Genomic DNA, 57,671 nt, shown 5'->3' on the forward strand with positions numbered 1-57,671 from the left:
GCCCAGGGGCACAGGGCTGTAGGGTCCGATGAAGATGGCGCCGGCGTTGCGGATCCGGCGCGCGACCTGAGGGGCATCGAAGGTGTGGATCTCCAGGTGCTCGGCTGCGTAGGCGTCGGCGACCTCGATGGCCTGCGCGAGGTCGCGCACCAGGACGGTTCCCGACTGCGGTCCCCTCAGGGCGGTCGATGCCCGCTCCCGGTGCCGGGTCTCGCTGAGTCTGCGCTCGAGTGCCGCATCGACTGCGTCGGCCAGCTCCGGGGAGTCGGTGATGAGGACACTGCCGGCATTGGGATCGTGCTCCGCCTGGGAGAGCAGGTCGGCGGCCACGTACTCGGGGTCGGCCCCGGCGTCTGCCAGGACGGCGATCTCGGTAGGACCCGCCTCAGCGTCGATGCCAACCCTTCCCATGACGGCTCGCTTGGCGGCCGCCACGTAGATGTTGCCGGGACCGGTGATGACGTCCACACCCCGGCACAGGACCTCTCCCCCGGCATCCGCGCGGTCGGTGTCGTCCTGGGCGTCGGCACCGTAGGCGAGCATCGCGATGGCCTGGGCGCCGCCGACGGCGTAGACCTCGGTGATCCCCAGCAGCGCGCACGCCGCCAGGATCGTGGGGTGGGGCAGACCGGCGAACTCGGCCTGAGGCGGGCTGGCCAGGGCGATCTGCTCGACGCCGGCGACCTGGGCGGCCACCGCGTTCATCACCACGCTGGAGGGGTAGACCGCCAGCCCTCCGGGAACGTAGAGCCCGACCCTTTCAACGGGGATCCAGCGCTGGGTGACGGTGCCGCCGGGGACCACCTCCGTGGTGCGCTCGGCGGGCACCTGGGCGGTGTGCCCGGCCCGGTTGTGGGCGATGGACAGCTCGAGGGCCTCGCGCACCGCGGGGTCCAGGCCGTCGAGCGCCTGGGTGATGGCAGCAGCGGGCACACGCAGGTGAACGGGTCGCACGCCGTCGAAGCGCTCGGCGGCGTCACGCAGTGCGGCCGCTCCCCGGGATCGGACGTCCTCGATGAGTGGAGCCACTGCGGCCTGGGCGGCGGTGACGTCAAGGGTGGCCCGGGGCAGGGTCTGTGCCAGCTGGCGTGCGGAGAGTCGGGTGCTGCGCAGATCGGTGCGGGTGAGCATGCCCGTAAGCCTACAGGTCATGCACAAGGCGGCCCGGGAGAGCACGTTGTCTCCCGGGCCGCCTCACACTTGCGGTTGAGTCAGAGACTCATCTCGCGCACGGCGCGGGCGGCGCCGACCATGCTGGTCAGGCTCGCCTCGGTCTCGGCGTAGGCACGGGTCTTGAGACCGCAGTCGGGGTTGACCCAGACCTTCTCGGTGCCCAGGGCCGCGACGGCCCGCTGGAGCAGCTCGGTGCACTCGGCCTGGCTGGGCACGCGCGGGGAGTGGATGTCCCACACACCCGGGCCGAGCTGTCGCTCGAAGCCGTGCTCGGCCACCGCGGGCAGGATGTCCATGCGCGAGCGGGAGGCCTCGATGGAGGTCACGTCGGCGTCGAGGTGGTCGACCGCGTCGATGACGACGTCGAACTCCGAGTAGCACAGGTGGGTATGGATCTGGGTGGCGGGAGCCGCCCCTCCGGTGGCCAGACGGAAGGAGCCGACCGACCACTCCAGGTAGGCGGGGCGGTCGGCGCGCCGCAGCGGCAGGGTTTCGCGGATGGCGGGCTCGTCGACCTGGATGACGCCGATGCCGGCGGCCTCAAGGTCCGCCACCTCCGCGCGTAGGGCCAGGCCCAGCTGGTCGGCGACCTGGGCGCGCGGGATGTCGTCGCGCACGAAGGACCAGGCCATGATGGTCACCGGGCCGGTGAGCATGCCCTTGAGGGGCTTGTCGGTCAGGGACTGGGCGTAGGCCGACCAGGCGACCGTCATGGGCTCGGGACGGGCGACATCGCCCCACAGGATGGAGGGGCGGGTGCAGCGCGAGCCGTAGGACTGGACCCAGCCGTGCTCCGTGGTCACGAAGCCGTCGAGCAGCTCGGCGAAGTACTGGACCATGTCGTTGCGCTCGGCCTCGCCGTGGACCAGGACGTCCAGACCGAGGCGTTCCTGAAGGGCGACGACGTTGGCGATCTCGGCGCGCATGGCGGCGTCGTAGGCGGCGTCGTCGATCTCCCCCTTGCGCCAGGCGGCCCGGGCCTTACGGATCTCGGCGGTCTGGGGGAAGGAGCCGATGGTGGTGGTGGGAAGTTCGGGAAGGCCGAGGCGCTCGTCCTGGGCCGCCTTGCGCTCGGTGTAGGGGGCGCGGGTGCGGTCGGCGTCCGTGACGGCCTCGACGGCGGCGCGGACCTCGTCGCGGTGCACGCCCGGGTGGGCGGCGCGCTGCTTGCGCAGGTCGGCGTCCTGGGCCAGCTCTGCGGCAATGGCGTCACGGCCCTGCTCCAGGCCCTTGGCCAGGGTGATGACCTCACCGACCTTCTGGTCGGCGAAGGCGAGCCAGGAGCGGATCTCCGCATCGATGGCGGTCTCGCGCTCGACGTCGTGCGGCACGTGCTGCAAGGAGGTGGAGGTCGCCACGGTGATGGGGGTGCCCTCGGGAAGGCGCTGGCGCAGCTGCTCGAGCACGTCCATTGCCCGGTTCAGGTCGGTGCGCCAGATGTTGCGTCCTGAGACGACACCGGCGACGACGGCCTTGCCCTCCAGGGCGGCCAGGTCGCCGGCCTCGGGCAGGGCGCCCGCCACGAGGTCGAGGCCCACGGCCTCGATCGGGGCCTGACCGAGCACGGGCAGCGCGTCGCCCAGGGAGCCGTAGGTTCCGGCCACGAGGATCTGGGGGCGCTCCACGATGGCGCCCAGCCAGGTGTAGGCGTCGCGCACGGCGTCAAGGACTCGCTGGCGCTCCACGTTCCAGGAGTCGGAGACCAGGGCGGGCTCGTCGAGCTGGACCCAGGTGGCACCGGCCTGGTGCAGGTCCATGAGGAGGTGGCCGTAGGCGTGCAGGACGTCGCTGAGACGGTCCAGGGGGTGGAAGCCCTCAGCCGCCTCGTCGGAGGGCTTGGCCATGAGCAGGTAGCTCACCGGTCCTACGACGACGGGGCGCACCTCGGTCCCAGCGGCCTTGGCCTCGCGGACCTGGTCGGCGATGGCGGTGTCGACGTAGCCGATGGGGGTGGAGGCGTCGATCTCGGGGACCAGGTAGTGGTAGTTGGAGTCCAGCCACTTGGTCATCTCCATGGCCGGGCGGGCTCCTTCACCGCGGGCCAGGGTGAAGTAGCCCTCGATGTCAAGGGCGCCGTCGGCGTCCAGCAGGTCGCGGAAGCGGGCGGGCGCGGCCCCCAGGGTGGCGGTCACCTGAAGAACCTGGTCGTAGAGGGTGAAGTCCGCCGGTACCGAGGCGGGCTGAGTCAGCCCCAGGTCCCTCAGGCGCGAGCGGGTCGCCCCGCGCAGCTCGGCGGCGGCGTGCCTGAGCTCATCGACACTCAGGTTCCCTTTCCAGAAGGACTCCACGGCGCGTTTGAGCTCACGGTCCCTTCCGATGCGGGGGTATCCCAGGATGGTGGCCCCCGGCAGGGGGGTGGAGGGGACCTGTGACTCGGTCACGGCGATCTCAGCCGGTGAGGCGGGGGCGACCGACTCAGGGGTGGCGCTCATGCATTCTCCTTGGTGATGGTGGTGTGGGGCTGGACGGGGTGGAGGGAAGACAGTGCTGCACCGGGAGAGCCGCGGCGCAGGAAGGAGGGGCCTCGGCCGGGTGTGGCCTGAAGGTATCCGCGGTCGACGGCATCGCGCACCTCCCGGTCGGGCGCGGCTCCGGCCAGGATGCCCCCCAGACGCAGGTGGCTGATGACGTCGAGGGCCGGGCGAGTGCGGTTAAAGGTGTACAGGTGCAGTCCGGGGGCCCCGGCGCGCAGCAGCGCGGTGGCCAGGTCGAGCGTCGCGCCGATGCCGCGTTCCACGAGGGTGGCGCCGCTGGCCGATCCCAGTGTGGAACGCAGGCCGGCGGGCACGCGCACCCCGGTGAGCGCCTCAAGGCGGGTGAGCCGACGCAGGTCGGTCAGCGGGATCACCCCGGGAAGAATCGGGATGCTCACTCCCGCGTAGGAGGCGGCGTTGGTCAGCGCCACGTAGTCGGCCGCGTCGTAGAACACCTGGGTGATCGCCATGTCAGCCCCGGCGGCCTGCTTGGCGGCCAGGACCTCGATGGCCTCGATGTGATCGCTGGTGGCCGGGTAGGCGGCCACGGCGATCGTGACGTGGCGTCTGCCGTCACCGAAGAAGTCGGCCTCGACCTCCCGGATGACCCGGACGAGGTCGTCGGCGTGGCGCAGCTCCCCGGCGACGTCGTCGGCCCGGGTACCGGCCGGCGGGTCACCGCGCAGAGCGAGGAAGCGCCGCACTCCCATCCGAAGGAAGCGGGTGACGATGTCGACGGCCTCCTGCTTGCGGTAACCGATGCAGGTCAGGTGCGCCATGAGGGGGATGGTGCTGGACTCCAGCACGTGGGCGAGCACGCACTCGGAGGGGTTGGTCTGCTCCTGGACCGCGCGCACGCGGGGCACAGCCTCGCACCGGCCCGCCTCCGACTCATGCGCGCTCCCCTCATGCCCGCCACTGCTGATCCCGTCAGCGGGATCGGTGACGAAGGTCGGTCGGTAGGTCACCGAGACGAAGTCGGGCCCGGTGGCCAGGAGCCTGTCAATGCGGCCCCAGGTGGCCGAGGCGGCCTTACCCGGTCGAGGGGGGAACAGCTCCAGGCTGACGGTGGGCAGTCGCCGGGTGGTTCCGGTCTCGGCGCTGCTCAGGCCCCCTGCGCGGCCACCTGCCGCGGCGGTGGGCCCGGTGGGCTCGTTGTCGTGCACATCGTCTCCATCGGTCCTGGCTGAAGCACCCGCGTACCGGGTTGCTGCGGCGTCATGGAACCAGGTCTCTCGGCCGCTCTGGATGGTTGAGCGTATCAAACCACGACGGTTCTACGACCTCGTCGTCGTCCCATATAGCGAGAACTGCTCCGCTCAGCCGTTGGCCTGGTTCTCATCCCAGGCCGCCCAGCAGGCGAGGCGCTGCGGCGGGGCCCAGCTCGCGTCCCTGGTGCCAACCTCTCCCGTGGCCGCTGAGACCACCAGGGAGGCCAGGCTCGGTTCGCCGCGAGCAGCGCAGTCGTGACCGATCATGGAGAGCAACGGCCCCATATGACGCGGCAGCACGCCCCGTCCGATCGAGTCGCTGAGCTCGCCGTAGGTGATGACCTCACGGTGCTGAGCGACCTCTATCAGAACGGAGCGTGCTGCGTTGGTGGCCTCAGCCAGCCTCGGGGTGAGTCGGCGCATCCTGTCCCCCACTGGGAAGTAGGCACCGACGGTGATGGCGAGCGACTCAGTCACGGTGTAATGATCCGGGTTGTCCGGGCTCGTCACAAGCTCGTCCTCGCTGCGCCTCCACCCCGAGGCCGGAACTGGTCAGTCGGCCATGCGACGGCGCACCAGGATGAAACCGCCGCCCAGGGCGATGGCGGCCACTGCCAGGACGATGCCGGTCATGCTGGCACCGGTGAGAGGAAGACGGCCATCGCCAGTAGCCGCAGCAGCCGCAGCGGCCTGGCCCTGACCGCCCTGAGCGTTGCTGCCGCCGGGCTTGGCGATGCTGGAGTTCTTCTGGCCGGCCCCCGCCTTGGAGTCAGAGGGACTGGCGCCCTGTGTGTTCTTGCCGCTGGCGTCAGAGGCCCCGTCGGCAACGGTGGAGCCGTTGTTGTCGGCCTTGCCGCCCTTGTTGGTGTTGCCGCCCTTGCCGCCGTTGTTGGCGTTGCCACCGTTGTTGGCAGCCTTGTCGCCGTTGTTAGCGGCCTTACCGCCGTTGTTGGCGTTGTCAGCGGGGGCGTCCCCGGCACCGGGGACGGCTCCGCCACCCCAGGCGACGTTGACGAGCGCACCGCGGTCCACGGCAACGTTGGCGTTGACGCCGAGGGTCTTGGCGATGTCCTCGGGCAGGGCGTGGCCGTTACCGGAGGCGGGGCTTCCCTCCTTGAGGTGGAAGTCCGAGGTCTTGTCCATCGGGTTGGCCGACTCCTTGACGAAGAACGGGTTGTTCTCCGGGGAGCCGTGCAGGTCCAGACCGTTGGACTCCTTACCCGCGGCCTTGACGCTCGAGCTGGCCGTGAAGTCGGCGAGCTTCTCGGCGTTGACCGACTGGTTCATACGGTCGGCGCCCCAGTTCCACAGGACCGTGGTCGACAGGGTCTGGGGGTTCTCCTGGCGGTAGTAGACGTCGTAGTCGATGCTGGAGACCATCTCATTGGCGTAGACCGCGCCGGAACCGTCCTGGTTGGCCCCACCCAGGACCTGGACCATGGCCGAGTAGCGCCACGGGTCCCCGGGCATGGGGGTGGTCTGCTCGGAGGAGAAGATGTTGTTCATCACCTGGGTGTTGGTGGTGTCCCAGCTCAGTCCGTGCTCGGCGCTCCACTTCTGCACCTGGGTGCACACGCCCTGGGCGTTACGGGCGTTGCAGCCGTCGGAACGGGTGTCCTCCTGGATCCACAGGCTGGTGAGCGCGTGGGAGACGGTGTTGTTCCACACGCGGGTGTCGTTGGACCCGGAGACGTGGATGCCGATACCGGCCCCGGCCACGATGTTGGAGGCGATGAGGTTGTTGGAGGAGACCTCGTTGAAGATCGCCACCGGGACGTTGACGAAGTAGTTGCCGACGATCTCGGAGTCCATCACGCCCTCGTCGAACCAGACACCTGCGGCACGGTTCTGGTCATAGGCAGCGGGGTCGGAGATGTCCGTGCCGGTGGCCGAGTAGTCCACGGTGTTGTTGGCGAAGCGGATGTTCTTGGCGTGGGTGATCTTGGTGTCGGCCAGGGTGCAGTAGGCGCCGCAGTCCTTCGTGATGAAGCCGGAGGTGTTGTTGTTCCTCCACAGGTTGTTCTCCACCTTGGCTCCGCTGGAGTCATTGATGCCGAAGGCGTTGGAGCCGTTGTTCTCGAACAGGTTGTTCGACACGACCGCGTTGGTCGAGTCGATGACCTGCAGCGCACCGGCGGTCGAGGAGTAGCGGAAGGTGGAGTTCTCGATGCGAGGAGCGCCGTGAGCGACCACAACCGTTCCACCACCGGAGATGGTGCCGATCTCAGGGTCGTTGTAGTCCCAGCGCTGCACCGCGGAGTACTTCTCCACCGTCAGTCCCGACAGGGTGATGTTGTCGGTGTTGAAGGACAGGGCGCGGGAGTGCTGGACCACCTCGACCTGGTGCTGGTTGGGGTCGACGCCGATGACGTAGGAGGTGCCGCGGTGCGGCTTGACGTTGTAGCCGGCCTGGTTGTTGTTCGGGTTCTTCAGAGTGACCGGGTCGGGGTCATCGACGAAGAAGGTGGACTCGGTGACCTCGGCGCGGCTGAGCACCTGGGTCAGGGGCTTGCCATCGACGAACACCTGCTCGGGGTGTGCGGCGATCCCCTCCTTGGCGGGGTCGGCGTTGATGGTGCAGACCGTGCAGAAGCGGACCATGTCCTTGCCCGTGGACCACTTCCCGTCGCCGCCGGCGTTCCAGCTCGTGGGGACCTCCGCACCGGTGAGGACCGGCTTGGCGCCCTCGGCCGCCTTGATGGTCACGCCCTTGTCGACAGCGAGCTCGCCCTCACGGTAGGTGCCGTTGGCCAGCTCGATGGTGTCTCCGTCGCCGGCCTTCTTCAGGGCGGTTCCAATGGTCTGAAGGGGCTTGGCAGCGGTTCCGTCTCCCGCGTCCGAGCCACCCTCGGCCGAGACATGAATGATGTTGCCGTCAGCGGCAGCGGCTTCTGGTGCATGAGTCACAGCCAGAACAGGCGCCGACAGCGATAGAGCGAGTATCGCCATCTGGGCGACGATTCGACGCTTCATGGTGTCTCCGTCTCCGTAGTGTGATCAGAACGCCGTTACCCTACCGTGATAAATTTTGTTTGGCATCCGTTATATCCGCATACTTTTGAGAGACGCTTCTCTCACTCACCTCGCTGCCGGCCGCTCTTGCGGGGTGCTACCTGCTCCGACGTGCACATCTCATGCCCCGTCTGCGAGGATCAACCTATGACGCATGCAACACCTCAGCGGGCATCTCGGTACCCGCTCATCTCAGTGTCCGGAAGCATCAGGCTCGGCCAGTTCCTCAAGCTGGCGGGCCTGGTGGAGGACGGCGCACAGGCGCGCATCGCCATCCAGTCCGGAGACGTCACTGTCAACGGCGTCGTGGAGACGCGTCGCGGGCACCACCTAACCGACGGCGACGTCGTCGTCGTCGATCACCCCGCAGGCCAGGTGGGCGCCACCGTCGAGCAGCTGGGGACCGAGCAATGAGCCCGCTCCCCAGCTCCAGGAGCAGTCCTCAGGCCTTGTCCCCCTGACTCCGGTCGGCTCCTGCCGACGCATCATCCGCACCGTCGACGGCGCGGCCATCGCCCCTCAGGTCCTTGGCGGTCTCGTCGGTACCGTCCTCGGCGCCCTCATCATCTCCATCGTCGTTGCCGGCGGTCGACGACAGCCTGGTGTGCAGCTCGATGGTCTCGACCTCATGGGGCTCGTTGGCCGTCGTGACCGCGGTGGTGACCGAGTCGATCAGGACCTGGTTGGCCAGCGAGTACCGCAGCAGCATGGCTGAGGCCACGCCACTGGTGGCCACGCCCCAGAAGACGACCGTGAAACGGCTCGGATCGGTCGTGCCGTTCTCCGAGAGCCCTCCCATGACGATGGAGGTCGAGTCGGCACCGGTGACGAACTGCCGGATGGTGCGGCCGCGCGAGATGCGGGCGATGAACATGCCTGCGAAGGGCGTCCAGGAGATCCGCCAGGCCCAGGGAGCAGGCCGATCCGACCAGGGCGTACATGGCCCACGGGTAGATGGTCCAGTGGAACATGGCCGTGCCCAGGGCGGTGCTGGCGGCCCTGGCCGTCTGAGGGTCGACGGTGTCCGGCGGGGACGACATGTAGAAGTAGAGCGGTTCACCGACTCCGTAAAAAATCAGTCCAATGCCCATTCCCGTGGCGAGCATCGTGGAGACCCAGGATCCGGTGGAGTACTCGGGCTCCTCGGCGTCCCCGCCCAAGGGGGTCGTGCCGAACCGGGAGGCTTCCACGACAGCACCAGCACTGTTCGACCGGCTCGTCAGGGCGGGTGACCCGCTCCCCCGGAAACGGCCTGCTAGTGGCGCAGGCACCCCGGCCCGAGGAGGGCCTTGATGTCGGAGTAGAAGGCGGGCGAGGCCTCCACCCGCAGCGAGGCGTCCAGCTGGGTACGTACCTCGCGCCCCGGGCTGGTCAGTGTCAGACGGACCGTGGATCCACCCGGGTGCTTGGTGAGCACGTCCTTGAACTGCTCCACCAGCGGAGCGGTGCACCGGTTGGTGGGCAGAGTGATGAGGACCGCCTCATGGGTGGCGCTGGAGATGTCCGGGATCGTCATCTCCTGGGCGTACAGGGCGACCTGCCCGTCACGCCGGTTGAGACGTCCGCGCACCGTGACCACCGTGTCGGGGGCCAGCATGGTGGAGACGGTCTGATAGGTCTGGGGGAAGAAGAGCACCTCGATGCTTCCGGCCAGGTCCTCCACCTGGGCGATGGCCCACAGGTTGCCCTGCTTGGTGGTCTTGCGGGTCAGCGAGGTGATGAGCCCGGCGATGGTGACCATGGCGCCGTCGGGCAGCTCATCGTTCTCGTGGAGCTCGGAGATCTCCTTGTCCGCGAGCTTGCCCAGCAGCCCCTCCAGTCCCATGAGGGGGTGGTCGGAGACGTAGAGCCCCAGCATGTCGCGCTCGTAGGCGAGCTTGTCCTTCTTGTCCCACTCCGGCAGGTTGGGGACGTCGGAGGAGAAGACCGGGCCGTTACCGAAGGGCGAGTCGTCGGCGTCGTCGGGGCCGCCCATGAGGGAGGCGAACAGGTCGAACTGGCCGGCGGCCTCGTTGCGCTTGACGCCGATGACCTCGTCGACGAAGTCCTCGTGGCAGGCCTGCAGGGAGCGCCGGGTGTGTCCCAGGGAGTCGAAGGCTCCGGCCTTGATGAGCGAGTCGATGGTGCGCTTGTTGCACACGACCGCGGGAACCTTGTCGAGGAAGTCCTCGAAGGAGGTGAACTCGCCCTTGTCCTCCCTGGCGGCCACGATCGCGTCGACGACGTTGATGCCGACGTTGCGCACCGCGGACAGCCCGAAGCGCACGTCCTCACCGACCGCGGAGAACTGGGCCCGCGAGGCGTTGACGTCCGGGGGCAGGACGGTGATGCCCATGTGGCGGCACTCCCCCAGGTAGACGGCCAGCTTGTCCTTGTTGTCCTTCTGGCTGGTGAGCAGGGCGGCCATGTACTCGGTGGGGTAGTGCGCCTTGAGGTAGGCCGTCCAGTAGGACACGACGCCGTAGGCGGCCGAGTGGGCCTTGTTGAAGGCGTACTTGGCGAAGGGGACGACGACGTCCCACAGGGTCTTGACGCTCTCCTTGGAGAAGCCGGCCTGGACCATTCCGGCCTCGAACTCGACGAACATCTTGGCCAGGATGTCCATCTTCTTCTTACCCATGGCCTTGCGCAGCGCGTCGGCCTTGCCCATGGAGAATCCCGCCAGGTCGGTGGCGATCTTCATGACCTGCTCCTGGTACACGATGAGACCGTGCGTGGTCCCCAGGATCGGGTCGAGGGCCTCCTTGAGCTCGGGGTGGATCGGGATGACCTCCTGCAGGCCGTTCTTGCGCAGCGCGTAGTTGGTGTGGGACTCCGCCCCCATGGGGCCGGGCCGGTAGAGGGCGCCGACGGCGGAGATGTCCTCGAAGTTGTCCGGCTTCATCAGGCGCAGCAGCGTGCGCATCCCCCCGCCGTCGAGCTGGAAGACGCCCAGGGTCTCACCGCGTGAGAGCAGCTCGTAGGTGGCCCGGTCGTCGAGCTCGACGTGGTCGATGTCCAGGGCCGGCTTGCCGTTGGCGACAATGTTCTCCAGGGCGTCGGAGATGACCGTGAGGTTGCGCAGTCCCAGGAAGTCCATCTTGAGCAGGCCCAGGTGCTCGCAGGTGGGGTAGTCGAACTGGGTGATGACGGCGCCGTCCTGGAGGCGCTGCATCATGGGGATGATGTCGGTCAGGGTGGCCGAGGACATGATGACGGCGCAGGCGTGGACGCCCCACTGCCGGGTCATGCCCTCCAGCCCCTTGGCCAGCTCGACGATCTTCTGGGCGTCGGGGTCCTCGGCGTGCAGTCTGCGGAACTCCTCGGCCTCCCCGTAGCGCTCGTCGGCGGGGTTGAAGATGCCCTTGATGGAGATGTCCTTGCCCTGGACGGACGGGGGCATGGCCTTGGTGAGCCGGTCACCGACGGCGTAGGGGTAGCCCATGACGCGGCTGGAGTCCTTCAGGGACTGCTTGGCCTTGATGACGCCGTAGGTGACCACCTGGCTGATGCGGTCGGCGCCGTACTTCTCGCGCACGTACTCGATGACCTCGTCGCGCCGGCGCTCGTCGAAGTCGACGTCGATATCGGGCATGGAGATGCGCTCGGGGTTGAGGAAGCGCTCGAAGATGAGTCCGTGGCGCAGCGGGTTGAGCTCGGTGATGCCCATGGCGTAGGCGACCATGGAGCCGGCTCCTGATCCACGCCCCGGACCGACCCGGATGCCGTGGGCCTTGGCCCAGTTGATGTAGTCGGCCACGACGAGGAAGTAGCCGGGGAATCCCATCTGGGTGATGACGCTGATCTCGTACTCGGCCTGCTTGCGGCAGTCCTCGGGGATGTCGCCGTTGAACCGGCGATCCATGCCGCGCCAGCACTCCTTGATGAACCAGGACTCGTCGGTCTCCCCCTCGGGGACGGGGAAGGCCGGCATGTAGGAGGCGCCTTCATCCACGGTGCGGAAGTGCACGTCGCACTGCTCGGCCACGAGCAGGGTGTTGTCGCAGGCCTGGGGCATCTCGGAGAAGAGGCGGCGCATCTCGGCGCCGGGGCGCAGGTAGTAGGTGTCGCCATCGAACTTGAAGCGGTCCGGATCGGAGAGCACGGAGCCGGAGTTGATGCACAGCATCGCGTCCTGGATGGTGCGGTCCTCGGGGCGCACGTAGTGGGAGTCGTTGGTGGCCAGCAGTGGGGCCCCGATCTCCTGGGCGATGCGCAGCAGGTCCTTGGTGACGCGCTGCTCGATCTCCAGGCCGTGGTCCATGAGCTCGACGTAGAAGAACTCCTTGCCGAAGATGTCCTGCAGCTCCCCGGCGGCGCGCAGGGCCTCGTCCCACTGGCCCAGGCGCAGGCGGGTCTGGACCTCCGAGGAGGGGCAGCCGGTGGAGCCGATGAGGCCGCCCGAGTAGCGCGAGAGCAGCTCGCGGTCGATGCGCGGCGCCTTGCCCCACTGGCCCTCCAGGGAGGCGAAGGAGTCCATGCGCATGAGGTTGTGCAGGCCCTCGTTGTTGCGTGAGAGCAGCGTCATGTGCGTGTAGGAGCCGCGGGCGGAGACGTCGTCGCTCCTCTGGGACTCATCGCCCCAGAACACACGGGTCTTGTCGAAGCGGGAGGTGCCCGGCGTCATGTACGCCTCGACCCCGATGATCGGCTTGATGCCCGCGGCCGTGGCGGCCGCGTAGAACTCATAGGCTCCGAACATGTAGCCGTGGTCGGTGATCGCCAGGGCGGGCTGGCCCAGCCGCTTGGCCTCGGCCACGTAGTCCTTGATCTTCCCGGCGCCGTCCAGCATGGAGTAGTCGGTGTGGACGTGGAGGTGGACGAAGTCGTCCGTGGGGGCTGCATCTTCCTGACTGCTCATCTCCGCCATGGGTCTCATCCTAGGCCCGCCCGGCTCCCTGTCTCCTGGAGGGCCGAGCCCGCCGTCCGCTGAAAGGGCAAGGTTTCCCGGCAATGACGGGACGCTGCCGAGGTGGCGGGTAAGCCGGGTGAGAAATCCACCGTCGGCGGGTGGCCCGCTTCGCGCCGTGTCCGAGAGACGCTACGGGTCAGCCGCGCGCCCGGGCGGCGGCCTCTCGCGGAGCCAGGACGCTGTGCGCGAGGTCGAGCACGGGGGTGGGCACGCCCGTCTCGTCGCCGGCGCGGCACAGCGCACCGAGCTGGGCGTCGAGCTCGCTGGGCAGGCCTGAGGCGATGTCCCGCTGCATCGATGTGGTGGCGCCGGCCGGCTGGGCGTCGGCCATGCGCAGGGCCGCGGCGACCGGGTCGGGGGCGTCGTCGGTGGCCAGGTCGTGCCCCAGTGCCGTGGCGACGGCGACGACCTCGTGCACGGCCTGGGTGAAGGCGTCCCGCAGGTCCGTGCGCAGCACGCCGATGGGCGCGTTCGTGGCGGCGCCGAGGGAACCTTGGACGACGACGAAGGAGGCCTTGCGCCACAGCTCGGCCCAGATGGAGCCTGGGACCCAGGCTCGGATTCCGGCCGCTTCGAGGGCCTGGACGGCGGCGCGGCTGCGGGCGGTGGCGCAGCCGTCCCACTCCCCCAGGGCCAGGGAGCCGGCACTGCCGATGATGCGGACATCTCCCGGCGAGACGATGGCGGAGTAGACGCGTGCGACCCCAGGCAGGACGTGCTTCTTGCCGACGGCGTCGGCGAGCAGTCCGGGCGCACTGATCCCGTTCTGGGTGGAGACGACACCGGTGGCGGGGCCGGTCAGGCGCCTGAGCGCAGGGGCCAGCTGGGGCAGTGCACCGACCTTCGTGGTCACCAGGACCAGGTCAGGCTCACCTCCCAGGGTCTCGGTGAGAGCCTGCGGGTCTTCACTGGCCAGTGGTGCCTCGATGCGGGCGGTCACGGTACCGGGCTCGCCACCGGAGCAGTCGCGCAGCGTCAGACCGCCCGAGCGCAGGGCCGCCAGGGTGCGGCCGTGAACGAGGAAGCCGACCTGCTGGCCGCTCGCGGCCAGACGGGCGCCGAGCCATCCTCCGATTCCCCCGGCGCCGATGACGACGATCCGCATGAGTGTCTCCTCTCGGTCCTGCTGTTGTCCCCGCGAGCTCCCACGCCCGGGTGTCAGTGGCCGGCGATCATCAGGCTCAGGGCAGGCGCAGGACATCGAGGGCGTGAACGAGGTCGTCGGGGTAGTCGGAGGTGAAGACCATGTGCTCACCGGTGATGGGGTGGACGATGCCGAGCTCGCGAGCGTGGAGCCACTGGCGGATCAGACCGGTGCGCGCGCTCATGGCCGGATCGGCGCCGTAGGTGGCGTCTCCGACGCAGGGGTGGCCGACGGCGGCCATGTGGACGCGGATCTGGTGGGTGCGTCCGGTCTCGAGGTGGATCTCGGCCAGGCAGGCCCCGGGCATCGCCTCGATGACGTCGTAGTGGGTGATGGACTCGCGCCCGCCCTCGATGATGGCCATCTTCCACTCCCGGCTGGGGTGGCGGCCGATGGGGGCGTCGATGGTGCCGCTGGAGGGATCGAGGTGGCCCTGCACCAGGGCGTGGTAGACCTTGTCCACCGTGTGCTCCCGGAAGGCGCGTTTGAGCACCGAGTAGGCCCGCTCCCCCTTGGCCACGATCATGACGCCCGAGGTGCCCACGTCCAGGCGCGAGACGATGCCCTGGCGCTCGGCGGCGCCGGAGGTGGCCACTCGCACGTGCATGGCTTTCAGGGCGCCGAGGACGTCAGGGCCGTCCCAGCCCATGGAGGGGTGTGCGGCCACACCTGCGGGCTTGTCGACGACGACGATGTCCTCGTCCTCGTAGAGCAGCTCCATGCCCTCCACAGCAGTGGCGACCGGTTCGGCGGGACGCGGGTCGGGCAGGTCGACTTCGAGGAGCTCGCCCGCGCGCAGACGAGCGGACTTGGCCAGCGCCTCGCCGCTGCGACGCACGCCTCCGGCCTCGCACAGGTCCCCGACCCGGCTGCGGGACAGGCCTGTCATCCGGGCGAGCGCGGCATCGACGCGTTCGCCGTCGAAGCCGTCGGGCACGGGCAGCAGGCGCACGCTCATTGCGGCTCCGCGGAGGCCGCCCGCCCTGAAGCCCCGGAGGACCCCGCCGGCTCAAAGGACGCCTCGGCACGGTCCTTCCGGCGGGCTGAGGAGGTCGATCCGTCGGTGACTTCCGCCTCCGGGTTGCCCGGGGCGCCGGCCCGTGTGCCGTCGATCTCCCAGCCTCCCAGGGACAGGATGATGATGCCCACGGCGGCCAGCACGATCGCGATGTCGGCGACATTGCCCACGAAGTAGCCGCCGTAGTCGATGAAGTCGATGACGTGACCGCGTAGGAATCCGGGCTCCCGCAGGAGGCGGTCGATGAGGTTGCCGACCGCCCCACCAAGGACCAGGCCGAGGGCCACCGCCCAGGAGCGGGACGCCAGGTTCCGGGAGACGCGAATGATGACGGCCACGACGAACGAGGCAATGAGCGCGAAGATCCACGTCTGCCCGGTGGCGAAGGAGAAGGCGGCGCCCGGGTTACGCACCAGGACCAGCCCCAGCGCGCGGCCGAGCAGCGCCGTGTGCCGACCGTCGGACAGCACGAAGAGCGCCCATTGCTTGGAGACCTGGTCCACGACGATGACGATGACCGCCACCAGCCACAGCACGATCACCGGGAGGCGTTCGGATCGCCTCCCGCTCACCGCCTGCGTCGTCATGGCTTCGTCCATGGCGCTGAAGGGATTGTCTGTGGACAGTGGGACAACGTTGTCGGAGTTGACGGCGTCACCGACGTCGCCAGCGGCCTCCTCCACGCAGGAGGCGGGATCGACATGATCAGGCATGGGGCTTTCTCGCATTGCACTCAGAGGAGAACGGGTGATGAATGGGCTGCGTACCCAGCGAAGGGCGGCGACCCGCACGGGTCGCCGCCCTTCGTAGGAGGCCGTGTCATTGACGACTGGAGGAGCTGGACCGTCCTGATCGGACGAGGAGCATCATGATGGAACTCCGTTGGTCAGTCCCGGAGACGTTCACGGGGATGAGCCGGGGGACGATCACGGCCTGGAGGATCACGACCCCTGAAGGATCACAGGCTGGAGATGGAGCTCTCGCCGCCGTCCTCGACGTTGGCCAGCAGGTTCTGCAGGTAACTCTTGAGGCGAGTGCGGTAGTCGGACTCGAAGCGCCGCAGCTCGTCGATCTTGTGCTCGAGGTTGGCACGCTCCTTCTCCAGCTGGGCGAGGGTGCGGTTGCGCTGGTCCTCAGCCTCGCGCACGATCTGCTCACCGGTGGAGCGGGCCTCGGTGACGATGCGCTCGCCCTCGGCCTTACCGTTGGCGACGTGCTCATCGTGAAGGCGCTGGGCCAGCTCGAGCATTCCGGAGGCAGCAGCCGGGCCCTGGCCGCCGGACTCGCCGGCGGAGACGGCCGGCATGGGCATGGCAGGCTCTGCCTGGACCGGAGATACGGGGGAAGCGGGAGCAGAGGACAGGGCAGCTCCCTCGCCGAGCTGGGCCACTCGGCGGTTAGCGGCCTCGAGCTTGGCCTTGAGGTCGGCGTTCTCGGCCTCCAGCTGACGCATCGCCTCGACTACCTCGTCGAGGAACTCGTCGACCTCGTCCTGCTCGTAGCCCTCACGGAACTTGGTCGCCTGGAACTTCTTGTTGAGGACGTCGTCTGCTGTCAGCAGCGTCATGGGTCGTCACCTCGGTGTCGTTACGGATAAGGTCACGAGCACCGGGCATCCGGTCACTCATGCGGACAGAGTACCTGAACTCGAGGTTCAGGCCACATCAAGCGCGCTATCTCACGCTGACGTGAGAACAGCACTCTAGCGGTTCGCTCACGACTTCACACCTGTTCAGATGAGAAGTCCGAGCAACCACTGGATCATCCAGATCCCGAAGACCAGGACCAGGAAGCTCAGGTCGATACCGACCCCTCCCAAGCGTGCCATGGGAACCCTCTGACGGATCACTCGCAGAGGCGGATCCGTCAGAGCGTAGACAAGGTTGGCCAGCACCAGGACGATCCCCCGAGGGCGCCACTGGCGGGCGAAGACCTGAATCCAGTCGAGCACGACCCTGACCAGGAGGATGAGGAAGTACAGGCTCAGAATGCTCGACAGGATCCCGGCTACTGCGGAGACGAGGTTCACCTACGAGTCAGCTCAGCTCTGGTTGAAGAAGCGGCCGCGGGCCTCGGCGACCTCACCGCCGTCGATCTCCACGCTGGCCGGGGTCAGCAGGAACACGCGCGGGGTGACGCGCTCGATGGCGCCGTGCAGCCCGAAGACCAGGCCGGCGGAGAAGTCCACCATGCGGCGCGCGTCGGACTCGCTCATACCGGTGAGGTTGATGATGACGGGGACGCCGTCGCGGAAGGACTCTCCGATGATCCTGGCCTCGTTGTAGGTCGAGGGGTGAACCGTGACGATACGGCGAAGATCCGGGGCGGCGACAACGGGATCGGGCGCAGCCGGGGCGGAGAAGTCCTCGTACCCCTCGTCACTGTAGTCCTGCTCGTGCTCCTGCACGGCGTAACCGGCGTCGGCAGCCTCATAGCTGTCCTCGTAGGTCTCCTCCGGCTCCGAGTAGCCGAGGAAACTGGTCATACTGCGCAGCGCGCCCATTTATCGCTCCTTGGTTCGTCCGGTCCCCTGCGTTCCGGATGTGCTGCGACGGTATCCGCCCCTACGACACCGCACGGGGACCTCACCTCGGCGTGTCCCCAACCTCAGGTTTCAGGAAGGTCACGCCCAGGAGGCACTCAGCGCACTGGGGCTTATCTCGGAACTCCAATGCCGGCCAGGCGTCCTGTCACTCCGTCGCGCCGGTAGGAGAAGAAACGAGGGTCCTCATAAGTGCACCACTGACCAGCACTGATGTGACCAACACCGGCGCGCTCGAGCTGGGCGAGCACACCTGCCGCGACGTCAAGGCCGGGCGTGCCCCACGATGTGCGCGAGGCGCACGCCGGTTCGCGCTGCGCGGACAGCGCGAGCATGTCCTCGGGGACCTCGTAGCAGGAGCCGCAGATCGACGGGCCCACGGCGGCCCACAGATCCGCCGGCTCCACTCCGCCGCGCTGGAGGAACTCGATCGTGGCGGGGACGACACCGTCGAGCATGCCTCGCCGTCCGGCGTGCACGGCGGCGGTGAGAGCACCGTCCCGGGACGCCAGCAGGACGGGGACGCAGTCGGCCACGAGAACGCAGCAGCCCGCGGGCGCCCCGGCTGTCCGGGAGTCCAGGACGAGCGCATCCGCCTCGGGCACCTCGTCAACCTGAGCCGTGGCCACGACGGCGGAGTGGATCTGGTTCATCCAGGCCAGGTGACGCCCCCGCTCGAGCCCGAGCAGCCCCTCGAGCTGACGACGGTGACCATGAACACGTTGCGGGTCGTCTCCGACGTGGAGTGCCAGGTTCCACCCGCCATAGGCGGTCTCGTCCCCGCTTTCGGCGCCCCGATCCTGAGCGCCACCCTCCGGGGCCGGGACGGGACGGGCCCGCAGGCCGCGGGTAGTGAAGTACCCACGAGCCCGCGGGCCCAGATCCACCTCGATCAAGCCCGAGATCTCAACGGCACCGGTGTCGCACATGTTGCCGCATCCCCGGGCAGCGATGCCGCTCAGCGCAGGAAGTCAGGCAGATCGATGCCGTCGTCGTCGGCGTCGACCCCGATCACCTGAGGAACCTCAAGATCGGAGACCGAGTGCTGCGCCGGCACCGAGCCGTAGGAGCCGTAGGACTCATCCACATAAGCCGGCATACTCCCCGAGGAGAGGGCCTCGGCCGCACTGACCTCCGACAGGTTCGCCGCGACCGCCGGAGAGGAGGAGGGCGGAGGAGCCAGCGGGACCGGACGAGTCACCGGGTTCTGGGCGGCATGGGCGCCACCGCGAGGAGCGGGGGCCGGGGGCAGGTCATCCACCGGGGAGGAGGGCACCGGCGGCACAGCGGCGGCCCGCGACAGCCGAGTCATCGGATCGACCAGGCCACCGACGACCGGCTCGGAGTCGAAGCCGGCGGCGATGACCGTCACCCGCACCTCGTCTCCCAGGGCGCCGTCGACCACGTTTCCGACGATGATGTTGGCCTCGGGGTGGACGGCCTCGCGCACCAGGTTGGCGGCCTCGTTCATCTCGAACAGGCCCAGGTCGGAACCGCCCTGGAAGAAGAGCAGCACGCCGTGTGCGCCGTCGATCGAGGTCTCCAGCAGCGGCGAGGCGATGGCCTCCTCGGTGGCCGTGATCGCGCGCCCCTCACCGGTGGCCGAGCCGATACCCATGAGCGCACTGCCGGCGCCCTGCATCACGGACTTGACGTCATTGAAGTCGACGTTGATGAGACCGGGGGTGGTGATGAGCTCGGTGATGCCCTGGACACCCTGAAGAAGGACCTGGTCGGCCTGCTTGAAGGCGTCAACCACGGAGATGTTCTTGTCGGCGATCTGCAGGAGGCGGTCGTTGGGGATGACGATGAGGGTGTCGACTTCCTCGCGCAGCGCCTGGACACCGTCCTCGGCCTGGGCCGAGCGGCGGCGGCCCTCGAAGGAGAAGGGACGGGTGACCACACCGATGGTCAGCGCACCGATGCTCTTGGCCAGGCGGGCGACGACGGGGGCCGCGCCGGTGCCGGTGCCGCCCCCCTCACCCGCGGTGACGAAGACCATGTCCGAGCCGTCGAGGGCCTCACGGATCTCGGACTCGTGATCCTCGGCGGCCTTGCGGCCGATCGCCGGGTCGGCCCCCGCTCCCAGACCTCGGGTCAGGTCCCGCCCGACGTCGAGCTTGACGTCAGCGTCGGACATGAGCAGCGCCTGGGCGTCGGTGTTCACGGCGATGAACTCCACGCCACGCAGATCGGCCTCGATCATGCGGTTGACGGCATTGACGCCGCCGCCGCCGACACCGACGACCTTGATCTCTGCCTGGTAGTGCTGTGAGTCGTCCACAGCCATGCTCTCGACCACTGGCGTCCCCTCCGCGAGTTTCGTCATGAGCCCTCTGACGAGGACTCCCCTCAAACCTCAACCTCAAGTTAAGGTCAATACTTATGTCATTCTCTGAACGACTGGCCTAACGCTATGAGACTTCCAGGACCTCGTATCGCATTGAAGCCCGGCGTGTTCGTGTGCAGTTGCCTGCGGATTCCCTGCTATATCGCTGCAATATACCTGCAATAAACCTGAAGGGCTGAGGTCACGTGCTGCTGCGCGTCCCGCCGTCCCTGGGCTCGTCGAGCAGCGGCCGAGCAGAAGAACGTTCAGGACGTCGGCGACGGCGCCGCGGTGGTCGTGGCCGCTGCGTCGGTGGATCGTGTGGTGGGGCGATGCGGCGAGGAGACGTCGTAGATGGACGCAGTGGTGGTCATGAGAGTCGCCAGGACGCGCGCCTTAAGCTGGTTGTCCTGGTTGTTCCCCCAGACCACGCTGGCCCCGCTGGACAAGGTCAGTGTGACCTGCCCCGCCTCAGTGGCGCTGCCGCTGCTCACCTGGGCCAGGGTCTCAGGAGTGAGGGAACCCACCACCTGGGTGACGGCGGCGACCTGCTTGGCGGAGATCCTCTGTGGCCCCGATGCCTGCACGGCGGGGTCGGGCACGATGTTCACCAGGCCCGACGGAGGCTCGGGGACCCGCTCGAGGACCACGGCCTCGTTGTCGAGGACCTGGTAGCCCTCCGAGTCCTGCACGGTGGCCACCGGCACGCGCATCGTCAAGTGCACCCGCAGCCCGTGGGGCCAGGCCCTGGTCACCTGCGCCCGGCGCACCCGGACCAGCTTGTCGCTGACCTGGGTGGAGAGCCGGCCGGTGTCCAGCCGCAGCAACGAGTCACCCGCGTAGGCGGCCAGAACCTCGCGGACCTGCTTATCCGAGACGCTGCCGTCCGATCCTGCCACGGAGATCCTCTGAGTCTGCAGACCCAGGAGGGGTGAGAAGGTCAGGGCCCAGACCGTCAGGACAATGGCGAGCACCACGACGGAGACCCTCACCACCCGTCGCAGCCGCAACCGGCGCAAGGCGTCCTGACGCTCCTTGAGACGATCGGCCAGCCCGGTGGAGACGACCCGGTCGTCTCCTCTGGAAAGAGCCACCTGCCGACGGCCGAACACGGTCAGCTCGGTGCTCGATGCCGAGTCGGGGCTGGAGGACTCCTGACGGGGACTGGTGCGTTTGGTGTCCTCGCCGCCGCGACGCGAAACCGTCGAGGGGCTGGATGCGCCCCTCGACGTCGACGGACGCCTGGGTCGCGAGGGCACCCCGGCGGCTCCACCCGGGGCCTTGGGAGCCCTGGAGGCGGAAGCGCTCCGTGACAGGTTGGCGGGGGCCGGAGGCCCGGCCTGCTCGGTTCCCTGATCCGTCGGGGGGCTCGGCGCGGACGGTCCCTGCGCCGAGCGGGTGGGACGCGGACGTCGGGGGCCCGAACGGCGCGGAGGGATGCGGGCCGGGGCGTCCTGAGCGCGGTTGGAGCGCTCGGGACGGGGGGCCGAGGGCTTCCTCATGCCCGCTCGTCCAGGTCCGCGGGCGAGGGGGCTGCACCGCCCTCGCGGGCCGCCAAGTCGGCCAGTACCGTGGCAGCGAGCTCGGTGACGTCTCCGGCGCCGACTGTCAGCAGCAGGTCGCCGGGGCGCGCCAGGTCGGCCACCGCGTGCGCGGCCTCAAGACGCTCGGCGACGAACCTGGCTGTGCCGCCGGGGACCCGCTGGGCGACCGTGTCCCCGGTGACACCGGGAAAGTCCGCCTGAGTCTCCCTGGCAGGGTAGACATCGGTGACGACAACGGCGTCGGCCAGGGCCAGCGCCTGTCCGAAGCGGTCGGCGAAGACCCTGGTGCGGGAGAACAGGTGCGGCTGGAACAGGACCAGGACCCGACCGCCGCGCTCCTGGGCCACACCCCGCGCCGTGCGCAGCAGGGCCTCGATCTCCGTGGGGTGGTGGGCGTAGTCGTCGATGACGCGCACGCCGTCGGCCTCTCCCCGGTCCTCGAAGCGCCTGCCCGTCCCCCCGAAGGCCCCTAGTGCCCGGGCCATCAGGGCCGGTTCGACGCCGAGCTCGATGCCCGCGGCCCAGGCACCGGCGGCGTCGAGGGCCACGTGGTCCCCGGGCACGGCCAGCACCAACTCAACCGGGCCGTGATGCGGCTCCTCACCCACGCCGCCGGTGGGCTCGCGGTCGGTCGCCGTGGTGAGGGTCAGCAGCCCCCGAGTGGATGAGGCCCCACGTTCCCGAATGTCCAGGTGGACGTGTCCCTCCCCCACGAGCACCCCGCCGGGGAGGGTCTCGGGGCCTGCGAAGGAGTAGGTGACGACGCGCAGGCCATCGGCTGCAGCGCGCTGCGCCAGGCGCAGTGCGCCGGCATCGGCGGCGCAGGCGACCAGCAGGCCCCCGGGCACCAGCCGGTGAGCGAAGTCGACGAATGCCGCCTCGAAGGCCTCCGCGGTGCCGTAGCTGTCGAGGTGGTCGGGCTCGACGTTGGTGACGATCTCCACGCGCGGGGAGTAGTTGAGGAAGGAGCGGTCGGACTCATCGGCCTCGGCGACCAGGACGGGACCGCTGCCCAGGTGGGCCCCGGTGCTCAGCGCCCGCACGACTCCGCCGATGGCGAAGGAGGGGTCGGCGCCGGCGTCCGTGAGAGCCTCGGCGAGCATGCCTGAGGTCGTGGTCTTGCCGTGCGCACCCGCCACGGCGACGAAGTCCAGGCCCTGAGCGGCCAGCGCCAGCGCCTGAGACCGGTGGATGACCTCCTGGTCCCGCCGCCGGGCCTGGGCGAGCTCGGGGTTGGTCTCCTTGATCGCGGTGGACACCACGACCGTGCTGCGCTGGGGGACATTCGCGGCGTCGTGCCCCAGGTGGGTCGTGATGCCCAGGTCGGCCAGGTGGTCGAAGGCGGGACCGCCGTGGGCGTCGGAGCCCGAGACCCGGGCACCGCGGGCGACGAGCAGCTGGGCGACCACGCTCATCCCCGCTCCCCCGATGCCAATGAGGTGGAAGGTCCTGTCTGCCAGCGTGCGCTGATCGGCGCCGGCCGGCCGGCCGGCAGCGTGGGAGCTGTCCTGGGTTGTCGTGGCGGTCATGCCGCGTTCTCCTCATCAGTGGGAGTGTCATGGATGGAGGCGCACTGCTGAATGAGGGCGGCCAGGCGGGCCGCCGCATCCTGGACGCCGGTGGAGGCCGCGGCCCGGGCCATGGCGGCCTGCCGCTCAGGGTCGGAGATGAGCATGGCGAAGTCAAGGATGTCCGAGGGCTTGAGGTCGGCGTCGAGCACCATGCGCCCGCCCCCGGAGGCCAGGACGTCAGCGGCGTTGAGACGCTGCTCCCCGTTGCCGATCGGCAAGGGGACGTAGAGTGCCGGAAGCCCCAGGGCCGTGATCTCTGCGACGGTACCGGCACCGGAGCGGCACAGGACCCCGTCGGCGCAGGCGTAGGCCTGTTCCATCGTGGTCAGGTAGTCGAGCACGTGGTACCGCTCGGAGAGGTCCTCCGCGGCGCCGGAGGCCACTGCCGTCTCGAGGGCGGCGCGCACCGGGGCGTCCTTGTCCTTACCGGTCAGGTGCAGCACCTGCAGCCCAGTGGGCAGGGAGCCCAGCGACTCGCTCAGGACCTCGTTGAGGTGCTGGGCCCCTAAGGATCCGCCCGTCACCAGCAGCGTGGGCAGGTCGGGGTCGAGTCCCAGAGCCTGCGCGCCCTCGGCGCGGGCCCGGCGGGCCCCCTCGCTCGTGGCCCGCTGCGACACCAGGGTGGCGATGGCCGGGCGCAGCGGCAGCCCCGTGACCTCGGTGCGCCCCTTGGAGGCCTTGAGACGGGTCGAGGCGAAGGTCAGGGCGACGGCCTGTGCCCAGGATGCCCCCAGCCGGTTGGCCAGCCCCGGGCGGGCGTTCTGCTCATGGATGACGACCGGCACCCCGGCCTTCCTGGCGGCCAGGTAGGCCGGGGTCGACACGTAGCCGCCGAAGCCGACGACGACGTCGGCACTGATCGTCTCAATGGCCTCCGTGGCCGCGCTGATCGCCTTTCCCAGCCGGTGCGGCAGGCGCAGCAGGTCACCGCTGGGGCGCCGCGGCAGAGGGACTCTGGGGACGAGGGCCAGCTCGAAGCCGGCCTCGGGCACCAGTCGCTTCTCCAGTCCCTCGGCGGTCCCCAGGACGAGGATCTGCGTGTCAGGGTCACCGCCCAGGGCCGGGTCACGCAGGGCCGCGGCCGTGGCCAGCAACGGGTTGACGTGGCCGGCGGTGCCTCCACCGGCCAGCAGTACCCGCAATGGCCGGGGCCGCTCCGAGCCGCTGGGACGTTCCTGCTGGGGCGAGCTTGCGCTCTCACTTGTCTCGGGCACGGTTCCTCCTTGGGACAATGACTGCCAGGGAACGACGCAGCGCCCCGGGACTGGTGGACAGGGCCTCCTGCGCACCGGGTTCATGGCGTGCGAAGGCCAGAAGCACCCCGATGGCTAGGAGGACCGACACCAGTGCGGTGCCTCCACGGCTGACGAGGGGAAGGGGGACGCCCAGCACCGGCAGCGCACCGGTGACGACCCCCATGTTGATGATCGCCTGCCCCACGATCCACGCACCGATGGCCGAGGTTGTGGCCACGACGTACAGGGAGGTGTGGCGTCTCATGAGCCGCAGGCAGCAGGCTCCGATGCCGGCGAACAGGGCGATGACGACGAGCGTGCCCACCAGCCCGAATTCCTCACCGAGCACGGCGAAGATGTAGTCGGAGTCCGCCTGGGTGAGGTAGCCCCACTTCTGGCGCGAGGATCCCGGCCCCACACCGAGCCAGCCCCCGGTCCCCAGCGCCCACATCCCGTGCTTGGGCTGGTAGCCCACGCCCATGGGGTCGGCGCCCTCGGGATGGATCCAGGCGGTGATCCGGGCGCGCCGGTTGGCGCTGAGCATGGAGGCGGCCGCGAACATGGCGATGCCGCCGACACCCAGGAGGGCGAACCAGCGCTTGCGCATTCCCCCCACCCACAGGGCACCGGCGACGATGATCACCAGGATGATGACGGTTCCCAGATCCTGTCCGCCCAGGACGCTCAGGATCGCGGCGCCGACACCGCCCCAGCCCGCCGCCCACACCCGGTCCCGAGGGCGCCTGTCCGCGTACCAGGTCACCAGGGTGCCCAGGACCAGGGCGAGGGCCACCTTGATGAACTCCGAGGGCTGGGCGGTGCCGACCCCTGGGACCTGGATCCAGTTGCGGTTGCCGTAGACGTTGACGCCCACGGGTGTGAACACCAGGCACTGCATGGCGATCGTCAGTGCCAGGAGCACCCACGCCATCCGCGGGAACCAGGACAGCGGGATGCGGGAGACGCCCACCATGCCCAGCGTCCCCACCGCGGCGAAGATGAGGTACTTGGCGAAGTCGGTGAAGGCGTTGCCGCCGGTGGCGGCGACGGTCACTGACTGCACGGAGAAGACCATGATGAGTCCGAAGGTCTCCAGCACCAGGGTGGACACGAGCAGGCAGTAGTAGGTCAGGGTCACCTGCTCGGAGCCCTGGGTGGAGTCCGGCCCGCCGGAGGGACGCCGACGACGATCCTCGGGGGCGCCATCGGGCTGGGGGGCCCCGCCGTCCCAGGGTCTCGAAAGCCGCTCGCCCCAGCGCACCAGGCGCTTGCGCCAGGCGCCACCCAGGTGGCCTCCGGCTCCCGTGGGCCGGGAGCCGGAGGGCTTCCCGGTCGGCCTGGACGGCCTGGACGAGGTGGCCGCGCCCCTGCGGGGGGCGGTCCGCTCCGGCTTGTGGTCGGCACTGGTCCCCCGTGACGGGCCTCCGGATGCCCGCGAGGATCCTGACGAGGAGGGGCTCGACGAGCGGGCAGCGGTGGCCGAGGTGGACCCGGTCTTCACAGCTGCTCCCGGTCGCCGGAGGCGTCCGTGTCCCGGGCGCCATCGCCTTGGGTGTAGGCCCGGGCGCAGGCGGCGAACAGGTCGCCGCGCTGGGCGTAGGACGTGAACTGGTCCCAGGAGGCGCAGGCTGGGGCCAGTATGACGGTGTCGCCGCTGCGGGCCATGGCGCCGGCGGCCTCCACCGCTGCGGCGCTCACCTGCTCGGCGCTGCCGTCACTGACGCGGGTGAGGGCAAGGCCGGGGGCCTCCCGCTCCAGGGCCGCCAGAATGTCGTTCTGGTCCTTGCCGATGACGACTGCGCCGCGCAGGTGGGGGCGCACCGTGCGGACCAGGCCGAAGAACTGGGCGCCCTTGGTGTCTCCGCCGCAGATCCACACGCCGGTCCCCCGCGGCAGGGAGGTCAGTGCGGCCTCGGCGGAGTGCGGGTTGGTGGCCTTGGAGTCGTCGACCCAGGTGACACCGTCCGCCTCGGCGACGGTGACGATCCGGTGGGCCCCGGGGCTATAGGCGCGCAGCCCAGAGGCGACCGCCTCCGGATCGACTCCGGCTGCGCGGGCCAGCGCGGCGGCCGCCAGGGCGTCGGCCAACAGGTGCGCGGGCAGGTTCTGGGCGCGCCGCCCGGGGGCCAGGTGAGCCAGGTCGGCGGTGGTGGCCAGCTCGACACCACTGGAGCGTCGCTCGGCGTGGAAGGCGCGGTCGACCAGCAGATCCTCGACCATGCCGACCTGCCCCAGCCCCGGCGCGGCCAGGGTGAAGCCGATGGCTCGGCAGCCCTCGACGACGTCGGCCTGGCGGACCATGTCCTCGGTGGCGGCGTCGGCGAGGTTGTAGATGGCGGCGAGCCGGGTGCGGCGGTAGACGCGGGCCTTGTCCTGGGCGTAGGCCTCCAGCCCTCCGTGCCAGTCGAGGTGGTCGGCGGCCAGGTTGAGGCAGGCCGAGGCCAGGGGCGCCAGGGTCCTGGTGGTGTGGAGCTGGAAGCTGGACAGCTCCACGGCCAGGGCGTCGGCGCTGCCGGCCAGCACCGCCTCAATGACGGGGGTGCCGATGTTGCCGACGGCCGGGGCCGTGAGCCCTTGGGCCGTCAGGATCGCCGAGAGCATGCTGACCGTGGTGGTCTTGCCGTCCGTTCCTGTGACAGTCAGCCAGGGGATGTGCGGGCGTGACGAGTCCTGCTGGATCCTCCAGGCCAGCTCGACCTCGCTCCAGGTCTCGATGCCCGCCGCCGCGGCGCCCCGCAGGACCGGGCCGGTGGCCGGGACCCCGGGTGAGACGATGAGGAGCCGCGCCGGGGACTGCGCCAGGGCGGCCGCGGTGGCCTCGGCGTCGGCGACCGCGGCGGAGGCCACGGGGGTCTGCAGCATCTCGATGGAGGACTCACGGCTGTCGAACACATGAATGCGGGCCCCCAGCGTGGCCAGGGCATCGACGACGGCGCGCCCGGTACGCCCCAGTCCGACGACGGCCACATGGGCGCCGTCGAGCTGGTCGCTCAGGGACCTGCCAAGGCCGGTGACGGCGCTGGGCGATTCACCGGGGACTTCAGTCGGACTGGTCACGGTGCGGGTTCACGCTCCTGGTTTCTCACTGCTCCTGACGGAGTTGCCGGCAGGAAAAGGCTGCTTCAAGGGGTCGGGTCACGGCGGCCCGAGCATCCCGGTTCATCCGAAGATGAGCTGGCGCAGGTACTCGGCGTAGAAGAGACCGAGTCCCGCAATGACACACAGGCCGGCGATGATCCAGAAGCGGATCACCACATTGACCTCGGTCCATCCTCCCAGTTCGAAGTGGTGATGCAGGGGAGCCATGCGGAAGACGCGTCGGCCTGTTGACTTGAATGAGACGATCTGGATGATGTCGCTCATGACCTCGGCCAGGAACAGTCCGCCCAGGATGACGGCGAGGAACTGGGTGCGGGTCAGGATCGACAGTCCTGCGACGGCCCCGCCCAGGGCCAAGGACCCGGTGTCGCCCATGAAGATCTTGGCCGGTGAGGCGTTCCACCACAGGAAGCCGAAGCAGGCCCCCATGAGGGCGGCGGCGATCATGGCCAGGTCTCGCGGGTCCCTGACCTGGTAGCAGGTGGTGGGGACCATGGTCTCGTGACCGTAGTTGCAGGACTGGTTGGTCTGCCACACACCGATGAGCGTGTAGGCGCCGAAGACCATGGCCGAGGCGCCGGCGGCCAGTCCGTCGAGTCCGTCGGTGAGGTTGACGGCGTTGGACCAGGCGGTGATGAGGAAGTTGGCCCACAGGATGAACAGGATGAGCCCGACGACGCTGCCGGCGAAGGCCAGGTTGATCGCCGAGTCCCGGGCGAAGGAGATCCGGGTGGAGGCGGGGGTCAGTCCGTTGCGGTCCGCGAAGTGCAGGGCCGCCACCGAGAATCCGACGCCGATGATCGCCTGCCCCACGATCTTCTGCCACGCCCTCAGCCCCAGGGAGCGCTGCTTGGAGATCTTCTCGAAGTCGTCCAGGAATCCGATGAGCCCGAGTCCGACGACGAGGAAGAGCAGCAGGACCCCGGAGGCGCGCGGTGTGCGCAGCTGGGTGAGATTGGCCAGGGTGTAGCCCAGGACGGTGGAGATGATGATGACGAGGCCACCCATGGTCGGCGTGCCGCGCTTGGTGAAGTGTCCCTGGGGCCCGTCCTGGCGGATGAACTGTCCGTACTCCTTGGCGTGGAGGTAGCGGATGAGCAGGGGGGTCCCCAGCAGGGTGCCCACCAGTCCGACCACGCCGGAGATGAGGATGGCGGTCATCGGGGACGAACCTCCTTGAGGTGGTCGGCCAGGCGCCAGGCGCCCGAGCCGTTGGAGCCCTTGACCAGGACGGCGTCGCCGTCGCACAGCAGAGCGTCGATCTGGGAGATGGCGGTCGCGGCATCATCGAAGCCGACCACCTCGACCCCTCGCGCCCCGGCCGCCTCGAGTGCCTCCTGGGTGGAGCCGATGCCAATGAGCATAGCGGCTCCGGCCTGGGCCGCTAGCTCTCCGGTGCGCGCGTGATCGGCCGCCGAGGACTCCCCCAGCTCGAGCATCTCGGAAATCACGACGACGCGACGTCGCCCCCCGGCCAGAGCCGGCAGCACGGCCAGCGCCGCCGTCATGGAGTCGATGTTGGCGTTGTAGGAGTCGTCGATAAGGAGAAGATCCCCACCGAGCTCCGACACATCCATGCGGTGGGGGCTCTTAATGCTCACCGAGCCGAGCCTGTCGGCAACGAGCTCGGGGTCCAGTCCTGCGGCCAGGGCCAGGCCGGCGGCGGCCAGGGCGTTGGACACGTTGTGAGCGCCGGCGACGGCCAGCTGGACGCGTCGGGGCTCGACGAGCCCGGGCAGGTGGAGGTCGAAGGCTGCTCGGGCGGCCGCGTCCAGGTTCACGTTCTCAGCCCTCAAGTCGGCCTGTCGTCCTTGAGCGGAGAAGGTGAGGACGCGTGCCGGCGCGAGCTCGGCCATGGCGGCGGCGCGGGCGTCGTCGGTGTTGAGGACGGCGGTCCCTTCAGGCAGCAGGCCGGCGATGATCTCGGCCTTGGCCGCGGCGACGCCCTCGATGGAGCCGAAACCGCCCATGTGGGCGTGCCCGATCATGAGGACCCCGGCCGCGTCCAGGGGGGCGATGTCGGTGAGGTAGGCGATGTGCCCGGGTCCGGATGCCCCCATCTCCAGGACGAGGTAGCGGGTGGACTCGTCGGCCTCCAGCACGGTCAGCGGCAGACCGATCTCGTTGTTGAAGCTGGCCCGGGGCGCCACCGTGGGTCCGGAGGCGGCCAGGAGCTGACGGGTGAGGTCCTTGGTGGTGGTCTTGCCCACCGAGCCGGTCATCGCCACCACGGTGAGACGCTCACCGCGCTCGGCTGCGCTCCGGCGCAGCCCCTCCAGGTGGGTGCGGGCCAGCGCGCCGAGGGCCGTCACGGTGTCCTCCACGAGGACGAGCCCCATGGTCGGCGTCTCGGCCTGCCCCTGGGACAGTCCGCTGCGGGCGGCCTCCAGGTCGGAGACGATGGCTCCGACGGCACCCAGGGCCCCGGCCGATCCCAGGTGGGCGTGGCCGTCGGTGCGCTCACCGTGAACGGCGATGAACAGTGAGCCCTCGGCGGCCTGGCGCGAGTCGGTGACGACCGGTCCGGTCACGGGCACGTCCGGGCCGATGAGCCTGCCGCCGACGGCGGCTGCGATCTGACTCAGGCTGAGCCTCATGCCCGTCCCCATTTCTTCTCGACGGCCTCGGCCATCACGGGCGCGTCGTTGTAGCGGATGAACTCCCCGGCCATCTCCAGGAAGGGCTCGTGCCCCTTCCCGGTGACGATGACGGTGTCGTTGGGTCCGCACAGCTCGACCCCCCGGCGCACGGCGTCGCCGCGCCAGGTGGTGATCTCCTCGACGTCCTTCAGGTCGGGGCGCACGCCGCGCACCCCGTCGAGGATGGCGTTGCGGATGAGCTGGGGGTCCTCGCTACGGGGGTTCTCGTCGGTGACGACCAGTACGTCCGCCAGGCGAGCGCACACCTCACCCAGCATGGGCCGTTTGCCCTGGTCGCGGTCGCCGTCGGAGCCGAAGACCACGATGAGGCGCCCCGGGGTGATGGGGCGCACGGCCTTGAGGGCCAGCTCCATGGCGTCGGGGGTGTGGGCGAAGTCGACGATGCACAGGCCGCGTCGGCCGTCGCGCTGGCTGATGCGCTGCATCCGGCCGGGGATGTTGTGGGCACCGGCCAGGGCGGCTGTGGCCGTGGCGGCGGGTACCCCCGCACGGATGGCCATGACCAGGGCCAGGGCGGCGTTCTGGACGTTGACGAGTCCGGGCAGGGGGCAGGAGGCCTCGATCTGCTCGCCGTCGGGCCCGTGGAGGGTGAAGGTGGTGGCGGAGTCGGTCAGGGAGACGGCGGCGTCACCGACCCACCAGTCGGCGGGGGTGTCCCCGGGGTAGGCGCGCACGCGGTCGATCTCAATGGGGGCCTTAGCGGCCAGGGCCGCGCCCCACTGGTCGTCGACGCAGACCACGCCGCGGCGGGCGTGCTCGGGGGTGAACAGCTGCGCCTTGGCCTCCAGGTAGCCCTCCATGGTCTTGTGGAAGTCGAGGTGGTCGCGCTGAAGGTTGGTGAAGCCGGCGACGTCGACGACGAACCCATCGAGCCGGTGCAGGACGATGGCGTGGCTGGAGGCCTCCAGGGAGGCGGCGCCGACCCCGTCCTCCACGGCCAGGGCCATCATCCGCTGCAGGACGGGGGCCTCGACGGTGGTGCGCGGGGACTCCACGGAGCGCTCCCCCACGCGCAGCTCGACGGTTCCGGCCACCATGCAGGCGCCGACGTGGGCGGACAGGATGGCGTCGAGGAAGTAGGCGGTGGTCGTCTTGCCGTTGGTTCCGGTGACGGCGGTGGTGATCAGTCCGCGTGCCGGGTGGTGGTAGGCCTCGGCACTCAGAGGGCCGACGACGGCACGGGGGTCGTCGTGCACGAGGACCGGGGTTCCGGGAGCGGACTCGTGGACGATCTGGGCGCCGTCGGCATCGGTCAGGACGGCAACGGCACCGGAGGCGACCGCCTCGGCGGCGAAGCGGGCGCCGTGGACGGTGAAACCGGGCAGTCCCACGAAGAGCTCTCCCGGTGCGGTGTCGCCGGAGTCGACACTGACCCCCAGGATGCTCAGGTCATTGAGGGCGGCGGCATCTTCAGCTGAGGCGGGCGCCAGGGAGAAGCGCTCGCTCAAGGTGCTGATGGGGACGGGACCATTAGAGCTCGGCCGTAGGGCGGCGGCCGACTCGTAGGCGTGGTTGCTCATAGTTCCTCAATCTATCGCGACCTTCCACTGTCGATGTTCCACAAGAGCCCCTCCGGCTCACTTCGCCGAGGTGCTGGTGGTCACGCTGTCTACCTCATAGGCCACCTCACTGGTTCGCGTCCCGCTCTCCCCCGGCACCGTTGCGAGCGGCCCGGGCCGCCACGACGCTCGGGTCCGGGGCGATGTTGAGCGCCTGCATGGCGGCCAGCGCCACCTCCCGGAAGACGGGGGCGGCAACGGTGCCTCCATAGATTCCCTCGGGCCGGTTGACGATGACCGCGATGGCCAGCACCGGGTCGCGAGCCGGCAGGAAGCCGACGAAGGAGGCCACGGTGGAGTCGTCGGTGAGGATCTCTGTGGTTCCGGTCTTGCCGGCCACCAGGTAGCCGTTGATGGAGGCGGACTCGGCGGTGCCGCCCTCCTGGGTGACGCCGATGAGCATCTCGGTGAGGGTCTTGGCCGTCGCCTCGGAGATGACGCGTACCCCCTCGGGGCGCTTCTGGGGGGTCTGCTTGCCGTTGGCGTCGATCCAGGCGTCGATGACGCGCGGGGCCACGCGCACGCCCTTGTTGGCCACGGCGGCCAGCACCTGGAGGGACTGGAGAGTGGTGCAGGCCACACCCTGTCCGAACATGGTGGTGTAGCGGGTGCGGTCGTCCCAAGAGCTGGGCGGGTAGAGGATGCCGTCGGACTCCGCCGGCATCTCGACGCCCGTGGCCTGTCCCCAGCCGAAGCGCTTCATGTACTTGTAGCGGACGTCGTCGGCGAGCTTCTCGCCGATCTGCACGGTGCCGACGTTGGAGGACTCCGCCAGGACCCCGGCGGTGGTCATGGTCTGGGTCTCGTGCTCGTGGGAGTCCTTGAAGGTCTGTCCGTTGGCCGAGGTCCAGGTGTAGGGGATGGTCCAGGTGTCCTCGGGCTTGACGGCCCCCTCCTCCAGAGCGGCGGCGAAGGTGACGACCTTCCCGACGCTTCCGGGCTCGAAGACGGCTTGAACGCTGCGGGCGGTGCGGTTCTCCTCGGATGTGGCCGAGGGGTCGGAGGGGTCGACCGAGTTGGAGTCGGCCAGGACCACGACCTTGCCGGTGGCCGGCTCCATGGCCATGACGATGCCCCAGTCCGCGTGCTGTGCGGCAACCGTTTTGTCGATGGTCTCCTGGGCAATGGACTGCAGGTCGGGGTTGAGGGTGGTGCGCACCGTGACACCGGGCCTGGCCGGTTCGTCCTCCTGCTCACCGGTGGGGATGATGACGCCGCTGCGCCCGACCTCCTCGCTGCCCTTGCCGTCGGTTCCCGTCAGGAGCTTGTTCTGAGTCAGCTCCAGCCCGGCTGCCCCGATGAGCTCGCGGTTGTGCTCGCCCTCGTGGGTGAAGCCCAGGACGTTGCCGGCCACGGTCCCGGCCGGGTAGGTGCGTCGGGTGCGCTGGTCGGGCTCGACCCCGGGGATGTCCAGAGCCTTGATCTTGCGCCAGGTATCGGGAGAGACCTCCTGGGCGATGACCTCGTAGCTCCGGTTTCCCACGAGCTTGGCTCCGAGCTCGAGGGGATCGACGTCGAGGATCGGTGCCAGCTGGGCCGCGACCGCAGTCGCCCCGTAGTCGACGACGACCTTCTCATTGACGCCGGTGGACTCGTTGAGTCGCATCTCGGTGCGCTCGTACTGGGCGATGGCGGACTGGTTGACGCCGACGTCGTAGCTGACCGCAGAGGAGGCCAGGACGGTGCCGTCGCGTCCGGTGATGTCGCCGCGGGGGGCTCGGTTGACCCAGGTGACCGTGCGCTCGGCCTTCGCCTTCTGGGCCAGCTCCGGCCCCTCGACCGCCTGGACGTAGACGGTGCGCCCGGCCAGTGCGGTGAACACGAGCAGCCCCCCGAGCTGGAGCGCCTGACGACGCGAGGGATTCACAGGCGCCTACTTCCCGCTCTTGGCGGCGTGGGCGGGGGTCCCCTCCGTGAGCTGCCCCTTGTTGACGTCGACGACGCCGGGGGCGGCGGCGGGAACCATCCCGAGGTCCTTGGCGCGGCCGGCCAGCGCGTCGGGCGCCGAGGCCTCCTGCACCTGGGTGCGCAGCGTCTCGACGTGGTCCTCGGCGACATTGAGCTCGATCTGCTTCTCCTTCATCCGGTAGGCGGTGTCAGCCATCTTGGCGTTGAGGAGCATCGAGGTGATGAGGGCCCCGGCCAGCACGAGGATGATGACGGTCAGGAAGGGAAGGGATGATGAGGCGGCCCGGGAGGCACCGCTGACGACGCGCAGCTGGGGTCGCTTGACCGAGCCCGCCTCCGTGCGCCCCTGGGTGCTGGTGGAACCACTTGCCTGGGCGGTGCGCCGCGTCGCGATCGGGCGGGTGACTCGAGCAGTAGCAGTGGCGCTCATCAATGTGCCTTCCCTGTGGCGTAGCTGGACTGGTGTGGATGGACGATGGTGCAGTGGGATCGTTGACCGCCTGGGGCGGTCCGCGGGTGTCTGGAGCGGCGGGGCCGCCTAGCTGTGGTGGCGTCGGCGCGTGGTGCGTTGACCGCTCCGGTGCCCGGGGTCCCGTCCCCGACCGCCGGCGGGCGCAGGCGCCTGCGGTGAAGGAGCCTGGTCTGCAGGACGCAGGCGGGCGGCTGCCCGCAGTCGCACTGGTGCTGAGCGGGGGTTGTGGTCGAGCTCGCGGGCATCGGCCTTCTCCGCGCCGTTGGTGATCAGCTCCAGGTAGGGACGGTCCGCCTCGGGGACGACCGGCAGGTCCTGGGGCGCCCGGGAGGTGGCTCCGTGGGCCAGCGCCCGCTTGACGATGCGGTCCTCCAGGGACTGGTAGGACTCCACCACGAGGCGTCCTCCCACGCGCAGGCTGTTGAGAGCCCGGGGCACGGCCCGCTCCAGGACGTCGAGCTCGGCGTTGACGGCGATGCGCAGCGCCTGGAAGGTCCGTTTGGCCGGGTGCCCACCGCTACGCCGAGCAGCTGCGGGCACGGACTGACGGACGAGCTCGGCCAGCTCCTGGGTGCTGGCCACCGGCTGCCCGGACTCGCGGCGACGCACGATGGCGGCGGCGATGCGCGAGGCGAAGCGCTCCTCGCCGTAGGTGCGCAGGATGCGGGTGAGCTCGACGGCGTCGGCAGTCTCCAGCAGGTCCTGGGCGGTCATTCCCGAGCCCTGGTCCATGCGCATGTCGAGAGGTGCCGGGCGGGCATAGGAGAAGCCCCGCGAGGCCTCGTCGAGCTGGAGGGAGGAGACCCCCAGATCCATGAGGACGGCGTCCACGGTTCCCTCAGCACGAGCGGAGTGCTCACAAGCCACCCGGCTGACGGCGTCGTAGGTCGTCTGAACCGCGATGAAGCGGTCCCCGAAGCGGGCCAGGCGCGCCGAGGCCAGCGCGATCGCCTCAGGGTCGCGGTCGATGCCCACGACCCTCAGGGACGGGAAGCGCTCGAGCGCGGCCTCGGTGTGGCCCCCCATGCCCAGGGTGCAGTCGATCATGACTGGCTGGGCCGGGCCTGCCGTCGACGCACTGTCAGCAGCACCCTCGATGGCGGGGGCGAGCAGGTCCAGGCAGCGCTCAAGGAGCACCGGCTCGTGCCGGCCGATGGCGTCGGCAGCGGATGCCTGCGCCTGTGAGCTGGTCATGAGGCGTACTCCTTTCTGGTGCTGGACCGGGTACCCGACTGGCACTCAGTTGCTGATAGGTCTTCGATATCTGACGCTCCCCCGACAGACCGGGAGGCGGCCACCTCGCCAGGACTCCTCCCGTGGTTCCGGCGCCGGGGAAGAGGCGTCGGACTCGACATCGGGCGGAGACCTCACGAGATGGTTCACCAGAGCTCTGTTGGCGTCTGCGTGCGGTCCGTCGGGTGTTGTTCAGTTGTCGACAAGGTCGCGGGGTCAGAAGAAGCCGGGAATGATCTCCTCGGCCGTGTCGGCGAAGACCTGTTCCTGGGCGGCCAGGTAGGTGCTCCAGGACTCGGAGTCCCAGATCTCCACCCGGGCGCCGGCTCCGATCACCGCCAGGTCCTTCTTCAGGCCCGCGTAGGCCCTCAGCGGCGCCGGCAGCGTGATACGCCCCTGCTTGTCCGGGATCTGCGAGTCCGCCCCCGAGAGCATGACGCGCACGTAGTCACGCGCCTGCTTCTGAGCGAGGGGGGCCTCACGCAGCTGGGCGTACATGCGCTCGAACTCGGCGGCGGTGAAGGCGTACAGGCAGTGCTCCTGACCTCGGGTCAGGACCACGCCGCCCGCAAGCTCTTCACGGAACTTCGCCGGGAGGATGAGACGGCCCTTCTCGTCCAGCTTGGGTGCATGCGTCCCCAGGAACATGAGCCACCTCCTTCCCCTCGACGACCCCGTGCACCCCACCTTACTCCACTTCCCTCCCTTTTCTCCCACCCCTCCTCCTCGACAGCATCACAACCGCATATCGCCGACGACGAAGCACCCATCCAGGCCTCTCACTTTTCGTTGGAATAACCGCAGTTCACTGCCTCCTCACACGAAGTGGAGGGAGGTGGAGGGCGGATGGAGGGAGGCCTTCACCACCACCTTCCTCGGCGTGGTGGATATCCAGGAAAAAAGCAGAGTCCACTCGGCCTGCATGCAGAGTTCGGGTGAGGCTCAGAGCCTCTGCACAGCGGTACGAGCAGAGCCGGGCCGCTCTTGAGGCAGCTCTTTCGAATCCGATGAGTTCCTTGAGATTCTCAGGATTCTGTCCCGACCTCGCGAGGTCCGCCGGGGGTTGATCGGCCCCTCCAGACGCTCAGGTCCTGTCTCGAACGGATGAGCGTTGGAGACAGGACCTGTGGGGCAGTGCCGGTGGGAGGGAAGCGGGGTGGTGGAGGGAAGTGGGGGTGGTGGAGGGAGATGGGGATCGGCGTGCGTTGACGCGGTCTGAGGGGCGCGGGGATGCGGGTGGAGCTGAGAGGGAGGAGGGGCTGGTGTGAGCTGGTCAGTCCTCTGAGTCGCGCCTGCGATCCCAGCGCTCTGACTGGCGGTCCATGAAGGAGGAACGCTTCTTCCCGCCGTTGGCACCCTTGGCGGGCCTGTCTCGACCTGCCGCGGACTGACGTGGGCTCGTCGTGCTCTCGACCCGGGTCAGTGCCAGTGCCACCCCGCCGACGGCCACGAGGAAGCCCGCGACCCCCAGCAGGATGGACAGGAGGTTGTGGGGCACTGAGACCCCTGCGATGAGAAGCGCCAGGCCGACCAGGACCAGGGCCACACCGCCACCGATGTGGCGGGGCGAGGGCCGTGAGAGCCGACGCTCCTGACGTTGGAAGGTCTGAGCCAGCTCGGGGTCATCCTCATGGAGCTGCGATTCCAGGTCTCGCAGGACCTGCTGCTCTCGCTCTGACAGTGCCATCATGCTCCTTGCTTCCGGGCGGGGCCGGGGATCTGCGCCGTAGTGGCCAGGATAAGCGCTGTGACGGCTCAGGAGAAACTCTCCGAGGAGGTTGGCCGGGACGCAGGTCGGCTCTCCTGCTCGGATCGACGAGGGCCTCGCCCGCGTCGCCCCTGCTGGCCGAGCGGCGCCTTGGTGGTGCCGCCTTCTGGAAGAAGACTGGCCGGGGCCAGCGCGTCGGCGCCCCACCTGCGGCGCACGGCGTCGGCGGCCCGCTCGGAGGCGCCGCGCCGCGGGTCCTCGTCCAGGAGGAGCTGCACACCGTCGTCGGGGCGCAGCAGCCCCTCGACCCGTACCCCCAGGAGGCGAAAGCCGCCGGGCGGGGTGGGCAGGGCGGAGTAGAGCGAGGAGACGGTCTCCCAGATGTCCTGGGCGAGGTCGGTGGGAGTGGCCAGGGTGCGCGAGCGGGTGACGGTGGTGAAGTCGGCCCCTCGGGCCTTGAGGACGGCGACACGGCAGCGCAGGTCCGCCGCGCGCAAGCGGGCGGCGCACTGGTGGGTCTGGTCCAGCAGGACCCGCCGAGCGTGCTCCCGGTCGGTGAGGGTCTCGAAGAAGGTGGTCTCGGTGCCCACCGACTTCTCCTCGCGCACCGGCTCCACCCGGCGGGGGTCGACGCCGTGGGAGAGCTCGTGCAGGTGGTGTCCTGCGGCCCGGCCGAGGATCTTCTCCAGGCGGCGCACGTCGGTGCCTTCCAAGGTGCGCACGTCCTGGATCCCCCACCTGGCCAGGATCTCCTGGGTCCGGGTGCCCACGCCCCACAGCGCCCCGACCGGCAGCACGTTGAGGAAGTCCTGCGTGGAGGCGGCCGGCACCAGGAGCAGTCCGTCCGGCTTGGCGTGGGAGGAGGCGAGCTTGGCGATGAACTTGGTGGAGGCGATGCCCACGGAGGCCGGAACGCCCACTCGCCGGCGTATCTCGGCGCGGATCCAGCGGCCGATGGTCACCGGGGAGCCCATGCGGCGCCTGGCCCCGGTCACGTCCAGGAAGGCCTCGTCGATGCTCACCTTCTCCAGGACGGGGGTGACCTCCGCCAGGACGGCCATAACCTGGGCGGAGACCCGGGAGTAGAGGCCGTGGCGCACGGGCAGGACCACGGCCTGGGGGCAGCGGCGGGAGGCCTCGGCCATGGACATCGCCGAGGAGACGCCGAAGGCTCGGGCCTCGTAGGAGGCGGCCGAGACGACGCCCCGGCCGTCGCGGCCGCCGACGATGACAGGGCGGCCGGCCAGCTCGGGGTGCTCGAGGAGCTCGACCGAGGCGAAGAAGGCGTCCATGTCGACGTGGATGATGGGGGTGGCCGAGTCATCGTCCCCCCAGGACCGGCGCGCGGCCTGGGAACGGGGCGCCCTGCTCATCTCCACCTCCTCGACGACCGCGGCTGGTTCACCGGCTGACGGGACCGGAGGAGTCCGCCCGCGCTCCTCTCAGGCTACCGTGGGGCTGTGACACGTAGACGCAGGACCTCCGGGGCCCCGGCGCTGACCGGCCTGCCCCAGGGCCCGGTGCGCACCTCCTTGGCCACGGCCGAGCTCGTGGCGCGAGACACCGGGATCCTCCTCATGCTCGATGGCGCAGAGTCCTCCTTCCTGGACCTGCGCGACCCCTCCCACCTGGACTTCGAGTACCACCAGCAGATGGACGCGGTGCTCACGGCGCTGCGCGGCGAGGGCGGTCCCCTCAGGGCGCTCCACCTGGGCGGGGCGGGCTGCGCCCTGGCCAAGGCGTGGGACGTGACCCGCCCCGGCTCCCAGCAGGTCGCCGTCGAGATCGATGAGATTCTCGCGAGCCAGGTGCGGACCTGGTTCGACCTGCCCCGATCCCCCAGGCTGAGAATCCGGGTCGGTGACGCCGCCAAGGTGGTCGCAGGGTTGCGGCCCGGCCAGTGGGACGTTGTGGTGCGTGACGTGTTCGACGGCGGGAGTGTGCCGGCCTCCTGCAGGAGCCAGGAGTTCCTCGACTCCTGCCTGAGGGCACTGGCGCCTGACGGGTTGCTGCTGGTCAACACCGCCTCCATGCCGCGCGCCCGGGCCGGCGCTGAGATCACGGCGCTCACCAGGGCCCTGGGTGGGGACGTCTCCCGCGCAGTCATCGTCGCCGACCCCGCCGCGGTGCGTGGCAGGCGTCGGGGCAACCTGGTGCTGGTGGCCCGCCAGACCCCTTTCACGGCGGGCGAGCTCGAGGAGGTCGAGCGCGCGGTGCGCCGTCTGCCGCTGCCGGTGCGCACCTGGTCGCTCGACGACGCAGCGGTTCCGCGACCCGAGGGCGGCTAGCCCCCGTATGAGGCGTATGAGACGGCTGACCGGCGAAGCCGGCTCGGGGCCTCCCCGCACCGCCCAGTACCGCTCAGCCCCCGCGGCCGGGGTTCCAGCCCTGGGGCCCCAGGTCCCCGGAGTCGTTGGCCTCCAGGAAGGCCTCCAGGCGTGCGCCGATCTCCTCGGCGCTGGGCAGGTTGAGGATCGGTGCGGACGTGTCGACCTCATCAATGGCGATCCTGGGGGCCATGGCGTCGTACTGGGCCTCCAGGGCGGAGACGACGGCGCTGACCTCCGGCTGCTGGGCGGCCTCGGCGTTGATCTCGGCGCGGTTGATGCTGGCGGCGGCCTCGAGGTCCCCCACCGGCAGTGCCAGGCCGGTGGCCTGCACGATGGCGGTCAGCAGCGCCGAGGCCCCCTGCGGGAACTCGTCGCGGGCCACGTAGTGCGGGATCGCGGCCGAGACTCCACGGGAGTCCAGGCCCAGCTCACCCAGACGCAGCTCGAGGTAGGCCGACATCGACCCGGGCAGCTCAACGTGCCCGAAGAGCTCGGGCTGGTTGGGCAGCAGGTCGGGCTGGCTGCCGTGGTGGTGGACGTAGGTCGGGCGCGTGTGGGGCACGGCCATGGGGATGCCACTCATGCCGACGGCCTGGCTCACGCCCATGGAGACCGCCAAGTGAGCCACGGCTCCGACAAACTCGTCCCAGCGGTAGTCCGGCTCGCTGCCGTGGAGCAGGAGGACGTCCTCGCCGTCGTCGTCATGGAGGAGGTCCAGGACCAGCTCGGGCATGATGACTGAGGAGTAGTTGTTGTGGACGAAGGTCATCGTGGGACGCCTGGCGCGGTAGTCCACGAGGGCGTCGATGTCGAAGGTGGCGACACGCTCGCTGGGAAGCGTCATGAGCAGCTGGTCGACGGCCAGGGCGCCGGCGTTGCCCGCGTCCATGGCGCCCTCGAAGTGGTGGATGAGGACCCTCGGGGAGATCGGCTGATCCGCGGGGTGCTGGATGGTGAACAGTGGTCTCACAAGCCCGTCTCCTCCTGTCTGGTCTGATTCATCCTCCCGCAGCATCGGCCCGTCGGTGCGCTCGCCCGCCCTGACGGGCGAACGAGACCGACGGCGCCGGGGAGGGCGTGTCCGTGTCGTGCAATGGTCTCAGCATGGTCTGGGTTCAGCGCCCGGTGCGATCCCGTCTGAGTCGCTTCCTGGTCGAGCGATGTCGAGTGACCTCGGCTCAGTGACACGATTCGGCGTTTTATCAGGATTCGTCCGGGTGAGTGCCCGGGAACAGCGGTTAGCGTCCTGGGCACTCCTGCCAACACCTTCTGGATTGTCGATGTTCCCGCCCACGCCGGGTTCGGGCGCCTTGTTCGCCCTCGGCGTCCCCGTCGGGGCGTCAGCAGGAGAATAATGGGTCGACCGTACTGAAGCCATCACCGACCCCAGTACCCGTCAGCGTCAACCAGAGCCGACCAGCGCGCCCCACGTGCCTGCCGGCCGGAACCAGAACCGATGCGAGGCCTTGTGAGTCAGACGATCCCCTCTCGCCCACCGCACTCCCAGCAGGAGGCGCCGTCGCGGGTGGAGGAAGATGCGGGCAGTGTCCGCGAGCGCGAGATGCGCGGTGAGCAGGTTGTCGTTGACCTCGCCTACAGCGAACTGGACCGTCAGCTGGCTCAGGCCCGTCACTCCCTTGCCCGCACCGAGGCCCAGGGCGTCAGCGGCACCCACCAGTCCCGCGGGGAGCGGGACGCCTACGCCGTGCACTACTCGTCGCTGGTCTCCTCCCTGGAGGGGGTCGAGGACCGTCTGGTCTTCGGGCGGATGGACATGAGCGGGTCAGCCGATGACGCGCCGGACTCGGGGCTCTCGGGGAAGGCCTCCGCCACCGGCTCCGGCCGGGGTACGGGTGGCTCCTCCCCGGTCACTGACGGGGGGCGGCGCCACTACGTGGGCCGTATCGGTCTGCAGGATGCTCAGCACCGTGAGGTGATCCTGGACTGGCGCGCCCCTCTTGCCCGGGCCTTCTATCAGGCCACGGCCTCCCGCCCCATGGGGCTGGTGCGTCGGCGGCACATCGACACCCAGGCCCGTCAGGTGCTCGGGGTGGAGGACGAGGTCCTGGACCTGGCCGCCCTGGAGGCCGGCGAGGCTCCGTCCGGCTCGTCGGGGGCCGCCGTGGCCGCCGGGGACCTGCAGGGCGAGGGGGCGCTCATCGCCGCGATGTCCAGCGCCCGCGACGGCCGCATGGGTGACATCGTGGCCACGATCCAGGCCGAGCAGGACCGGGTCGTCACCTCCTCGGGACGCGGTGTGCTCGTGGTCCAGGGAGGCCCGGGGACGGGTAAGACGGCGGTGGCGCTGCACCGGGTGGCCTACCTGTTCTACTCCGAGCGCGAGCGCCTGGAACGCTCCGGCGTGCTCCTGGTGGGGCCGTCTCGCACCTTCCTGCGCTACGTGGAGCAGGTCCTGCCCTCCCTGGGCGAGACGGGGGTGGTCTCCACGACGATCGGAGACCTGGTTCCCGGGGTGCGGGCCACGGCGCAGGAGGACGCCCGCGTCGCCGAGCTCAAGGGGCGCTCCGTGTGGGTCAAGGCCCTGGAGCGGGCGGTGCGGGGCCTGCAGCGCGTCCCGGATGCTCCCCGTGAGATCGAGGTCCAGGGTGTGCGCCTGTCGCTGAGACCCGACGACGTGCGTGAGGCGGCCTCCCGGGCCCGTCGGGGCGGCAAGCCCCACAACCTAGCCCGTGAGGCCTTCGTGATCTGGCTCCTGGAGCGCCTGACCGACCAGTACGCGGCGGCCACGAACCAGGACGCCTCGGATGCTGACACGCGCGCCTGGATCCGGGAGGACATCCGTACCGCCCGCGACGCCCGCCGGGAGATCAACCTGTGCTGGATGCCGACGACACCTCAGGGGCTGCTGGAGCGGTTGTGGAGCCGGCCCGCCCTCCTGGAGCAGGTGGCGCCGTCCCTGAGCGAGCAGGAGCGCGCGCTGCTGCACCGCGAGCCGGGAAGCGCCCTGAGTGCAGCGGACATCCCGCTCATCGACGAGCTGGCCGAGCTGCTGGGCCCCAGTGAGGACGCCCAGGCCCGGCGCGCCCGCCTGGAGGCCCGCCGCCGCGAGGACCTGGTGGCCTACGCGGCCCAGGCGATCGAGTCCCAGGAGCTGGGCGGCGGGATGGTCAGTGCCGAGATGCTGGCCGACCGGGTCTCCCAGGGCGGCCCCACCCTCACTCTGGCCGAGCGGGCCCGGGCGGATCGGACGTGGACCTACGGGCACGTCGTCGTCGATGAGGCCCAGGAGCTGGGCACCATGGCCTGGCGGGCGCTGGCGCGTCGCTGCCCGGTGCGCTCCTTCACGGTGGTGGGAGACCTGGCCCAGTACTCGGGCCCCCACGCCCCCGGCAGCTGGGGTGAGGTGCTCACCGCCCTGGGGACGGCGTCGGCTGAGGATACCGCGGAGGCCCAGAGCCGGTCCCGGTCGCAGTCCCGTCACCGGGCCCGCTCCCGCTCGCGGCAGGGCCGCCAGCCGGGGCACTCGCGCGCAGGCTCGACCCCGCTGCGCGAGGAGGCCCTCAGCGTCTGCTACCGCACACCGGCCACGATCATGGAGGCGGCTGAGCAGACGGTGACGCACCTGGGCCACCCGCCGGTCTACCCGGTGCGCTCGGTGCGCGACCTGCCCGGCTGCCTGGAGGTCACCGACCTGTCCCAGTCCCCTCGGGGCGCCCAGCCCGATGCCTGGGCGAGTCTTTTGCGTGAGGTCGTCGCCCAGGAGTCGGCCCGCCTGGATGAGCAGGTAGGTGCCGGCGTCGGACGCATCGCGGTCATCTCCCCCTCCCCCGGCCGCACTGAGGCGCTGCTGCGCGAGGACCCGGGCCTGGCCGCGGCGATGGAGGCTCCGGGAGGCGACGTGCTGCGCTCGCGGCTGCTGGTGGTCGACTCGGTGCTGTCCAAGGGGCTGGAGTTCGACGTCGTGGTGCTCGTGGACCCGGCCGACGTCGGTGAGCGCAGCGCAGGCGACCTGTACGTGGCGATGACTCGCCCCACGCGCCGCCTGCGGGTGGTCAGTCGTCTGCCTCTGCCCCGGGGCCTGGAGCCGCGTTCCTCCGGCCGGTGAGCCGGATCGCACACGGCCGTCACCGCCACCAACCACGCAGGTTACGCCACCGTAGGTTACGGTTGCTCCTGAGTTCTCGTCGTCGTACCGGGCGGCACCCGTGGCGGACGAGGCCCTCCCTGTCAGGGGAAGGCTCATGACAGACAAGGGGGAAGACCCATGAGTGCTTCACGCACGTCGGCACCCGCACTCACGCACGACACCTCACCGGTGGCCGGCTTGGACGCCTCTGACGATGAGGTCCTTCAGGCCGTCTACCGGCAGGCCGGGGTGCCTTCCACGATCCCGGCGGTCAGCGAGCCCCTGCCCTGCATGCTGCGCGACGCCGCCCGGGACTTCCCGGACCGGGTGGCCCTGGACTTCCTGGGCGCAACCACCACCTACTCCCAGCTGGAGACCCAGGTGGCGCGGGCCGCGGAGGCCCTGCGGGGCCTGGGGGTCGGGCGCGGGGACGTCGTCGGGGTCATTCTTCCCAACTGCCCTCAGCACGTGGTCGTGGCCTACGCGGCCTGGCGCATCGGGGCGATCGTGGCCGAGCACAACCCGCTGGCGCCCGCCGCCCAGCTGCGCGAGCAGTTCCACATTCACCGCGGGCGCGTCATCATCGCCTGGGAGAAGACCCTCGAGCGCCTCGTGGCGGCGGTGGGTTCCCTGGAGGCGGCGGGCCTGGGGGGCCTGAGCGTGTACTCGGTGGACCTGTCCCGTCATCTTCCGTTGCGCAGCCGCCTGGCCCTGAGGCTGCCGGTGGCCGCCGCCCGCACTCAGCGCCGCGAGCTGCGCGGCAGGATCCCTGCCGGGGTGCGCTCCTGGGACGACCTGGCCGCCGCCGCCATCCCCTTGGCCACGGGCTTCCCCCTGCCGAGTGTCTCGGAGGCGGCGGCTCTGCTGTACACCGGCGGGACGACGGGCACGCCCAAGGCTGTGTGCCTGACCCATGAGAACCTGCGCTCCAACGCCGAGATGTCCTTGGCCTGGGCGTCTGGCACCACGAGCGCGGGCAAGGAGACCTTCTACGCCGTCCTGCCCTTCTTCCATGCCTTCGGCATGTCCCTGTCGCTGCTGTGCGCGGTGGGGCTGGCCGCCACCCAGGTGGTGCTGCCCAAGTTCGGGGCGGACCTGGTGCTGGCCGCCTGGAAGCGGCGCCCGGCCACCTTCTTCCCCGGGGTGCCGGTCATGTTCGACCGTCTGGTGACCCGGGCTCGGGCCACGGGGACGAACCTGTCCTCCTGCAAGATCGCCGTGTGCGGGGCGGCCCCCAACCCGCTGGCGGTGGCCCAGGCCTGGGAGGAGGCCACCGGCGGCACCATCATCGAGGGCTACGGAATGACCGAGTCCTCCCCCATCATCCTGGGCAACCCGATCTCGCCGGCGCGTCGTCCCGGCACCCTGGGGGTGCCCTACCCCTCCACGCAGGTGCGCCTGGTGGACCCTGAGGACGTCGAGCGCGAGGTGGCCCCCGGAGAGGTCGGCGAGCTGCTGGCCCGCGGCCCCCAGGTGTTCTCCGGCTACTGGGACAACCCCGAGGAGAGCGCCGAGGTGCTGCTGGACGGGGGCTGGCTGCGCACGGGCGACCTGGTGCGCCAGGAGGCAGACGGCTTCTACGTCATCGCCGACCGCCGCAAGGAGCTCATCATCTCCGGGGGCTTCAACATCTACCCCACGGAGGTGGAGGCAGCGGTCCGCTCGATGCCGCAGGTCGAGGACGTCGCCGTCGTCGGGTTGCCGGCCGAGGCCGGCAACGAGTCCGTCGTCGCCGCGATCCTTCCCAAGGAGGGCCAGACGGTCACCCTGGAGCAGGTGCGCGAGTGGGCGGCCAAGAATCTGTCCAACTACGCCCTGCCGCGCCAGATCGCGATCCTGACCGAGATGCCCCGCTCCCAGATCGGCAAGGTGCTGCGGCGCGTGGTGCGCGACGAGCTCCTGGCGGCCCGGGAGGCGGCCTCCGGGGCGGCAACGGCGGCGGCCGTGTCCATCGTCGAGCACTTCCCCGGCAGGGGTGAGCGCAAGGACGGCGGTCAGCAGGAGGGCGGCCAGGACGGCAAGGCCGGGCCGCATGACACCGCGGCCTCCCGCTGAGGGCCCGCCTTCAGATCGCAGCCGTCCCAGATCACCCGACTGCTCCCACCCACAGCCCGATTCGACTCCACAGACATGACTGACAGCACGACCAACGCCGCCGCCTCGCCACCGCAGGCCGCCCAGGACCACCGCCACTATCTGCGCCCGCACTACCAGCCCGGTATCCCCGCGGCGATCGAGGTTCCCGACGCGCCGCTCAGCGAGCTGCTGGAGACGGCGGCGCGCTTCTACCCCGACCGGGTCGCCATCGACTTCCTGGGTGCGGCCATGACCTACCGCGAGCTGCTGGAGGCCTCGGAGCGGGCGGCGCAGGTGCTGCGGACCTCGGGGGTGCACAAGGGCGACCGGGTGGCCCTCATCATGCCGAACTGTCCGCAGCACGCCGTGGCCCTCTACGGGGCGCTGCGCATCGGTGCGATCGTGGCCGAGCACAATCCGCTGGCGCCCGCCGAGGAGATCCGCTCCCAGCTGGATGCTCACGGGGCCCGGGTCGTCATCGTGTGGGAGAAGGGCATCGATCTCGTCACGGATGCGGCCGCTGGTTCGCGCTCCGGCGACGTGCTCCAGGGGCGCACGGTCTTCAGCGTGGATCTGTCAGCAGCGATGCCGGTGCGCCTGCGCGCCGCGCTGCGTCTCCCGGTGGAGCGGGCCCGCCGGCAGCGGGTCGCCTTCCGGGCCCAGAGCCTGCCTGCGGGGGTGCGCTCCTGGGACAAGGAGGTGGCCGGCGCTCACCGGATCCCCTCGCGCTTCCCCTACCCGGCCGGCTCCGACGTGGCGGTCCTGCTGCACACCGGCGGGACGACCGGCACACCTAAGGCGGCGATGCTCACGCACACCAATCTGCGGGCCAACGCCAACCAGGCCATCGCCTGGGTGCCGATGCTGCACGAGGGCGGGGAGAACTTCCTGTGCCTGCTGCCCTTCTTCCACGCCTTCGGGCTGACCTTCAACCTCTTCTGCGCGGTGCAGAAGGCCGCCACCCAGGTGATGCTGCCGAAGTTCTCGGTGGATCAGGTGCTCGCCGCGCACGAGCGGCGCCCCTTCACCTTCTTCGTCGGCGTGCCGGTCATGTTCGAGCGGATCCTCGACGGCGCTCAGAAGCGGGGCACGAGCCTGGGCACCCTGCGCTACGGGGTGTGCGGGGCGGCCCCGATGCCGCCGGAGGTCGGGGCCCGGTGGGAGAAGGCGACCGGTGGCTTCTTCGTCGAGGGCTACGGCATGACCGAGACGAGTCCGATCGTCGCGGGCACGCCCATGGGGCCCTCGCGCCGCCTGGGCGCTCTGGGGCTGCCCTTCCCGTCCACGGACGTGCGCGTCGTAGACCCCGAGGACCCGGACCCCGACCGGGAGGTTCCCGACGGCGAGCCGGGCGAGCTGCTGGTGCGCGGCCCCCAGGTCTTCGCCGGCTACTGGGAGGACGAGGCGGCCACGCAGGCCGCGATCCTGCCGGGCGGGTGGCTGCGCACGGGCGACATCGTGCGCCGGGAGGACTCCTTCCTGTGGATGGCCGACCGCAAGCGCGAGCTGATCCTCACCGGCGGCTTCAACGTCTACCCCAGTCAGGTGGAGGCGGCGATCCGTTCGATGCAGGGCGTGGCCGACGTCGCCGTGGTGGGCCTTCCCGACGGCGCTATGGGCGAGCTCGTGTGCGCCGCCGTGGTTCTCACCGAGGGGACCGCGCCGGGGTCGGTGACCCTGGAGGCGGTGCGGGAGCACGCCGAGCGGACGGTCCCGCGCTACGCGCTGCCGCACCGCCTGGAGATCGTCAAGGAGATGCCACGCTCCCAGATCGGCAAGATCCTGCGCCGCGTCGTGCGCGAGCGGGTGCTTGCCGGAGCCACGGAAGAGGGCTGAGCGGCCGCGGTACCGGTCGCCTCTGTGCCCGCCCGGGTCTTACGGGGTCAGTGCCCGCTCCCAGGGCTCCACGTCACCGGGGACGACCCGGAAGATCGGGTGCGCTTCAAGCCGCTCCGGCAGGGGCAGGAGCTCGGGGGCGCGCCCGGCCAGCTTGGCCTCAAGGTGCCTTCGTTCCAGGTCCATCTGCCCCTCGGTGACCGTCAGGCTGACGCCGACGCACTCCGGCTCAGGGACGTCAATGCGGGTGGTGTCAAAGCGGTAGCCGCGCCGAACGGCCTCCTCACGCAGCCCCCACAAGTAGGCGCCCACCGCCACCGCCGGGGTGACCGGATCAGGGGCGGCGCGGAAGCGCTCGAGCTGGGGGTGGTTGCGGTAGCCGCGGGTGCGTCCGGCCAGGACCGCCTGGGCCAGGAGTGTCTCGCGCCAGCAGGCCACCAGGCCGGCGCGGTCCAGGTGGCTCGGGTGCAGCGACCACATGCGCATCGCGGGCGCGCCCTGCTGGTTCTCAGAGCAGCCCGGAGGCGACCAGGACCTCACGCAGGGCGGCGACCTCGGTCTCCTCGGCGCGCACCAGGGGAAGGCGCAGGGAGGGGCTGGGCAGGCGTCCTTGGAGGTGCAGGGCCTCCTTGGCCATGACGGCCCCCTGCCCGCCACCCATGATGGCGTGGACCAAGGGACGCAGGCTCCGGGCGAGGGTGCGGGCGCTGGCCAGGTCCCCGGCGTCAACGGCGCCGATCATCTGGCGCCAGGAGTGGGCGTCGGCATGGGCGGCCACGGAGATGACGCCGGAGGCGCCGTGGGTGAGCCAGGCGAAGTTGAGGCCGTCGTCGCCGGAGTAGTACTCCAGGCCGGTGGACTCCATGCGCCGGAAGCCCTGCTCGACGTCACCGGTGGCGTCCTTGACGGCCTTGACGCGGGGGTTCTCGGCCAGGCGGGCCAGGGTCTCCTCGGTGATCTTCACGCCGGTGCGCCCGGGGATGTCGTAGACCATGACGGGCAGGTCGGTGGCCTCCACGACGGCATTGATGTGCTGGTAGACGCCCTCCTGGCTGGGGCGGTTGTAGTAGGGGGCGTTGATGAGCAGGCCCTCGGCGCCGGCCTCCTGGGAGGCCACGCCGATGCGCACCGCGTGGGCGGTGTCGTTGGAGCCGGCGCCGGCCATGACCATGGCGCGCCCGTCCAGGGCGTCCTTGACCTGACGGATCAGCTCCTGCTTCTCGGGAGTGTGAGTGGTCGGGGACTCACCGGTGGTGCCCGACAGGAGGATCAGGTCGGCGCCGTCATCGACCAGGCTGACCGCCAGGGCACGGGCGGTGTCGAAGTCGACCTCCCCACTGGGCGTGAAGGGGGTGACCATGGCGACGCCGACGGAACCGAAGCTGCGGGAGGGGGCTGCGCTCATGGCGCCACCCTAACGCGGGCCGGGCGTACGGAAGATGCGTTCTCACGATCTGTCAGATAGGCGAGCAGCGGACAGACTACAGGCCGATTATGTCCGAATGGGACGACTTTGGAGTCTCCGGCCCTCACCACTGCTGGGCCGGAACCCCTCCGACCTGCACAAACGCAATCTGGCTCCGTGAAACGCTCCAGTCAAAGTCGTCCCATTCGGACACTTTCCCGCCACCCGCCTGGCCACCGAGCGTTCTCCAGGCCTTGCGCCCATGGCACCCGGGCCTCCGACATCGATATGCACAAGGTCCTAGGCTCGAGTCATGGACTCCTCGACCCCCGCAAGCTTCTCGCCTTCCGGCAGCCGGGACGAATCCTCTGTTCTGGGCGCTGATCCGTTGGCCGGACTCGGCTCCGATCTGAACATGCGCGCACCTCACCAGCACTCCCCCGGCACTCATGACCTGCATGATCACGATGACCCTCAGGCACCGGGGGGATTCGTGCGCCCTGCTAGGGCGGCGGACCTGACGGCGATCGGGCAGGTCCAGGCCGCCACCATGCTCGCCTCTCTTGAGGCCGGCCACACCGCCGAGCACAGTGCCCCGCTGCCCGAGGGCGTGCGGGCGATGATCGCCGCCCCGGTCATCGCGGCGGGCTGGGAGGCGGCGGTGACTGAGCCGCCCTCGCCCGAGCACCACGTCCTGGTGGCCACCACCGCCCAGGCGGATGCTGTGAGCCGGACGGTGGTGGGTCTGCTGGGCCTGGCCCCCACCCAGTCCATGGACGCCGAGGGGCACGTCGACGAGTCCGGAGTACGGGCCGTGGAGGTCACGGCCCTGGGCGTGGAGCCGGCCAGTCAGCGCCGCGGGCACGGCTCCCGGCTCCTGGCGGCGGCCGTGGACCTGGCCCGGCAGGACGGCGCCAGGGCGCTCGTGGCCTGGGCGGTGCGCGGGGATCAGTCGGTCAGCCGGCTCCTGTCCTCGGTGGGCATGGCGCCCACCGGGGCGCACCGGGTGCTCGGCGTCGGTGCGGGCATCACAGAGGACTGCTGGGCGGCCTCGCTGTAGCACCTCACCGGCCCCCTACCCGGCCCCAACCGGCTCCCGACAGCCCCGTCTCAGAGGTCGAGCAGGGCGTCCAGGCCGATGGTCAGGCCGGAGCGGCTGGAGACCTGCCGCACGGCGAGGACCACGCCGGGCATGAAGGAGGCCCGGTCGAAGGAGTCGGTGCGGATGGTCAGCTGCTCACCGGGGTTGCCGAGCACGACCTCCTCGTGGGCGGTCAGCCCCCGCAGGCGCACGGCGTGGACGTGCACGCCATCGACCACCGCCCCGCGAGCGCCGTCGGGGTCTGCCTGGGTGGCGTCCGGCATGGCGCCCAGGCCCGCCTCGGCGCGGGCCTCGGCAATGCCCTGGGCGGTGGCGACCGCGGTGCCCGAGGGCGCGTCGACCTTGTTGGGGTGGTGGAGCTCGATGACCTCGGCGGACTCGAAGTAGGGGGCGGCCTTCGCGGCGAAGCTCATGGCCAGCACGGCGGACAGGGCGAAGTTGGGGGCGATGAGGACGCTGCGGCCGGCGGCCTCGGGGCGGGCCAGGTGCTCGCGGACGCGCCCGTAGGACTCCTCGTTCCAGCCGGTGGTGCCCACGACGACGTCCACTCCGGCGTCGAGCAGGGCGTGGACGTTGGCCTCGGTGACACTGGGGACGGTGAAGTCGACGGCGACGTCGGCGCCCACCAGGTGCTCGGCGTCGAGGGCGTCCCCCACGTCCAGGCGGGCCACGAGCTCAAGGCCCTCGGCGTCTTCCACCGCCTTGCAGACGGTCGATCCCATGCGCCCGGCGGCGCCCACAACAGCTACGCGAATCGTCATAACCCCACCCTAGCGACTGACGTGCACATCAAACGCGACGGCGCAGAACCAACTGCATGCAAGTGCCGACTCAAAACCACAAGTGAGAGTCCCACCACACTTATTCACAATTACTTGTTTTGATACAAATACATGTCATTCTTAGGGCATGAGCCCCATGGACCGACTTCTTGCACATCTGCGACTCACGGCGGAGGCCAGCCAGAGCGCCAAGGATCGGGCGGTCCTTGACAGTGGGCTGACCAAGGCCCAGTACAACGCCCTGCTCATGCTGCGACACTCCGGGGAGGCCACAACCACCCAGCTGGCGCGGGACTGCAACATCTCCCAGCAGGCCATGAGTCAGACCGTCAGACGGCTCAGGGAGGCGGAGTTCATCACCTCTCAGCCATCCCCACACGGCGGCAGGGCGCTCGTCCTACGACTGAGCGACCGAGGGGGAAGCAGCCTGGCGACAGCCGACGAGAGAGTCCGCGCCCTGGAGCGGTCACTCCAGGACGCAGCCGCACCGACCAAGGTTGACGACCTTCTGGCCGCTCTGGAGCGGATTCGTGCGGCAGCCACACTCTATGACTGAATACTGAGACAGAATGTCCATATAGAGATACAGGGTGGTTAGGTTGACGGCATGCCCACCAACCTCACTTCATCACCGCGTCAGCACACCTCGAACCGACGGACACTCACCAGCACCCTCACCACACAGCCGGGGAGCAGGTGGCGGTACCTCGCAAGCATCAGCTGTGCAGCACTCCTGTGCTGCGCCGCCTGCTCCCCCATCTCCACCACTGATACATCCACCTCCACGGCAGCAACGTCACCGGCAAGTGCTTCAGCAGCCTCAGCACCGGAAGATCCTTACAAGAGGCTACCGAAGGTGCCGAGCCTGTCTGTGAGCAGCCAGACCCTCACGGACGGGGCGGCTCTGCCCCGAGCCCAGATGTCAGGCATCTTCGGGGTCCCGAACGGACAGGACCAGTCGCCCCAGTTGCAGTGGAGCCCCGGACCCAAGGGAACCAAGAGCTATGTCGTCACCATGTATGACATTGACGCACCGACCGGCTCCGGGTTCTGGCACTGGGCGGTGCACAGCCTCCCAGCCACTACCACCACACTGCCGGCAGGTGCGGGTGACGCCAACTCGACGCTGCTTCCCCCCGGAGCGGTTCAGATCCCCAACGATGCCGGCATGCCCCGCTACCTGGGCGCGGCCCCGCCCAAGGGCGACTCACCGCATCGGTACTACTTCACCGTAACCGCTCTCGACATCGAGCAACTGCCAGAGTCGGGCACCACCACTCCGGAGATGCTCGGCTTCACCATCAGTACCCACACGCTGGCCCGCGGTCACCTCATGGCAACGGCCGCCCCGGCCTAGGTGTACTTCCCTGTGAGGTTGTGAACGCGGTTGGCGGGGGTTTGGCCGTCCAGGGCGGTGTGGGGTCGGTGGTGGTTGTAGTGGTGGAGCCAGGTCTGGTAGGCGGCCTCGCGCTGGGTCTGGCTGGTGTAGGTGTGGGCGTAGGCCCACTCGAGGGCCAGAGTACGGTTAAAACGCTCGACCTTGCCGTTGGTCTGGGGCCGGTAGGGGCGGGTGTAGCGGTGCTTGACGCCGCGGCTGCGGACAGGACCTGGTTAAAGTCCCGTGAGCGGTAGCAGGCCCCGTTATCGGTCATGACAGCCTGGACGGTGACGCCCAGGTCCTCAAAGAACGCGTTGGCGCGCTGAAAGAACCCGGCAGCGGTCTGCTTGCGCTCATCATCGAGGATCTCGGAGTAGATCAGGCGCGAGTAGTCGTCTATCGCGTGGTGGATGTACCGATAGCCTCCCACCGGGCCGCCCCGACGGCGGGTGCGGGTCCTGGCGCGGTCCGCGGCCAGGGCGGGCGCTGAGCCCCGTCCGTGAGCGCGCCAGCCCCCGCCGTCGGGGACGCGGCCAAGCTTCTTGATATCGAGATGGACCAGCTCCCCAGGACTGGTCTTCTCATAGCGCACCGGCACCGGGCGGCGCACCACCAGCCCGGTGGCCTGATCCACCTCGCTCAGGCGGGGCATGCTGTACCAGGCCAGAACGCGCCCCACAGTGGAGCGCGCCAGGCCCAGGTGGTAGGCGATGCGGTGGGGCCCCCACCGGCGGTTGAACCTCAAGGCGATGATGCGCCGCTCAGTGCGCCTTGCCAGCCGCCCTGGGCTGTGGTGGGGACGGCAGGAGCGGTCCTCCATGGGCTGGCCGGCGAGACCTGGAAGCGTTCGGCCACCCGGCGCACAGGCCAGCCTTCTTCCACCACCAGACGGGCAAGACGACGACGCCCCTCAGGGGTCAGCGGTGCGTTAGCGTGGGTCATGAAGGCCTCCGGTCAGTGATGCGAGCGTGTCAACCCACATCCTGCCGGAGGCCTTCACACAACCTCAGCCCCGTTCACAACCTCCCAAGGAAGTACACCTAGAGAACGGTTCAACCGGGATTTCTCACACCCTCCGACCTCTCAGCCCCCTGGAAGTCAGAGCTCGCACACCCCAGCAGACCGGGGCGGATGAGCTCGAGCCAGCGCCGCCGGACCTCGACCGAGCCGTCGCCGGGGTAGAAGACCATGAGGATGTAGAGGTCGGAGACGGTGAGGTCGCGTCGCAGCCGGCCGCTGGAGCGCCCCGCCTCGATGAGGCGCTCCAGCGCCTCGGTGGCGCGAGTCTCCGGCTCTGCGTACTCCACCTCCGCACCCAGCGCCCGAGCAACACTCTTGGCGGCGTGGCTGCGGGCGATCATCTCCAGCGCCCGCTCCAAGAAGCCCAGGAGCTCCTGGTCGGCATCGGACCAGCCGGCCTCGACGCGTTCCCAGGCGCTTTGAGCGTCATCGGCCAGGGCCTCGACGTACTCGTTGACGACCGCCGCAAGCAGGTCCGCCTTGTTGGGGAAGTGCCGGTAGAGCGTACCCACGGCCACGCCGGCCACCCGAGCGATCTCCCCCATGGCGACCTCAGTGCCCTGCTCGGCGACCAGCCGCTTAGCGGCCTCCAGGATGGCGGTCCGGTTGCGCACCGCGTCGGCACGCCGTGCCGAGCGCTCCGACGTCGCACCACTCGTCTCCATCACCGCTCCGTCCCGATCGACCGCATCATGGATCACCCGAGCCATCCTTCTCCCCTTCCTCAGGCCTGCCCGATATCGTGCCGAGCATCTCACTTGCACAAACATGAATCCGCATTCATGATAGTACCTGAACGACGATTCATGTTAACGAGAGGACACCTCAGACGATGACCACCGCCACGCCCGACCAAGCCACCGCCACCAAGAGCTCTCCTGCCGGCTCAGCAGACCACGGTGCGACCCGCACCGCCCTCGTCACCGGCGCCTCCTCCGGCATCGGTGAGGACACCGCCCGCAAGCTCCAGGCACTGGGCTATATCGTCTACGGCGCGGCCCGCCGTACCGACCGTCTCCAGGCCCTGACCGCCGATGGCATCCGCCCGCTGGCCATGGACGTCACCGACGACGCCTCCATGAGCGCCGGCGTGAACCGCATCCTGGAGGAGACCGGCCGCATCGACGTCCTGGTCAACAACGCCGGCTACGGCTCCTACGGGGCCATTGAGGACGTCCCGATCGACGAGGCCCGCCACCAGTTCGAGGTCAACGTCTTCGGCCTGGGGCGCCTCACCCAGCTCATCACCCCGCACATGCGCACCCAGGGCTCGGGCACCATCATCAACATCTCCTCCATGGGCGGGAAGCTGACCACACCGCTGGGCGGCTGGTACCACGCCACCAAGTACGCCGTCGAGGCCCTGAGCGACGCCCTGCGCATGGAGCTGCGCCCCTTTGGGATCGACGTCGTCGTGGTCGAGCCCGGCGGCATCCGCACCGAGTGGTCGTCGATCGCCGCCGACCACCTGGAGGCCACGGCCGAGGGCAGCGCCTACGCCGATCAGATCCGGGCCGTGGCCAACTCCATGCGTGGGGAGGCATACCAGCGGCGCAACTCCCCGCCGGAGGTCATCGCCCGTACCATCGGCAAGATCGTCACCGCCCGTCACCCCCGGACCCGCTACGCCGTGGGCTTCATGGCCAAGCCTCTCATCGCCGCGCGCCGGGTCCTGCCCGACCGCGCCTTCGACCGACTCATCAGTGCCGCGATGGGTGTCCCTCGCTGAGCCGCACACCTACCCACGTAGTACCGGGGCCGACGACGACTGCATGTCGCAGTGCGTCGTCGGCCCCGTTCAGTCGTTGGCAGCCGTCAGTCGACCGGGCCCACGAGGATGCGGGCGCGCTTCTGCTCCACCAGCCAGGCGGCCATCTCCCGGACCTCCTCAGGGGTGACGGCCTCCAGGCGGCGCAGGTTCTCCCCCATGGAGCGCAGGCGCCCGGTGACGACCTCGGCCCGCCCCAGGCGACCCATGCGCGCCAGGGAGTCCTCTCCCCCAAGCACCATGGCCCCGCGCAGCTGACCACGGGCACGCATCATCTCCCGCTCGGTGACGCCGCGCTCGGCAAGCTTCTCGAACTCGCCGATCATGACGGCGCACACCTCGTCGACGTCACCGGGGGCGCAGCCCGCGTAGAGCCCGAAGGCTCCGGCACCGGCGTAGGAGGTGTCGAAGGCGTAGGTGGTGTAGGCCAGGCCCCGCTTCTCGCGCACCTCCTGGAACAGGCGTGAGGACATGCCTCCGCCCAGGATGGTGGTGAGCACGCTCATGGCCCAGCGCCGCTCGTCGCGCACGGCGATGCCCTGGCAGGTCAGGTACAGGTGGCTCTGCTCGCTCTCGCGCGGGACGGTGATGTCGTGGACGTCCAGGGGCGCGAAGGGCTCGACCTCGAAGCGGCGTTCGCGCGGGGCGGCGTCGGGTGAGGCGTCCCAGCCGGCCGTGGCCAGGTCGGCCAGGACCCGCTCGCAGACCTCGTCGTGGTCGACGGCGCCGGCGGCGGCCACCACGAGGGTGTCGGAGGCGTAGGTGCGCTTGTAGTGCTCCCACACGGCGTCGCGCGGCACCGCGGTGACGGTCTCGTTGGTGCCGCCGATAGGGCGGCCCAGCGGCGTGTCCTCACCGAAGGCGGCGCGGGCGAAGGCCTCCTGGGCGACGTCGGCGGGGTCGTCGTCGGCGTCGGCGAGCTCGGAGACGATGACGCCGCGCTCGGTCTCGACGTCGGTGGGCTCCAGGAGGGAGGAGGTCACCATGTCGGCGAGCACGTCGAGGGCCGACATGGAGTCCGGGGCGAGCACGCGGGCGTAGTAGGAGGTGTGCTCCTTGGAGGTGGCGGCGTTGGACTCCCCGCCGATCATGTCGAAGGCCTCGGCGATGTCGTGGGCGTCGCGCGTGGCGGTGCCCTTGAACAGCAGGTGCTCCAGGAAGTGGGTGGACCCCTCCTGACCGGGTACCTCGTCACGGCTGCCGACACCGAACCACATGCCGATCGAGGCCGAGCGCAGCCCCGGCACGGACTCGGTGATGACGCGCACCCCGCCGGGCAGGACGGAGCGGCGAGTGAGCGCACCGTCATCGTGCAGGGTCAGCTCGGTGCCGTCACGGCCGGGCCGCCCGCGCCCGAGATCCACCTCGGCGTAGTCGGTCGGGCTCGAGGACTGCCCGGTCGCGGGGGTCGAGGAAGGCTGAGAGGCCGCCGGCCGGGCTGAGCCGGCTCGCATGTCTGGGTTGGTCACCCGCGAAGACTAGCGGGATGCGGGGCCCACTGTCGTTCCCGCACCCGGCCGCGTCCTGCCGCGCGCAGCGAACGCCCTGCCCCGATGACGGCGGTGTCCCCGCCCGGCCCAGAGGACCGAACGGGGACACCGGGGAGATGCGTCAGTGGGCTAGGGCCGCTGAACGGGGCTCACTCCTCCTCGGAGGACTCGGCGCTGCGCATGCGGCGACGGCGCGGACGGCGCTCACGGCGCGGCTGCTCGCCGTCCTCGTTCTTGGCCTCGCGGCGCGGGCCGCCCTCACGGGAGGCCTTGCCCTCGGCCTCGGCGGCGAGCTGCTCGTCGGTGAGGACCGCGTGCAGGCTCAGCTTGCCGCGCTGGTCGATCTCGGCCAGCTCGACCTGCACCTTGTCCCCCACGTTGAGGACGTCCTCGACGTTCTCCACGCGCTTGCCGCCGACGAGTCGGCGGATCTGGGAGATGTGGAGCAGTCCGTCCTTGCCGGGGGTCAGCGAGACGAAGGCACCGAAGGTCGTGGTCTTGACCACGGTGCCCACGAAGCGCTCGCCGATCTCGGGCATCTGCGGGTTGGCGATGGCGTTGACGGCGTCACGGGCGGCCTCGGCCGAGGGACCGTCGGAGGCGCCGATGTAGACGGTGCCGTCGTCCTCGACCGTCAGGTCCGCGCCGGTGTCCTCCTGGATCTGGTTGATCATCTTGCCCTTGGGGCCGATGACCTCACCGATCTTGTCCACCGGGATGCGCACGGCCAGGACGCGCGGGGCCGTGGGGGCCATCTCGTCGGGGGCGTCGATGGCCTGGGCCAGGACATCAAGGATGAACAGGCGGGCGTCACGGGCCTGGCCGAGCGCGCCGGCCAGCACCTCGGAGGGCAGGCCGTCGAGCTTGGTGTCCAGCTGGAGGGCCGTGATGAAGTCACGGGTTCCGGCGACCTTGAAGTCCATGTCCCCGAAGGCGTCCTCGGAGCCGAGGATGTCGGTGAGGGTGGCCCACTTGGTCTCGCCGTCGATGACCTCGTGCATGAGGCCCATGGCGATACCGGCCACGGGCGCGCGCAGCGGCACACCGGCGTTGAGCAGGGACAGGGTGGAGGCGCACACCGAACCCATGGAGGTCGAGCCGTTGGAGCCCAGGGCCTCGGAGACCTGGCGGATCGCGTAGGGGAAGTCCTCGCGGGTGGGCAGGACCGGCACGAGGGCCCGCTCGGCCAGGTTGCCGTGGCCGATCTCGCGGCGCTTGGGGGCGCCCACGCGGCCGGTCTCGCCGGTGGAGAAGGGCGGGAAGTTGTAGTTGTGCATGTAGCGCTTGTGGGTGACCGGGGAGAGGTCGTCCACCTGCTGCTCCATGCGCAGCATGTTGAGGGTGGTCACGCCCAGGATCTGGGTCTCGCCGCGCTCGAAGATGGCCGAGCCGTGCACGCGGGGCAGGACCTCGACCTCGGCAGCCAGGGTGCGGATGTCCTTCAGGCCGCGCCCGTCCATGCGCACACCCTCGGTGAGGGTGCGGTGGCGCACGATCTTCTTGGTCACGGAGCGGAAGGCGGCCTTGAGGGCCTTGGTGTCCTCCTCGGTGGGGAAGGACTCGGCGAGCTCGGCCAGGACCTCGTCGCGCACGGCGTCGGTGGCCAGGTCGCGG

The 57,671-nt window shown here is 69.9% G+C and carries 45 protein-coding genes, 3 pseudogenes and 1 riboswitch (2 of these 49 running past the window's edge); of the genes and pseudogenes, 9 read left to right on the forward strand and 39 right to left on the reverse strand.

What is annotated here, in order from left to right:
• From hisD to BKH20_RS05650, 5 genes are all read right to left on the reverse strand, one after another.
• Positions 1 to 1,131, reverse strand: partial view of a histidinol dehydrogenase gene (gene hisD, locus BKH20_RS05630; protein WP_075390282.1) — the 5' portion only. Its footprint begins 237 nt before the window's first position; the window shows 1,131 of its 1,368 coding nt (coding positions 1-1,131); it begins with the start codon at positions 1,129 to 1,131; the stop codon falls past the left edge of the window.
• 80 nt (positions 1,132 to 1,211) lie between these two features.
• Positions 1,212 to 3,605 (reverse strand): 5-methyltetrahydropteroyltriglutamate--homocysteine S-methyltransferase, encoded by a 2,394-nt coding sequence (gene metE, locus BKH20_RS05635; RefSeq protein WP_081381605.1) that lies wholly within the window; start codon positions 3,603 to 3,605, stop codon positions 1,212 to 1,214.
• Entirely contained in the window at positions 3,602 to 4,813 is a 1,212-nt protein-coding gene (locus tag BKH20_RS05640) for a methylenetetrahydrofolate reductase (RefSeq protein WP_075390283.1), read from the reverse strand. Before BKH20_RS05640 ends, metE begins: the two co-directional genes overlap by 4 nt.
• Before the next feature lie 4 nt (positions 4,814 to 4,817).
• Positions 4,818 to 4,902: riboswitch (SAM riboswitch) on the reverse strand.
• A 64-nt stretch (positions 4,903 to 4,966) separates the two neighbouring features.
• The gene (locus tag BKH20_RS05645) at positions 4,967 to 5,335 is read right to left on the reverse strand and encodes a hypothetical protein (RefSeq protein ID WP_075390319.1); all 369 of its coding nucleotides are present in this window, start codon (positions 5,333 to 5,335) and stop codon (positions 4,967 to 4,969) included.
• A gap of 75 nt (positions 5,336 to 5,410) precedes the next feature.
• Entirely contained in the window at positions 5,411 to 7,831 is a 2,421-nt protein-coding gene (locus tag BKH20_RS05650) for a right-handed parallel beta-helix repeat-containing protein (RefSeq protein WP_075390284.1), read from the reverse strand.
• A gap of 186 nt (positions 7,832 to 8,017) precedes the next feature.
• On the opposite strand from BKH20_RS05650, the gene BKH20_RS05655 reads away from it, so the two are divergent.
• Entirely contained in the window at positions 8,018 to 8,284 is a 267-nt protein-coding gene (locus tag BKH20_RS05655) for an RNA-binding S4 domain-containing protein (protein ID WP_075371201.1), read from the forward strand.
• A gap of 28 nt (positions 8,285 to 8,312) precedes the next feature.
• Here the strand turns inward: BKH20_RS05655 and BKH20_RS14615 are convergent, their stop codons facing one another.
• The 26 genes and pseudogenes from BKH20_RS14615 to dinB form a co-directional block, all read right to left on the reverse strand.
• On the reverse strand, positions 8,313 to 8,669 hold the full coding sequence (locus tag BKH20_RS14615; RefSeq protein WP_430793380.1) for a hypothetical protein: 357 nt from the start codon (positions 8,667 to 8,669) through the stop codon (positions 8,313 to 8,315).
• A gap of 21 nt (positions 8,670 to 8,690) precedes the next feature.
• Positions 8,691 to 8,780, reverse strand: a pseudogene (locus tag BKH20_RS15030) (BCCT family transporter); the annotation flags it as partial.
• A gap of 67 nt (positions 8,781 to 8,847) precedes the next feature.
• Positions 8,848 to 9,141, reverse strand: a pseudogene (locus BKH20_RS14620) (BCCT family transporter); the annotation flags it as partial.
• Positions 9,126 to 12,719, reverse strand: coding sequence for a DNA polymerase III subunit alpha (dnaE, locus tag BKH20_RS05670; protein WP_075390286.1), 3,594 nt, complete (start codon positions 12,717 to 12,719; stop codon positions 9,126 to 9,128). The gene dnaE and the pseudogene BKH20_RS14620, both read right to left, overlap by 16 nt.
• A 178-nt stretch (positions 12,720 to 12,897) precedes the next feature.
• The gene (locus BKH20_RS05675; RefSeq protein ID WP_075390287.1) at positions 12,898 to 13,866 is read right to left on the reverse strand and encodes a ketopantoate reductase family protein; all 969 of its coding nucleotides are present in this window, start codon (positions 13,864 to 13,866) and stop codon (positions 12,898 to 12,900) included.
• A 76-nt stretch (positions 13,867 to 13,942) separates the two neighbouring features.
• A complete protein-coding gene (locus tag BKH20_RS05680) occupies positions 13,943 to 14,863 on the reverse strand; it encodes an RluA family pseudouridine synthase (protein ID WP_070662201.1) in 921 nt (306 codons plus the stop codon).
• A complete protein-coding gene (gene lspA, locus BKH20_RS05685) occupies positions 14,860 to 15,636 on the reverse strand; it encodes a signal peptidase II (RefSeq protein WP_075390288.1) in 777 nt (258 codons plus the stop codon). Before lspA ends, BKH20_RS05680 begins: the two co-directional genes overlap by 4 nt.
• Positions 15,637 to 15,881: 245 nt before the next feature.
• Positions 15,882 to 16,490: a DivIVA domain-containing protein gene (locus tag BKH20_RS05690; RefSeq protein ID WP_075390289.1), complete on the reverse strand. Its 609-nt coding sequence runs from the start codon at positions 16,488 to 16,490 to the stop codon at positions 15,882 to 15,884.
• A gap of 165 nt (positions 16,491 to 16,655) precedes the next feature.
• On the reverse strand, positions 16,656 to 16,952 hold the full coding sequence (locus tag BKH20_RS05695) for a YggT family protein (RefSeq protein WP_075390290.1): 297 nt from the start codon (positions 16,950 to 16,952) through the stop codon (positions 16,656 to 16,658).
• Positions 16,953 to 16,964: 12 nt separating this feature from the next.
• Positions 16,965 to 17,426, reverse strand: coding sequence for a cell division protein SepF (locus BKH20_RS05700; protein ID WP_075390291.1), 462 nt, complete (start codon positions 17,424 to 17,426; stop codon positions 16,965 to 16,967).
• A 152-nt stretch (positions 17,427 to 17,578) separates the two neighbouring features.
• Positions 17,579 to 18,394: a polyphenol oxidase family protein gene (locus BKH20_RS05705; RefSeq protein WP_075390292.1), complete on the reverse strand. Its 816-nt coding sequence runs from the start codon at positions 18,392 to 18,394 to the stop codon at positions 17,579 to 17,581.
• Between the two features lie 29 nt (positions 18,395 to 18,423).
• Positions 18,424 to 19,794: a cell division protein FtsZ gene (ftsZ, locus tag BKH20_RS05710; protein ID WP_178388561.1), complete on the reverse strand. Its 1,371-nt coding sequence runs from the start codon at positions 19,792 to 19,794 to the stop codon at positions 18,424 to 18,426.
• Between the two features lie 266 nt (positions 19,795 to 20,060).
• Entirely contained in the window at positions 20,061 to 21,296 is a 1,236-nt protein-coding gene (locus BKH20_RS05715) for a cell division protein FtsQ/DivIB (RefSeq protein ID WP_256693044.1), read from the reverse strand.
• Complete coding sequence (murC, locus tag BKH20_RS05720; protein ID WP_075390294.1) at positions 21,293 to 22,867, reverse strand: UDP-N-acetylmuramate--L-alanine ligase; 1,575 nt, start codon at positions 22,865 to 22,867, stop codon at positions 21,293 to 21,295. Before murC ends, BKH20_RS05715 begins: the two co-directional genes overlap by 4 nt.
• Positions 22,864 to 24,123, reverse strand: a complete 1,260-nt coding sequence (gene murG / locus BKH20_RS05725) for an undecaprenyldiphospho-muramoylpentapeptide beta-N-acetylglucosaminyltransferase (protein WP_075390295.1) — start codon at positions 24,121 to 24,123, stop codon at positions 22,864 to 22,866. The genes murC and murG overlap by 4 nt, the downstream gene beginning before the upstream one ends.
• Positions 24,107 to 25,645 (reverse strand): FtsW/RodA/SpoVE family cell cycle protein, encoded by a 1,539-nt coding sequence (locus BKH20_RS05730; protein WP_075390296.1) that lies wholly within the window; start codon positions 25,643 to 25,645, stop codon positions 24,107 to 24,109. The genes murG and BKH20_RS05730 overlap by 17 nt, the downstream gene beginning before the upstream one ends.
• A complete protein-coding gene (gene murD, locus BKH20_RS05735; RefSeq protein WP_178388562.1) occupies positions 25,642 to 27,201 on the reverse strand; it encodes a UDP-N-acetylmuramoyl-L-alanine--D-glutamate ligase in 1,560 nt (519 codons plus the stop codon). Before murD ends, BKH20_RS05730 begins: the two co-directional genes overlap by 4 nt.
• Before the next feature lie 102 nt (positions 27,202 to 27,303).
• Positions 27,304 to 28,404, reverse strand: coding sequence for a phospho-N-acetylmuramoyl-pentapeptide-transferase (mraY, locus tag BKH20_RS05740; protein ID WP_075390297.1), 1,101 nt, complete (start codon positions 28,402 to 28,404; stop codon positions 27,304 to 27,306).
• The gene (locus BKH20_RS05745; protein ID WP_075390298.1) at positions 28,401 to 29,852 is read right to left on the reverse strand and encodes a UDP-N-acetylmuramoyl-tripeptide--D-alanyl-D-alanine ligase; all 1,452 of its coding nucleotides are present in this window, start codon (positions 29,850 to 29,852) and stop codon (positions 28,401 to 28,403) included. The genes mraY and BKH20_RS05745 overlap by 4 nt, the downstream gene beginning before the upstream one ends.
• Entirely contained in the window at positions 29,837 to 31,423 is a 1,587-nt protein-coding gene (locus BKH20_RS05750; protein ID WP_075390299.1) for a UDP-N-acetylmuramoyl-L-alanyl-D-glutamate--2,6-diaminopimelate ligase, read from the reverse strand. Before BKH20_RS05750 ends, BKH20_RS05745 begins: the two co-directional genes overlap by 16 nt.
• 106 nt (positions 31,424 to 31,529) lie before the next feature.
• The gene (locus BKH20_RS05755; protein WP_075390300.1) at positions 31,530 to 33,329 is read right to left on the reverse strand and encodes a peptidoglycan D,D-transpeptidase FtsI family protein; all 1,800 of its coding nucleotides are present in this window, start codon (positions 33,327 to 33,329) and stop codon (positions 31,530 to 31,532) included.
• 6 nt (positions 33,330 to 33,335) lie between these two features.
• Complete coding sequence (locus tag BKH20_RS05760; RefSeq protein ID WP_070662163.1) at positions 33,336 to 33,800, reverse strand: hypothetical protein; 465 nt, start codon at positions 33,798 to 33,800, stop codon at positions 33,336 to 33,338.
• 108 nt (positions 33,801 to 33,908) lie between these two features.
• Positions 33,909 to 35,036, reverse strand: coding sequence for a 16S rRNA (cytosine(1402)-N(4))-methyltransferase RsmH (rsmH, locus tag BKH20_RS05765; protein WP_075390301.1), 1,128 nt, complete (start codon positions 35,034 to 35,036; stop codon positions 33,909 to 33,911).
• A gap of 255 nt (positions 35,037 to 35,291) precedes the next feature.
• Positions 35,292 to 35,723, reverse strand: coding sequence for a division/cell wall cluster transcriptional repressor MraZ (mraZ, locus tag BKH20_RS05770; protein ID WP_003786301.1), 432 nt, complete (start codon positions 35,721 to 35,723; stop codon positions 35,292 to 35,294).
• A gap of 625 nt (positions 35,724 to 36,348) precedes the next feature.
• Positions 36,349 to 36,762, reverse strand: a complete 414-nt coding sequence (locus BKH20_RS05775) for a DUF3040 domain-containing protein (protein ID WP_075390302.1) — start codon at positions 36,760 to 36,762, stop codon at positions 36,349 to 36,351.
• 68 nt (positions 36,763 to 36,830) lie between these two features.
• Positions 36,831 to 38,156, reverse strand: coding sequence for a DNA polymerase IV (dinB, locus tag BKH20_RS05780; RefSeq protein WP_075390303.1), 1,326 nt, complete (start codon positions 38,154 to 38,156; stop codon positions 36,831 to 36,833).
• A gap of 87 nt (positions 38,157 to 38,243) precedes the next feature.
• On the opposite strand from dinB, the gene BKH20_RS05785 reads away from it, so the two are divergent.
• Positions 38,244 to 39,071: a spermidine synthase gene (locus tag BKH20_RS05785; RefSeq protein ID WP_256693046.1), complete on the forward strand. Its 828-nt coding sequence runs from the start codon at positions 38,244 to 38,246 to the stop codon at positions 39,069 to 39,071.
• Positions 39,072 to 39,144: 73 nt separating this feature from the next.
• Here the strand turns inward: BKH20_RS05785 and BKH20_RS05790 are convergent, their stop codons facing one another.
• On the reverse strand, positions 39,145 to 40,083 hold the full coding sequence (locus BKH20_RS05790; protein ID WP_075390304.1) for a PAC2 family protein: 939 nt from the start codon (positions 40,081 to 40,083) through the stop codon (positions 39,145 to 39,147).
• Between the two features lie 486 nt (positions 40,084 to 40,569).
• On the opposite strand from BKH20_RS05790, the gene BKH20_RS05795 reads away from it, so the two are divergent.
• From BKH20_RS05795 to BKH20_RS05805, 3 genes are all read left to right on the forward strand, one after another.
• Positions 40,570 to 43,179: a HelD family protein gene (locus BKH20_RS05795; protein ID WP_075390305.1), complete on the forward strand. Its 2,610-nt coding sequence runs from the start codon at positions 40,570 to 40,572 to the stop codon at positions 43,177 to 43,179.
• Positions 43,180 to 43,338: 159 nt separating this feature from the next.
• A complete protein-coding gene (locus tag BKH20_RS05800; protein ID WP_075390306.1) occupies positions 43,339 to 45,255 on the forward strand; it encodes an AMP-binding protein in 1,917 nt (638 codons plus the stop codon).
• 75 nt (positions 45,256 to 45,330) lie between these two features.
• Positions 45,331 to 47,112 (forward strand): AMP-binding protein, encoded by a 1,782-nt coding sequence (locus tag BKH20_RS05805; RefSeq protein WP_075390307.1) that lies wholly within the window; start codon positions 45,331 to 45,333, stop codon positions 47,110 to 47,112.
• Between the two features lie 39 nt (positions 47,113 to 47,151).
• Here BKH20_RS05805 and BKH20_RS05810 read toward each other — a convergent pair whose 3' ends face one another.
• Together BKH20_RS05810 and dapA are read right to left on the reverse strand one after the other, a co-directional pair.
• Positions 47,152 to 47,598: a pyrimidine dimer DNA glycosylase/endonuclease V gene (locus BKH20_RS05810; RefSeq protein ID WP_081381610.1), complete on the reverse strand. Its 447-nt coding sequence runs from the start codon at positions 47,596 to 47,598 to the stop codon at positions 47,152 to 47,154.
• Between the two features lie 22 nt (positions 47,599 to 47,620).
• Positions 47,621 to 48,517 (reverse strand): 4-hydroxy-tetrahydrodipicolinate synthase, encoded by an 897-nt coding sequence (gene dapA / locus BKH20_RS05815; protein ID WP_070662140.1) that lies wholly within the window; start codon positions 48,515 to 48,517, stop codon positions 47,621 to 47,623.
• A gap of 313 nt (positions 48,518 to 48,830) precedes the next feature.
• Here dapA and BKH20_RS05820 point away from each other — a divergent pair, with 313 nt between their 5' ends.
• Positions 48,831 to 49,577, forward strand: coding sequence for a GNAT family N-acetyltransferase (locus BKH20_RS05820; RefSeq protein WP_070662138.1), 747 nt, complete (start codon positions 48,831 to 48,833; stop codon positions 49,575 to 49,577).
• A gap of 50 nt (positions 49,578 to 49,627) precedes the next feature.
• Here the strand turns inward: BKH20_RS05820 and dapB are convergent, their stop codons facing one another.
• Positions 49,628 to 50,380, reverse strand: a complete 753-nt coding sequence (gene dapB, locus BKH20_RS05825) for a 4-hydroxy-tetrahydrodipicolinate reductase (protein ID WP_070662135.1) — start codon at positions 50,378 to 50,380, stop codon at positions 49,628 to 49,630.
• A gap of 148 nt (positions 50,381 to 50,528) precedes the next feature.
• On the opposite strand from dapB, the gene BKH20_RS05830 reads away from it, so the two are divergent.
• Positions 50,529 to 50,957: a MarR family winged helix-turn-helix transcriptional regulator gene (locus tag BKH20_RS05830; RefSeq protein WP_070662132.1), complete on the forward strand. Its 429-nt coding sequence runs from the start codon at positions 50,529 to 50,531 to the stop codon at positions 50,955 to 50,957.
• Between the two features lie 315 nt (positions 50,958 to 51,272).
• Complete coding sequence (locus tag BKH20_RS05835) at positions 51,273 to 51,758, forward strand: YbhB/YbcL family Raf kinase inhibitor-like protein (RefSeq protein ID WP_256693047.1); 486 nt, start codon at positions 51,273 to 51,275, stop codon at positions 51,756 to 51,758.
• Here BKH20_RS05835 and BKH20_RS05840 read toward each other — a convergent pair.
• Positions 51,755 to 52,721: pseudogene (locus BKH20_RS05840) on the reverse strand (IS481 family transposase). The gene BKH20_RS05835 and the pseudogene BKH20_RS05840 sit on opposite strands and share 4 nt — an antisense overlap.
• A 110-nt stretch (positions 52,722 to 52,831) precedes the next feature.
• The gene (locus BKH20_RS05845) at positions 52,832 to 53,509 is read right to left on the reverse strand and encodes a TetR/AcrR family transcriptional regulator (protein WP_070662129.1); all 678 of its coding nucleotides are present in this window, start codon (positions 53,507 to 53,509) and stop codon (positions 52,832 to 52,834) included.
• A gap of 122 nt (positions 53,510 to 53,631) precedes the next feature.
• Here BKH20_RS05845 and BKH20_RS05850 point away from each other — a divergent pair, with 122 nt between their 5' ends.
• Positions 53,632 to 54,528, forward strand: a complete 897-nt coding sequence (locus BKH20_RS05850; RefSeq protein ID WP_075390308.1) for an oxidoreductase — start codon at positions 53,632 to 53,634, stop codon at positions 54,526 to 54,528.
• Positions 54,529 to 54,614: 86 nt separating this feature from the next.
• On the opposite strand, the gene BKH20_RS05855 is transcribed toward BKH20_RS05850, so the two are convergent.
• Together BKH20_RS05855 and BKH20_RS05860 are read right to left on the reverse strand one after the other, a co-directional pair.
• Positions 54,615 to 56,021, reverse strand: coding sequence for a M16 family metallopeptidase (locus BKH20_RS05855; RefSeq protein ID WP_075390324.1), 1,407 nt, complete (start codon positions 56,019 to 56,021; stop codon positions 54,615 to 54,617).
• Positions 56,022 to 56,206: 185 nt separating this feature from the next.
• A protein-coding gene (locus BKH20_RS05860) for a polyribonucleotide nucleotidyltransferase (protein WP_070662123.1) crosses the window boundary here: on the reverse strand, positions 56,207 to 57,671 show its 3' portion. 881 nt of this gene lie beyond the right edge of the window; only the last 1,465 of its 2,346 coding nucleotides appear in the window; its start codon lies beyond the right edge, outside the window — the gene reads right to left on this strand; it ends in the stop codon at positions 56,207 to 56,209.

Origin of the sequence: Actinomyces oris, assembly GCF_001937445.1 — a bacterium.
Taxonomy (GTDB): Bacteria; Actinomycetota; Actinomycetes; order Actinomycetales; family Actinomycetaceae; genus Actinomyces; species Actinomyces acetigenes.

Bases quoted from the DNA above. Each gene is read 5' to 3' on its own strand.
- metE (WP_081381605.1), bottom strand. From the start codon at position 3,605: ATGAGCGCCACCCCTGAGTCGGTCGCCCCCGCCTCACCGGCTGAGATC.
- BKH20_RS05650 (WP_075390284.1), bottom strand. From the start codon at position 7,831: ATGAAGCGTCGAATCGTCGCCCAGATGGCGATACTCGCTCTATCGCTG.
- BKH20_RS05655 (WP_075371201.1), top strand. From the start codon at position 8,018: ATGACGCATGCAACACCTCAGCGGGCATCTCGGTACCCGCTCATCTCA.
- BKH20_RS14615 (WP_430793380.1), bottom strand. From the start codon at position 8,669: ATGGGAGGGCTCTCGGAGAACGGCACGACCGATCCGAGCCGTTTCACG.
- dnaE (WP_075390286.1), bottom strand. From the start codon at position 12,719: ATGGCGGAGATGAGCAGTCAGGAAGATGCAGCCCCCACGGACGACTTC.
- BKH20_RS05675 (WP_075390287.1), bottom strand. From the start codon at position 13,866: ATGCGGATCGTCGTCATCGGCGCCGGGGGAATCGGAGGATGGCTCGGC.
- BKH20_RS05680 (WP_070662201.1), bottom strand. From the start codon at position 14,863: ATGAGCGTGCGCCTGCTGCCCGTGCCCGACGGCTTCGACGGCGAACGC.
- lspA (WP_075390288.1), bottom strand. From the start codon at position 15,636: ATGCCTGATCATGTCGATCCCGCCTCCTGCGTGGAGGAGGCCGCTGGC.
- BKH20_RS05690 (WP_075390289.1), bottom strand. From the start codon at position 16,490: ATGACGCTGCTGACAGCAGACGACGTCCTCAACAAGAAGTTCCAGGCG.
- BKH20_RS05700 (WP_075390291.1), bottom strand. From the start codon at position 17,426: ATGGGCGCGCTGCGCAGTATGACCAGTTTCCTCGGCTACTCGGAGCCG.
- BKH20_RS05705 (WP_075390292.1), bottom strand. From the start codon at position 18,394: ATGTGCGACACCGGTGCCGTTGAGATCTCGGGCTTGATCGAGGTGGAT.
- ftsZ (WP_178388561.1), bottom strand. From the start codon at position 19,794: ATGACGAAACTCGCGGAGGGGACGCCAGTGGTCGAGAGCATGGCTGTG.
- BKH20_RS05715 (WP_256693044.1), bottom strand. From the start codon at position 21,296: ATGAGGAAGCCCTCGGCCCCCCGTCCCGAGCGCTCCAACCGCGCTCAG.
- murC (WP_075390294.1), bottom strand. From the start codon at position 22,867: ATGACCGCCACGACAACCCAGGACAGCTCCCACGCTGCCGGCCGGCCG.
- mraY (WP_075390297.1), bottom strand. From the start codon at position 28,404: ATGACCGCCATCCTCATCTCCGGCGTGGTCGGACTGGTGGGCACCCTG.
- BKH20_RS05745 (WP_075390298.1), bottom strand. From the start codon at position 29,852: ATGGGGACGGGCATGAGGCTCAGCCTGAGTCAGATCGCAGCCGCCGTC.
- BKH20_RS05750 (WP_075390299.1), bottom strand. From the start codon at position 31,423: ATGAGCAACCACGCCTACGAGTCGGCCGCCGCCCTACGGCCGAGCTCT.
- BKH20_RS05760 (WP_070662163.1), bottom strand. From the start codon at position 33,800: ATGAGCGCCACTGCTACTGCTCGAGTCACCCGCCCGATCGCGACGCGG.
- rsmH (WP_075390301.1), bottom strand. From the start codon at position 35,036: ATGACCAGCTCACAGGCGCAGGCATCCGCTGCCGACGCCATCGGCCGG.
- mraZ (WP_003786301.1), bottom strand. From the start codon at position 35,723: ATGTTCCTGGGGACGCATGCACCCAAGCTGGACGAGAAGGGCCGTCTC.
- BKH20_RS05775 (WP_075390302.1), bottom strand. From the start codon at position 36,762: ATGGCACTGTCAGAGCGAGAGCAGCAGGTCCTGCGAGACCTGGAATCG.
- dinB (WP_075390303.1), bottom strand. From the start codon at position 38,156: ATGAGCAGGGCGCCCCGTTCCCAGGCCGCGCGCCGGTCCTGGGGGGAC.
- BKH20_RS05795 (WP_075390305.1), top strand. From the start codon at position 40,570: ATGCGAGGCCTTGTGAGTCAGACGATCCCCTCTCGCCCACCGCACTCC.
- BKH20_RS05800 (WP_075390306.1), top strand. From the start codon at position 43,339: ATGAGTGCTTCACGCACGTCGGCACCCGCACTCACGCACGACACCTCA.
- BKH20_RS05805 (WP_075390307.1), top strand. From the start codon at position 45,331: ATGACTGACAGCACGACCAACGCCGCCGCCTCGCCACCGCAGGCCGCC.
- BKH20_RS05810 (WP_081381610.1), bottom strand. From the start codon at position 47,598: ATGCGCATGTGGTCGCTGCACCCGAGCCACCTGGACCGCGCCGGCCTG.
- dapA (WP_070662140.1), bottom strand. From the start codon at position 48,517: ATGAGCGCAGCCCCCTCCCGCAGCTTCGGTTCCGTCGGCGTCGCCATG.
- BKH20_RS05820 (WP_070662138.1), top strand. From the start codon at position 48,831: ATGGACTCCTCGACCCCCGCAAGCTTCTCGCCTTCCGGCAGCCGGGAC.
- dapB (WP_070662135.1), bottom strand. From the start codon at position 50,380: ATGACGATTCGCGTAGCTGTTGTGGGCGCCGCCGGGCGCATGGGATCG.
- BKH20_RS05830 (WP_070662132.1), top strand. From the start codon at position 50,529: ATGAGCCCCATGGACCGACTTCTTGCACATCTGCGACTCACGGCGGAG.
- BKH20_RS05845 (WP_070662129.1), bottom strand. From the start codon at position 53,509: ATGGCTCGGGTGATCCATGATGCGGTCGATCGGGACGGAGCGGTGATG.
- BKH20_RS05850 (WP_075390308.1), top strand. From the start codon at position 53,632: ATGACCACCGCCACGCCCGACCAAGCCACCGCCACCAAGAGCTCTCCT.
- BKH20_RS05855 (WP_075390324.1), bottom strand. From the start codon at position 56,021: ATGCGAGCCGGCTCAGCCCGGCCGGCGGCCTCTCAGCCTTCCTCGACC.